51 protein-coding genes and 1 riboswitch (1 of these 52 running past the window's edge) are annotated in these 57,671 nt (G+C 67.0%); of the genes, 34 read left to right on the forward strand and 17 right to left on the reverse strand.

Translation table 11 applies throughout. The features are described from left to right. The first annotated feature begins 100 nt into the window (after positions 1 to 100). On the forward strand, positions 101 to 547 hold the full coding sequence (locus AZH51_RS09100) for an HNH endonuclease signature motif containing protein (protein ID WP_291523442.1): 447 nt from the start codon (positions 101 to 103) through the stop codon (positions 545 to 547). Positions 548 to 594: 47 nt separating this feature from the next. Here AZH51_RS09100 and AZH51_RS09105 read toward each other — a convergent pair whose 3' ends face one another. From AZH51_RS09105 to AZH51_RS09125, 5 genes are all read right to left on the reverse strand, one after another. After that, positions 595 to 2,049, reverse strand: coding sequence for a nucleobase:cation symporter-2 family protein (locus AZH51_RS09105; RefSeq protein ID WP_291523443.1), 1,455 nt, complete (start codon positions 2,047 to 2,049; stop codon positions 595 to 597). Between the two features lie 76 nt (positions 2,050 to 2,125). Further along, positions 2,126 to 2,641: a peroxiredoxin gene (locus AZH51_RS09110; RefSeq protein ID WP_291523444.1), complete on the reverse strand. Its 516-nt coding sequence runs from the start codon at positions 2,639 to 2,641 to the stop codon at positions 2,126 to 2,128. Continuing rightward, positions 2,638 to 3,486 (reverse strand): bifunctional allantoicase/(S)-ureidoglycine aminohydrolase, encoded by an 849-nt coding sequence (locus AZH51_RS09115; RefSeq protein ID WP_291523446.1) that lies wholly within the window; start codon positions 3,484 to 3,486, stop codon positions 2,638 to 2,640. Before AZH51_RS09115 ends, AZH51_RS09110 begins: the two co-directional genes overlap by 4 nt. Beyond that, positions 3,486 to 4,895: an NAD-dependent malic enzyme gene (locus tag AZH51_RS09120; protein ID WP_291523448.1), complete on the reverse strand. Its 1,410-nt coding sequence runs from the start codon at positions 4,893 to 4,895 to the stop codon at positions 3,486 to 3,488. The genes AZH51_RS09115 and AZH51_RS09120 overlap by 1 nt, the downstream gene beginning before the upstream one ends. Positions 4,896 to 4,985: 90 nt before the next feature. Next, positions 4,986 to 5,495 carry an Lrp/AsnC family transcriptional regulator gene (locus AZH51_RS09125; protein WP_291523450.1) on the reverse strand — a complete coding sequence of 170 codons (510 nt, stop codon included), beginning with the start codon at positions 5,493 to 5,495 and terminating at the stop codon, positions 4,986 to 4,988. 102 nt (positions 5,496 to 5,597) lie between these two features. On the opposite strand from AZH51_RS09125, the gene ald reads away from it, so the two are divergent. The 14 genes from ald (at position 5,598) to AZH51_RS09195 (ending at position 23,309) form a co-directional block, all read left to right on the forward strand. After that, complete coding sequence (ald, locus tag AZH51_RS09130) at positions 5,598 to 6,713, forward strand: alanine dehydrogenase (RefSeq protein WP_291523452.1); 1,116 nt, start codon at positions 5,598 to 5,600, stop codon at positions 6,711 to 6,713. Between the two features lie 25 nt (positions 6,714 to 6,738). Further along, positions 6,739 to 7,965, forward strand: coding sequence for an ROK family transcriptional regulator (locus AZH51_RS09135; RefSeq protein WP_291523454.1), 1,227 nt, complete (start codon positions 6,739 to 6,741; stop codon positions 7,963 to 7,965). Positions 7,966 to 8,080: 115 nt separating this feature from the next. Next, a complete protein-coding gene (locus AZH51_RS09140; RefSeq protein WP_291523456.1) occupies positions 8,081 to 9,445 on the forward strand; it encodes an extracellular solute-binding protein in 1,365 nt (454 codons plus the stop codon). A gap of 83 nt (positions 9,446 to 9,528) precedes the next feature. Continuing rightward, positions 9,529 to 10,383 carry a carbohydrate ABC transporter permease gene (locus tag AZH51_RS09145; RefSeq protein ID WP_291523571.1) on the forward strand — a complete coding sequence of 285 codons (855 nt, stop codon included), beginning with the start codon at positions 9,529 to 9,531 and terminating at the stop codon, positions 10,381 to 10,383. A gap of 1 nt (position 10,384) precedes the next feature. Continuing rightward, on the forward strand, positions 10,385 to 11,236 hold the full coding sequence (locus tag AZH51_RS09150) for a carbohydrate ABC transporter permease (protein WP_291523457.1): 852 nt from the start codon (positions 10,385 to 10,387) through the stop codon (positions 11,234 to 11,236). Between the two features lie 37 nt (positions 11,237 to 11,273). Further along, positions 11,274 to 14,261 (forward strand): glycoside hydrolase family 38 C-terminal domain-containing protein, encoded by a 2,988-nt coding sequence (locus AZH51_RS09155; RefSeq protein ID WP_291523459.1) that lies wholly within the window; start codon positions 11,274 to 11,276, stop codon positions 14,259 to 14,261. 18 nt (positions 14,262 to 14,279) lie between these two features. After that, positions 14,280 to 15,287, forward strand: coding sequence for a glucose-6-phosphate dehydrogenase (coenzyme-F420) (gene fgd / locus AZH51_RS09160; RefSeq protein ID WP_291523461.1), 1,008 nt, complete (start codon positions 14,280 to 14,282; stop codon positions 15,285 to 15,287). A 91-nt stretch (positions 15,288 to 15,378) separates the two neighbouring features. Then, a complete protein-coding gene (locus tag AZH51_RS09165; protein ID WP_291523463.1) occupies positions 15,379 to 15,954 on the forward strand; it encodes a PadR family transcriptional regulator in 576 nt (191 codons plus the stop codon). Then, the gene (locus AZH51_RS09170) at positions 15,951 to 16,679 is read left to right on the forward strand and encodes an ABC transporter ATP-binding protein (RefSeq protein ID WP_291523465.1); all 729 of its coding nucleotides are present in this window, start codon (positions 15,951 to 15,953) and stop codon (positions 16,677 to 16,679) included. The genes AZH51_RS09165 and AZH51_RS09170 overlap by 4 nt, the downstream gene beginning before the upstream one ends. After that, on the forward strand, positions 16,676 to 19,495 hold the full coding sequence (locus AZH51_RS09175; RefSeq protein WP_291523468.1) for an FtsX-like permease family protein: 2,820 nt from the start codon (positions 16,676 to 16,678) through the stop codon (positions 19,493 to 19,495). The genes AZH51_RS09170 and AZH51_RS09175 overlap by 4 nt, the downstream gene beginning before the upstream one ends. A 59-nt stretch (positions 19,496 to 19,554) precedes the next feature. Next, positions 19,555 to 20,622: a lactate dehydrogenase gene (locus AZH51_RS09180; RefSeq protein ID WP_291523470.1), complete on the forward strand. Its 1,068-nt coding sequence runs from the start codon at positions 19,555 to 19,557 to the stop codon at positions 20,620 to 20,622. Next, on the forward strand, positions 20,622 to 21,149 hold the full coding sequence (locus tag AZH51_RS09185) for a hypothetical protein (protein ID WP_291523472.1): 528 nt from the start codon (positions 20,622 to 20,624) through the stop codon (positions 21,147 to 21,149). Before AZH51_RS09180 ends, AZH51_RS09185 begins: the two co-directional genes overlap by 1 nt. A 100-nt stretch (positions 21,150 to 21,249) precedes the next feature. Then, complete coding sequence (locus tag AZH51_RS09190; RefSeq protein WP_291523474.1) at positions 21,250 to 21,582, forward strand: helix-turn-helix transcriptional regulator; 333 nt, start codon at positions 21,250 to 21,252, stop codon at positions 21,580 to 21,582. A gap of 8 nt (positions 21,583 to 21,590) precedes the next feature. Beyond that, positions 21,591 to 23,309 (forward strand): SulP family inorganic anion transporter, encoded by a 1,719-nt coding sequence (locus AZH51_RS09195; protein WP_291523476.1) that lies wholly within the window; start codon positions 21,591 to 21,593, stop codon positions 23,307 to 23,309. Here the strand turns inward: AZH51_RS09195 and AZH51_RS09200 are convergent. Next, positions 23,290 to 24,384, reverse strand: a complete 1,095-nt coding sequence (locus AZH51_RS09200) for a PLP-dependent cysteine synthase family protein (RefSeq protein ID WP_291523478.1) — start codon at positions 24,382 to 24,384, stop codon at positions 23,290 to 23,292. The two genes, AZH51_RS09195 and AZH51_RS09200, sit on opposite strands and share 20 nt — an antisense overlap. A gap of 46 nt (positions 24,385 to 24,430) precedes the next feature. Between AZH51_RS09200 and AZH51_RS09205 the strand changes: the two genes are divergently transcribed. The 5 genes from AZH51_RS09205 (at position 24,431) to AZH51_RS09225 (ending at position 28,275) form a co-directional block, all read left to right on the forward strand. Beyond that, the gene (locus tag AZH51_RS09205) at positions 24,431 to 25,165 is read left to right on the forward strand and encodes a (Fe-S)-binding protein (protein ID WP_291523480.1); all 735 of its coding nucleotides are present in this window, start codon (positions 24,431 to 24,433) and stop codon (positions 25,163 to 25,165) included. Continuing rightward, positions 25,162 to 26,601, forward strand: coding sequence for a LutB/LldF family L-lactate oxidation iron-sulfur protein (locus AZH51_RS09210; protein WP_291523482.1), 1,440 nt, complete (start codon positions 25,162 to 25,164; stop codon positions 26,599 to 26,601). The genes AZH51_RS09205 and AZH51_RS09210 overlap by 4 nt, the downstream gene beginning before the upstream one ends. Beyond that, the gene (locus AZH51_RS09215; RefSeq protein ID WP_291523484.1) at positions 26,598 to 27,206 is read left to right on the forward strand and encodes a lactate utilization protein C; all 609 of its coding nucleotides are present in this window, start codon (positions 26,598 to 26,600) and stop codon (positions 27,204 to 27,206) included. Before AZH51_RS09210 ends, AZH51_RS09215 begins: the two co-directional genes overlap by 4 nt. A 158-nt stretch (positions 27,207 to 27,364) precedes the next feature. Next, positions 27,365 to 27,829, forward strand: a complete 465-nt coding sequence (locus AZH51_RS09220) for a MarR family winged helix-turn-helix transcriptional regulator (protein WP_291523486.1) — start codon at positions 27,365 to 27,367, stop codon at positions 27,827 to 27,829. Between the two features lie 8 nt (positions 27,830 to 27,837). Continuing rightward, positions 27,838 to 28,275, forward strand: coding sequence for an OsmC family peroxiredoxin (locus AZH51_RS09225; RefSeq protein WP_291523488.1), 438 nt, complete (start codon positions 27,838 to 27,840; stop codon positions 28,273 to 28,275). A gap of 61 nt (positions 28,276 to 28,336) precedes the next feature. Here the strand turns inward: AZH51_RS09225 and AZH51_RS09230 are convergent, their stop codons facing one another. After that, positions 28,337 to 31,693, reverse strand: a complete 3,357-nt coding sequence (locus AZH51_RS09230; RefSeq protein ID WP_291523490.1) for a bifunctional proline dehydrogenase/L-glutamate gamma-semialdehyde dehydrogenase — start codon at positions 31,691 to 31,693, stop codon at positions 28,337 to 28,339. An 11-nt stretch (positions 31,694 to 31,704) separates the two neighbouring features. Continuing rightward, entirely contained in the window at positions 31,705 to 32,703 is a 999-nt protein-coding gene (locus tag AZH51_RS09235; protein ID WP_291523492.1) for a magnesium transporter CorA family protein, read from the reverse strand. Between the two features lie 84 nt (positions 32,704 to 32,787). Between AZH51_RS09235 and AZH51_RS09240 the strand changes: the two genes are divergently transcribed. Then, the gene (locus tag AZH51_RS09240; protein WP_291523495.1) at positions 32,788 to 33,969 is read left to right on the forward strand and encodes an MFS transporter; all 1,182 of its coding nucleotides are present in this window, start codon (positions 32,788 to 32,790) and stop codon (positions 33,967 to 33,969) included. A 58-nt stretch (positions 33,970 to 34,027) separates the two neighbouring features. On the opposite strand, the gene AZH51_RS09245 is transcribed toward AZH51_RS09240, so the two are convergent. The 3 genes from AZH51_RS09245 to pdxH all read right to left on the reverse strand — a co-directional run bounded on the left by AZH51_RS09245 (position 34,028) and on the right by pdxH (position 37,107). After that, positions 34,028 to 34,906: a C40 family peptidase gene (locus tag AZH51_RS09245; RefSeq protein WP_291523497.1), complete on the reverse strand. Its 879-nt coding sequence runs from the start codon at positions 34,904 to 34,906 to the stop codon at positions 34,028 to 34,030. A gap of 82 nt (positions 34,907 to 34,988) precedes the next feature. Then, positions 34,989 to 35,186: riboswitch (cyclic di-AMP (ydaO/yuaA leader) on the reverse strand. Between the two features lie 128 nt (positions 35,187 to 35,314). Beyond that, a complete protein-coding gene (locus AZH51_RS09250; protein ID WP_291523499.1) occupies positions 35,315 to 36,016 on the reverse strand; it encodes a metal-dependent transcriptional regulator in 702 nt (233 codons plus the stop codon). Positions 36,017 to 36,399: 383 nt separating this feature from the next. Beyond that, complete coding sequence (gene pdxH, locus AZH51_RS09255; protein ID WP_291523500.1) at positions 36,400 to 37,107, reverse strand: pyridoxamine 5'-phosphate oxidase; 708 nt, start codon at positions 37,105 to 37,107, stop codon at positions 36,400 to 36,402. Between the two features lie 35 nt (positions 37,108 to 37,142). Between pdxH and serC the strand changes: the two genes are divergently transcribed. Both serC and pepN read left to right on the forward strand, forming a co-directional pair. Further along, positions 37,143 to 38,249, forward strand: coding sequence for a phosphoserine transaminase (serC, locus tag AZH51_RS09260; RefSeq protein WP_291523502.1), 1,107 nt, complete (start codon positions 37,143 to 37,145; stop codon positions 38,247 to 38,249). Between the two features lie 27 nt (positions 38,250 to 38,276). After that, the gene (pepN, locus tag AZH51_RS09265; RefSeq protein WP_291523504.1) at positions 38,277 to 40,844 is read left to right on the forward strand and encodes an aminopeptidase N; all 2,568 of its coding nucleotides are present in this window, start codon (positions 38,277 to 38,279) and stop codon (positions 40,842 to 40,844) included. Between the two features lie 89 nt (positions 40,845 to 40,933). On the opposite strand, the gene AZH51_RS09270 is transcribed toward pepN, so the two are convergent. Then, positions 40,934 to 42,220: an MFS transporter gene (locus AZH51_RS09270; protein ID WP_291523507.1), complete on the reverse strand. Its 1,287-nt coding sequence runs from the start codon at positions 42,218 to 42,220 to the stop codon at positions 40,934 to 40,936. Next, entirely contained in the window at positions 42,217 to 42,663 is a 447-nt protein-coding gene (locus AZH51_RS09275) for a MarR family winged helix-turn-helix transcriptional regulator (protein WP_291523509.1), read from the reverse strand. Before AZH51_RS09275 ends, AZH51_RS09270 begins: the two co-directional genes overlap by 4 nt. A 94-nt stretch (positions 42,664 to 42,757) precedes the next feature. Between AZH51_RS09275 and AZH51_RS09280 the strand changes: the two genes are divergently transcribed. The 3 genes from AZH51_RS09280 to AZH51_RS09290 all read left to right on the forward strand — a co-directional run bounded on the left by AZH51_RS09280 (position 42,758) and on the right by AZH51_RS09290 (position 46,572). Continuing rightward, entirely contained in the window at positions 42,758 to 43,456 is a 699-nt protein-coding gene (locus tag AZH51_RS09280; protein WP_291523511.1) for a response regulator transcription factor, read from the forward strand. 64 nt (positions 43,457 to 43,520) lie between these two features. Continuing rightward, positions 43,521 to 45,020: a HAMP domain-containing sensor histidine kinase gene (locus tag AZH51_RS09285; protein WP_291523513.1), complete on the forward strand. Its 1,500-nt coding sequence runs from the start codon at positions 43,521 to 43,523 to the stop codon at positions 45,018 to 45,020. 73 nt (positions 45,021 to 45,093) lie between these two features. After that, positions 45,094 to 46,572 carry a trypsin-like peptidase domain-containing protein gene (locus tag AZH51_RS09290; RefSeq protein ID WP_291523515.1) on the forward strand — a complete coding sequence of 493 codons (1,479 nt, stop codon included), beginning with the start codon at positions 45,094 to 45,096 and terminating at the stop codon, positions 46,570 to 46,572. A gap of 169 nt (positions 46,573 to 46,741) precedes the next feature. On the opposite strand, the gene AZH51_RS09295 is transcribed toward AZH51_RS09290, so the two are convergent. Then, positions 46,742 to 49,225, reverse strand: coding sequence for an ABC transporter permease (locus AZH51_RS09295; protein WP_291523517.1), 2,484 nt, complete (start codon positions 49,223 to 49,225; stop codon positions 46,742 to 46,744). Between the two features lie 52 nt (positions 49,226 to 49,277). Further along, positions 49,278 to 50,066 (reverse strand): ABC transporter ATP-binding protein, encoded by a 789-nt coding sequence (locus tag AZH51_RS09300; protein WP_291523519.1) that lies wholly within the window; start codon positions 50,064 to 50,066, stop codon positions 49,278 to 49,280. A gap of 291 nt (positions 50,067 to 50,357) precedes the next feature. Here AZH51_RS09300 and AZH51_RS09305 point away from each other — a divergent pair, with 291 nt between their 5' ends. Together AZH51_RS09305 and AZH51_RS09310 are read left to right on the forward strand one after the other, a co-directional pair. Continuing rightward, a complete protein-coding gene (locus tag AZH51_RS09305; RefSeq protein ID WP_291523522.1) occupies positions 50,358 to 51,146 on the forward strand; it encodes an SGNH/GDSL hydrolase family protein in 789 nt (262 codons plus the stop codon). 98 nt (positions 51,147 to 51,244) lie between these two features. Further along, positions 51,245 to 51,538: a WXG100 family type VII secretion target gene (locus tag AZH51_RS09310; RefSeq protein WP_291523524.1), complete on the forward strand. Its 294-nt coding sequence runs from the start codon at positions 51,245 to 51,247 to the stop codon at positions 51,536 to 51,538. Between the two features lie 97 nt (positions 51,539 to 51,635). Here AZH51_RS09310 and AZH51_RS09315 read toward each other — a convergent pair whose 3' ends face one another. Further along, positions 51,636 to 52,445, reverse strand: coding sequence for an alpha/beta hydrolase (locus AZH51_RS09315; protein WP_291523526.1), 810 nt, complete (start codon positions 52,443 to 52,445; stop codon positions 51,636 to 51,638). Positions 52,446 to 52,565: 120 nt separating this feature from the next. Here AZH51_RS09315 and AZH51_RS09320 point away from each other — a divergent pair, with 120 nt between their 5' ends. After that, positions 52,566 to 53,168 (forward strand): TetR/AcrR family transcriptional regulator, encoded by a 603-nt coding sequence (locus AZH51_RS09320; protein ID WP_291523529.1) that lies wholly within the window; start codon positions 52,566 to 52,568, stop codon positions 53,166 to 53,168. A 12-nt stretch (positions 53,169 to 53,180) separates the two neighbouring features. Here the strand turns inward: AZH51_RS09320 and AZH51_RS09325 are convergent, their stop codons facing one another. After that, complete coding sequence (locus AZH51_RS09325; RefSeq protein WP_291523531.1) at positions 53,181 to 53,996, reverse strand: DUF1028 domain-containing protein; 816 nt, start codon at positions 53,994 to 53,996, stop codon at positions 53,181 to 53,183. A 71-nt stretch (positions 53,997 to 54,067) separates the two neighbouring features. On the opposite strand from AZH51_RS09325, the gene AZH51_RS09330 reads away from it, so the two are divergent. The 5 genes in view from AZH51_RS09330 to AZH51_RS09350 are tightly spaced (at most 58 nt apart) and all read left to right on the forward strand, a layout consistent with a single transcriptional unit that may run on beyond the window. Continuing rightward, positions 54,068 to 54,562: a SigE family RNA polymerase sigma factor gene (locus AZH51_RS09330; RefSeq protein WP_291523533.1), complete on the forward strand. Its 495-nt coding sequence runs from the start codon at positions 54,068 to 54,070 to the stop codon at positions 54,560 to 54,562. Beyond that, complete coding sequence (locus AZH51_RS09335) at positions 54,559 to 55,659, forward strand: hypothetical protein (protein ID WP_291523535.1); 1,101 nt, start codon at positions 54,559 to 54,561, stop codon at positions 55,657 to 55,659. The genes AZH51_RS09330 and AZH51_RS09335 overlap by 4 nt, the downstream gene beginning before the upstream one ends. A gap of 58 nt (positions 55,660 to 55,717) precedes the next feature. After that, entirely contained in the window at positions 55,718 to 56,224 is a 507-nt protein-coding gene (locus tag AZH51_RS09340) for a SigE family RNA polymerase sigma factor (RefSeq protein ID WP_291523537.1), read from the forward strand. Continuing rightward, positions 56,221 to 57,321 carry a hypothetical protein gene (locus tag AZH51_RS09345; RefSeq protein WP_291523539.1) on the forward strand — a complete coding sequence of 367 codons (1,101 nt, stop codon included), beginning with the start codon at positions 56,221 to 56,223 and terminating at the stop codon, positions 57,319 to 57,321. The genes AZH51_RS09340 and AZH51_RS09345 overlap by 4 nt, the downstream gene beginning before the upstream one ends. Before the next feature lie 33 nt (positions 57,322 to 57,354). After that, positions 57,355 to 57,671, forward strand: the 5' portion of a protein-coding gene (locus tag AZH51_RS09350) for an aminopeptidase C (protein WP_291523540.1). Its footprint extends 1,012 nt past the window's final position; only the first 317 of its 1,329 coding nucleotides appear in the window; its start codon is at positions 57,355 to 57,357; its stop codon lies off the right edge, out of view.

The following is a 57,671-nucleotide window of genomic DNA, read 5'->3' on the forward strand; positions in this document are numbered from 1 at the left end:
GTCGCTGACCTGCTGAACACTCGACCCCGCCAAACCCTGGAATGGGCAACACCCGCCGAAGCTCTCCATCAGATACTCTCAACGCCACCAGAAACCGACGGTGTTGCAACGACCGCGTGAAACTGCCACCGGCGGGCGCATCAGCGCGGGCGAGGCCCGACGCTACGCGTGCAACGCAGGACTCATCCCCCAGGTGTTCGATGGGGCGTCAGTTCCGCTGGACCTCGGGCGGACCAAACGCCTGTTCACGCTTCACCAGCGAAGAGCAATCGAGAACCGCGACGGCGGATGCGTCTTCCCCGGATGCGAACGGCCGCCAGGTTGGTGCGAAGGGCACCACTGGCGCGAGCCCTGGGCGAAGGGCGGCACGACCGATCTGAAGGACGGGATCCTGCTGTGCGGTTCGGACCACCGGCGGGTACATCTCGAGGACATCCCCGTTCGGATGCGGGACGGGCGCGTGGAGTTCTTCATGCACCCGCCCACCGGCGGTCCGAAGCAATGGATCAGTAACCAACGCTTCCGCGTCGAACCGAACGCCCGATGAAGCTGGTCAGCCCTATTCGGCGCGGTGGTCGCGAAATCAGGGACCCGTCAGGCGTTCTCGATGATCGCCTGACGAGCCCGCGGGTGGATCGCCTCGCGACGCATCTGCAGGCGCTCCTCGTCCTCATCGGAGATCGCGCCCGAAGGTGGCGCCTCGGAGAAGATCGGGCCTTCCGCGGAGTCGGAGCGGCCGACGATGTTGAAGATGATGTTCAACAGGACGGCGGTGATCGCCGCGGCGCTGATGCCGGAGTCGAAGATGACGCGGAACCAGGACGGGAACTGGTCGTAGAAGGTCGGCACCGCGATCGGGATGATGCCCATACCCAGCGACAGTCCCACGATCACCAGGTTGGCGTTCCCGGAGAAGTCGACCTTGGACAGCGTGCGGATGCCGCTGGCGGCAACCGTGCCGAACAGCGCGAGCCCGGCGCCGCCGAGGACCGGCAGCGGCACGATCGCGATGATCGCGCCCAGGACCGGGAAGAGGCCGAGCACGAAGAGGATGGCGCCGCTAACGGCCACCACGAAGCGCGACTTGATCCCGGTGATCGCCACGAGCCCGACGTTCTGGGCGAACGCGCTGACCGAGAATCCGTTGAACACACCCGCCACCGCGGAGGCGCCCATGTCGGCACGCAGACCGGCGGTGACCTGATCGCGCGTCGCCGGCTGGTCGATGACCTCACCGACCGCGAGGATGTCAGCGGTCGTCTCGGTCATCGTGACGAGCATGACGATGAACATCGAAATGATCGCGCCCACGGCGAAGGTCGGCATCCCGAAGTGGAACGGCGTCGTCAGCTGGAAGACGCTGGCGTCCGAGATCTTGCTGAAGTCGGTGATGCCGAACGGGATCGCGACGATCGTGCCGAGCACCAAGCCCAACAGGATCGCGATGCGGCTGAAGAAGCCGGGCAGGAATCGGTAGATCAGCACGATCAGCAGCACCGTCAGCGCCGCCACCGCGATGTTCTTCGGGGCCCCGAAGTTCGGTGTGACACCCGGGGTCCCCCCGCCCGCCCACTTGATGGCGACCGGCAGCAGGGAGACACCGATGATCGTGATCACCACGCCCGTGACGACCTCGGGGAAGAACCGCAGCAGTCGGGTGAAGACCGGTGCCAACAGCAGACCCAGGATCGCCGCCACGATCAGCGCGCCGTAGATCGCCCGAAGGCCGGCATGACCGCCGCCCACCGAGGCGCCGATGGTGAGCATCGTGGAGACGCCCGCGAACGACGTACCTTGCACCAGCGGCTGACGAGCACCGAACTTCCAGACGCCGATGGTCTGCAGCAGGGTCGCGAGACCGGACATGAAGAGTCCGGCGGACACCAGGAAGGTGATGTCGGTCGCCGACAGTTTCAGGGCGTTGCCGACCACGAGGGGTACGGCGACCACTCCGGCGTACATCGACAACACGTGCTGCAACCCGTAGAGGAACATCTGCGGGGCCGGCAACACCTCATCGACCGGGTGCTTGGTGGTGACTTCAGACATGGTGAACCTCCGAAAGGTCAACGTTGACCGTCGAATTCGCCGCCGCGGGGGTCGCGGCGCGCTGGGTGAGGTGGCCTCAGCGGGCCGACAGACCGGCGAGCTGGGTGGTCGCGTCGGTGCGACCGTCCACCTCGTAGTCAGCGCTTTCCACCGTGCCGTCGGGACCGACGACGAAGGTGCTCCGCAGCAGGCCGACCATGGCCTGCCCGTTCACGGTCTTAGGACCCCACGCACCCCACCGCTTCGCGACGGTGGCATCCGGGTCGCTCAGCAGAGCGTGACCGAGATCGAATTGGTCTGCGAACCGGGACAATTCGTCCACGGGGTCGGGTGACACGCCGTACACCAACGCGTCGGCGGCGGCGATGGCCGGCAACTCGTCGCGGTAGCTGCACACCTGGTCGGTGCACACCGGGCTGAATGCCTTCGGGAAGAAGTAGATGACCACCCGTCGGCCGGACAGTGCGGCGAGGTCGACGGGGCCGTCGGTGCCCTTCAGGGACAACGAGGGCGCGCGGTCTCCCGCAGCCAGGCGGGCGCCTTGGTCGGAGCTCACGCCTTGGTCGGCGCTCACGCCTCGGTCGGCGCTCACGCCAGACTCCGGGGCAGCCGCATGTGCCGGTTCACGTCCTTGTAGAGCAGGTAGCGGAAACGTCCCGGGCCGCCGGCGTAGCAGGCCTGCGGGCAGAATGCGCGCAGCCACATGAAGTCGCCCTCCTCCACCTCGACCCAGTCCTGGTTGAGGCGGTATACCGCCTTGCCCTCCAGGACGTAGAGGCCGTGCTCCATGACGTGCGTCTCCGCGAACGGGATGACGGTGCCCGGTTCGAAGGTCACGATGTTGACGTGCATGTCGTGCCGCAGGTCGGTCGGATCGGCGAATCGGGTTGTCACCCAACGGCCTTCGGTATCCGGCATCGGTGAGGGCACGACGTCCTCCTCGTGGGTGACGAACGCTTCCGGTGCGCTCAGACCGGCAACGGGCTCGTACGCCTTGCGGATCCAGTGGAACCGAACGGGGGACGTGCTGTGGTTCAGCGCCGTCCACCGCTGCGACGGCGGCAGGTAGACGTAGCTGCCGGCGCGCAGTTCGTGCCGGTCGCCGTCGATGGTGATCGTCATCTCGCCCTCCACGACAAAGAGGACGGACTCCGCGCCGAGGTCGGTCTCGGGACGGTCGCTGCCCCCGCCGGGTGACACCTCGACGATGTATTGCGAGAAGGTCTCGGCGAAGCCACTCAGCGGGCGGGCCAACACCCAGAGCCGGGTGTCGTGCCAGCCGGGCAGGAAACTGGTGACGATGTCGCGCATCACGCCGCGCGGGATGACTGCATACGCCTCGGTGAACATCGCCCGATCGGTCAACAACTGCGACTGGTCGGGATGCCCGCCGTGCGGGGCGTAGTAGCTGGCGGGGCGCACGGGCGCGGTGGTCATCAGATCTCCTCGTGGTTATCCGGCTGGGTGACGGCGGTCGCCTGCACAGCGGCCGCCACTGCGGGCGCGACCCGCGCATCGAAAACGCTGGGAATGATGTAGCTGGAGGTCAATTCGTCCGACGCCACGCACCCCGCGATGGCCTCCGCGGCCGCGACGAGCAACTCGGTCGAGATCTCCCGGGCGCCAGCATCCAGCAGACCGCGGAACAGGCCCGGAAAAGCCAGCACGTTGTTGATCTGGTTGGGGAAGTCGCTGCGTCCGGTGGCGACGACGGCCGCGTGCTCGGCGGCCTCGAGCGGGTCGATCTCGGGATCCGGGTTGGCCAGCGCCAGGACGATCGCGCCGTCGTTCATGGTGGCGACGTGCTTGCCCTCGATGACACCCGGTGCGGAGACACCCACAAAGACGTCCGCGCCGGCGAGCGCGTCGTGCAGAGTGCCGACGAAGCCGGAGGGGTTGGTGTTGTCGGCGATCCACTGCCGGTGCTCGTCGACGTACTCCCGGTCGCGGTCCACCGCGCCGTTGCGGTCGCACGCGATGATGTCGCGCGCTCCCTGCGCCTGCAGGAGCTGGATGATCGCGTGCCCCGCGGCGCCGACGCCGCTGACGACGATCCGCACGTCGGAGATCTGCTTGCCGACCACCCGCAGACCGTTGATCAACGCGGCCAGCACCACGATCGCCGTACCGTGCTGGTCGTCGTGGAAGACGGGGATGTCCAGTTCCTCGCGCAGCCGCCGCTCGATCTCGAAACACCGAGGCGCGGCGATGTCCTCGAGGTTGACCCCGCCATAGACGGGAGCCAACGCCTTGACGATGGAGATGATCTGCTCGGTGTCGGTCGTGTCCAGACAGACCGGCCAGGCGTCCACGTCGGCAAACCGCTTGAACAGCGCGGCCTTGCCCTCCATCACCGGCAGCGCCGCAGCCGGGCCGATGTCGCCCAGGCCGAGCACTGCGGTCCCGTCGGTGACCACGGCCACCGTGTTGCGCTTGATGGTCAAATGCCTTGCGTCGTCGGGGTTTTCGTGGATCGCCAGGCACACTCGGGCGACGCCAGGAGTGTAGGCCCGGGACAGTTCGTCGCGGTTGCGCAGTTCCACCTTGGACTGGACCGACAGCTTGCCACCCAGGTGCATCAGGAAGGTACGGTCGCTGACGTTGGCGACCTCGACCCCTTCCACGGACTTCAGCGCCTCGACGACCTCGGCCGCGTGGGTGACGCCCCGGGTGTAGGCGGTCAGATCGACGACGACACCCTCATGGCCGGACTCGACCATGTCCAGGGCGGTGACGTCGGCGCCGGCGGAGGCTGCCGCAGCAGCCAGAGCGGCGGTGGCACTGAACCCGGCGGGCGCGGAGACCCGCGCGGTGATGCTGTGGCCGGGACTGGTCTGAACCGTCATCGGTGACGCCTCCTTGATTTCCGTATTGTGGAGATTACTTTCCACTTTACGTAACGTCAAAGTTTTGTTGTGTCCTGGTTCACATGAAGCTCAGTCGAAGCGGTGCGACTGCACGTGCTGGAAGATCAGCGACGTCTCGGTGCTGGCCACGTCCGGGATACCGCTCAGGTGCTCGATGACGAAGTCGTTCAGCGCATTGGTATCCGGCACCGCCAGATGGATCATGAAGTCGTGCGTGCCGCCGAGCAGGTAGACGTTGCGCACCCCCGGCAGATCGGCCAGGTGGTGCAGGAACTTGGTCAGCCGGGAGCGGGCGTGGGCGCGCATCCGTACGGCGACCATCGCCTGCAGGGGCCGCCCGGTCAGCGTCGGGTCGATATCCGCATGCGTACCCCGCAGGACGCCGTCCTCGACCAGTCCCCGCACCCGCCCCAGCGCCGTTGACGGCGCCACACCGGCCTTCGCAGCCAGGACATTGTTGGGCGTGCGGGCATCCAAGGAAAGTTCGCGCAGCAGGATGCGGTCGACCTCGTCGATGCCGGAGCGCAGATCCTTCGATCGCGCAGTGTGATCCCGGTCACTCGCAGAATCCGATGCCATCCCCACCGCCTATCGCCGAAGAATCTTCGGACAACCTACTGCTTCCCAGTCGCCACCACTAGAAAGAGAGGGCAGGAACCGAACCCCTCATCAGGAGAGCCCATGCGCGTCGGCGTGCCCCAGGAAGTCAAGAACAACGAGTTCCGGGTGGGCATCACGCCCTCCGGCGTGCACGAGTTGGTCGCCCACGGCCACGAGGTGCTCATCCAGACCGGTGCCGGCGAGGGTTCGCAGATCACCGACGCCGAGTACATCGCGCAGGGCGCGACCATGGTCGATGACCCCGACGAGGTGTGGGGCAACGCTGAGATGGTGATCAAGGTCAAGGAACCGATCGCCAGCGAATACCACCGGCTACGTGAGGATCTCACCCTCTTCACCTACCTGCACCTGGCCGCGGACGAGACGCTCACCAAGGAGTTGGTGCGGGCCGGGACGACCGCCATCGCCTATGAGACCGTGCAGCTCCCCTCCGGCGGACTACCGCTGCTCTATCCCATGTCGGAGGTCGCCGGCTGCCTCGCTCCGCAGATGGGTGCCTACTTCCTGACCAAACCGCAGGGTGGCCGTGGCGTGCTCATGGGTGGCGTCGGCGGCGTCGCCAATGCCAAGGTCGTCATCATCGGCGCCGGCGTCTCGGGGCAGAACGCGGCCAACATCGCCCTCGGCATGGGTGCCGACGTGACCCTCCTGGACACCGACCTGGACAAGTTGCGGATGTCCTTCTGGCGCTACGACAACCGCGTCCACGGCCTCGCGTCCTCTTCGCTGACGATCGCCCAGCAGGTGCGCGAGGCCGACCTGGTCATCGGTGCTGTCCTCATCCCCGGTGCCAAGGCACCCAGCCTGGTCTCGAATGAGCTTGTGTCGCAAATGAAACCGGGCTCCGTGCTCGTCGACATCGCGATCGACCAGGGTGGCTGCTTCGAGGACAGCAAGCCGACCACTCACGCCGATCCCGTCTTCCCCGTGCACAACTCGACGATGTATTGCGTCGCGAACATGCCGGGCGCCGTACCCAACACCTCCACCTGGGCCCTGACCAACGCGACGCTGCCCTACGCGGTGAAGTTGGCCGACCAGGGCTGGCAGGACGCGATGCGCGCCGACCCCGCCCTGGCCCTCGGGCTGAACACGCACGCCGGCGACATCACCTGCGCGCCCGTGGCCGACGCCTTCGGGATGGACTCGACTCCTGTGAAGACAGTCCTCGCCTGACCCGGGTGGCGCCTACGGTGTCCATATGCGTCGAGGCACCAATCTTCCGTCGATCGGTATGTTCAACCGATCGGTCGTGTTGGACGCAGTGCGCCGGTCCGATGGCGGAATCAGTCGGGTCGAACTCGCGACGACCACGGGTTTGTCGCCTCAGACCATCACCAATGTCACCCGGCGGTTGTTGCAAGACGGATTGATCCGCGAGGCGGGCAAGCTCGTTGACGGGCCGGGCAAACCCCGACTCCTGCTCGCCCTCGAGCCGCGCAGTCGGTATGCCGTAGGTGTCCATCTGGACCCGAGTTTCATCACCTCCGTGGTGACCGACTTGCACGGCCAGGTAGTCGCCGACCTACGCATCCCTACTCCCAGACGGGCGCTCCCTGAGCTGGTGCTGGACCGGATGATCGCGACCCTTGACGACCTCATGTCATCGGTCACGGCAAACCGCGAGCGCTTCCTCGGCATCGGGATCGCCGCTCCTGGACCCATCGACATGGAGGCTGGGAGTGTCCTCAACGCGCCGCTCCTGGAAGGCTGGAAACGCGTTCCGCTGCGCGACGCCCTCGCCGAAGCTCTACGCATGCCCGTCGGCCTGGAGAAAGACGTAACGGCGGCGGTCACTGCACACGCATGGCGTGGTCGACCCAGGGCTCATGACTTCGCATTCCTCTACTACGGCACCGGCTTGGGGGCGGGGCTTGTCATCGGCGGCGAGGTTGTCGGGGGAAGCAGCGCCAACGCCGGCGACCTCGGACATATCCAGGTAAGCGATCGCGGTCCGTTGTGCAGCTGCGGCCACCGCGGCTGCATCGGCGACAACGCCAGCCCCGCAGCCATGGTGCGTTCGGCCGCACGAGCCGGCATCGTCCAACTGCCCCAGTCGCCGCTACGTCATTCCGACGTGGATCGCGCATTCACCACCCTGACTCGAGTGGCCGGCGCTGGCGATCCAGCCGCCCGACGCATCGTTGATCGCGTGGCCGGCGACCTGGCCCGCGCGATCGTCATCCTCGCGAACCTGTTGGATCTGGAGTCGGTTGTCATCGGCGGTCCGTACTGGGATCGCCTGGAGCCGTTGGTGATTGAGCAGGTTGAGGCAAAAGCCAACACCGACGGAGCCAACGTATTGACCCATCCCCTCCGAGTCACCAGCTCCGACCTAGGCGCCGACGTCGCGGCGGTCGGCGCCGCCACTCTGGTCCTTCATTCGGTCTACTCTCCACGACCGGCGGGCCTGCTCATCCAAGCGTGACCGGCGTCACAATTCGTCGCCGGAAAGTATTGACTTGAATTAGTCCATACGGTTGATTAATTGGGTTAGATGCCGCGTTGGCCGGCAGGTAACCCAGCAGGAACAGGAGAAGAGGATGAACACACGTCTCATTGCCGCGACGTCGACGGCCCTCGTGGTAGTTGCCGTAACTGGTTGCAGCGCAGGGGGTCTCAGTTCCGGCTCCGGGTCCGGGTCGTCCAAGACAGTGACCGTGGCCTACCAGAAGTACGGCCAGTTCACCCAGATGGACACCTTGATGCAGTCCGTGAAAAAGCAGTACGAGGCTGACCACAAGGGCATCACCGTCAAGCTCGTTCCGATCCAGGCAGCAGAGGCCGACTACTACACGAAGCTGGCGCTGATGAACAAGTCGGCTTCGACCGCTCCGGACGTGATGTACGAGGACACCTTCCAACTGAAGTCCGATGTCACGGCTGGATACCTAGCTCCACTGGACGGCTACGTGTCGAAGTGGTCGGACTGGAGCCAGTTCTACGACAACGCGAAGCAAGCGGGTGTCGGCGACGACGGGAAGACCTACGGCATTTCCCTCGGAACTGATACGCGGGCGATCTGGTACAACAAGCAACTCTTCCAGAAGGCCGGCATCACCGTTCCCTGGCAGCCCAAGACGTGGGCCGATGTTCTCACCGCAGCCAAGACGATCAAACAGAAGCTGCCCGGCGTGATCCCCTTCAACATGTACTCCGGCACCGCTCAAGGTGAGGCAGCATCCATGCAGGGTCTGGAGATGCTGCTGTACGGCACGAAAGACTCGCTCTACGACACCGCGAGCAAGAAGTGGGTCGTTGGATCGCAGGGCATGACTGACTCCCTGCAGTTCGTGAAGGACATCTACCAGGGCGGTCTTGGTCCCACGCCCCAGCAGGGACTCGACAAGAACATCGGCACCACCATCGGGTCTGAGTGGTTACCCCAGGGCAAGCTAGCGATGGACCTCGATGGCTCATGGCAGAGCGGAACGTGGATCCCCAGCGGAGGCACGCCCTGGCCGCAATGGAACACGGTCATGGGTCAGGCCAAGATGCCCACCCAGGACGGCGCCGCACCAGGTGCCACCAGCATGTCGGGCGGCTGGACCTTGGCGATGGGTAGCCACTCCGCGAACAAGGACGCTGCCTGGGACTTCATGAAAATTGCTCTCGACAAAAAGAATTCACAGTCCTACGCACTAGCCGCAAGCCAGATCGCCGTGCGAAAGGACGTCGCTGAGGACCCCTCCTACCAAAAGGCCAATCCCTCGTTCGAGTTCTTCTCTGCACTGGTCCCGGTCACCCATTTCCGACCGGCCACTGCCGACTACCCGAAGATCTCCAACCAACTCCAGGTAGCGATGGAGTCAGTCATGACCGGCCAGTCATCGCCAAGCGCAGCCGCTGCGAAGTATGACTCCGCAGTGCAAGGGATCGTAGGTGCCGACCAGACCACGAAGCAGTGACCAGCCAGACCCTCAGCCTGCCGAAGACACCGGTGCCGTCCGGTGGCGAGCGGGACCCCGGCCGACGCCGTAGGTTCCGTTGGATAGGTCGGGGTGCGCCGCTACTTCCCGCCATCATCGTGCTGGTCATCTTCCTTCTGGGGCCGGTTCTGAGCGCCTTCATCGGAGCGTTCACCAACTCCGCACTCTCTGGTGAGGGCGCGAAGGACAGTCACTTCGTCGGTTTCGACAATTTCCGCGAGTTGTTCGCCAACCCGGACTTCCCCAAGTCGGTATGGCTCACGCTGCTGTTCGTCTTCGCCTCGGCCATCGTGGGTCAGAACGTCCTGGGGCTCGGTCTGGCCATCCTCATGCGATCCGCCTCCGGATGGGCCCGGGCGCTGACCAGCCTGGTGGTGGTCGGCGCGTGGATACTTCCCGAGATCGTGGCGAGCTTCGCGGCGTACGCATTCTTCGCCGCCAACGGCACCCTCAACAGCCTTCTGCATTTCATCGGGCTATCCGGAACGACCTGGCTGTACAGCTATCCGATGCTCTCGGTGATCATCGCCAACGTCTGGCGTGGAACCGCATTCTCGATGCTGGTCTACTCAGCCGCGCTCAACGACGTGCCCGAGGAGATTGTCGAGTCCGCGCGGGTGGATGGGGCAAGTGCCAACCAGCGGTTGGTCTACATCACGCTTCCGCTGATTCGCCGCAGCATCTCCACGAACCTGATGCTCACCACGTTGCAGACGCTCTCGGTCTTCACGCTGATCTACGTGATGACCGGCGGTGGCCCGGGGACAAACTCCAGCACGCTGCCGATCCTCGCCTTCCAACAAGCATTCTCGTTCGGCGAACTCGGCATGGGCACCGCGATCGCACTGATCCTGCTCATTGTGGGAGCGGTCTTCTCACTGATCTACATCCGCGCGTTGCGTCCGGAGGTCGACTGACATGGCAGTATCCACTTTCGCGCTGACGTCGCCGCGACAACGCAACCTCAGGTGGGTCAGCAACTCGATTCTGTTACTCATCGCGCTGATGTTCATCCTGCCGATCGCGTGGGTCGTCCTTGGCTCCTTCGACTCCCGGGCGACCCTGAGCGTGAAGTTTCCCCATCCCTTCACCCTTCAGAATTTCACCAAGATTCTGAATGCCGACACGACCTACATTCCGTTACTCAACAGCGCCATCCTGTCCGGCGGTTGCGCACTCGTCACGGTGGTTTGCGCGGTCCTTGCCGCTTATCCGCTGTCGCGCTATCAGAGCCGGGCGAACAAGCCGTTCCTATACAGCATCTTGTTCGGGACCTGCCTGCCGATCACGGCGATGATGGTGCCGGTGTACTCACTCTTCGTCTCCTTGAACCTGCTCAATTCCTATCCTGGAATCATCTTCTTCATGGCAGCGACGAGTCTGCCGATGGCGATCTGGATGGCCAAGAATTTCATGGACGCCGTCCCCATCTCCCTGGAAGAGGCCGCCTGGGTGGACGGCGCATCGATGATGCGGACGTTGCGCGCGATTGTGGTCCCGCTGATGAGACCCGGCATCGGCGTGATTTTCATCTTCGTGTTCATCCAGTGCTGGGGCAACTTCTTCGTTCCCTACATCCTGATCACTGATCAGACCGCTATGCCGGCTTCCGTCACGATCTACGACTTCTTCGGTGCCAACGGTGCCGTTGCGTACGGACAGTTGGCGGCCTTCTCCCTGCTGTATTCCGTCCCGGTTCTCGCGCTCTACGCATTGGTGCAGCGCCTGTCCGGCGGTGGCCTTGCCCTCGCCGGCGCCGTCAAAGGCTGAGCTGCCCGCCCCCCCACTCGCGAAAGGCATCACCACAGTGCACGACACGTCAGCCCTCATCGAGGCACGCATCATCCGCTTCCACCAGCAGCGCATCCTGCCTGCGGTCCACACGCACGAACAACCCATGCAGGTCGCCGCGTGGGCGGCGCCCGGCGAACCCGTCCCGTTCCATGAGGCCGTGTCTCGCGAGTTCACGCCGTTGAACGAAGGGGACGCGTGGGGACAACCATGGGGTACGACGTGGCTGCGGATCAGCGGAACCGTGCCTTCGGACTGGCCGGGTGATGCGCGCCGTGAGCTGGTGGTCAATCTTGGCTGGAAACCCGGTGCGCCCGGCTTCCAATCCGAGGGGTTGTGCTACACCCCAGATGGCTCGATCATCAAAGCCCTCGAACCCCGCAACTCCTGGATCCCCATCGATGCCTCGTCGGGTGCTGAGTTCACGGTCTACGTCGAAGCTGCGTCCAACCCTGACATCGGCGGGGTGTGGGGTTTCCTGCCCACTGATCTCGGGGACCCGCAGACCGCGCCCGCCAGGCCCCTCTACACCTTCGGCGGGGCTCGACTGACCCAGCTCGACGAGACCATGTGGGGCCTCGAACGTGACGTGTGGACGCTCCTTGACGTTATGGCTCAGCTGCCCCAGACCTCGCCGCGCCGAGCTGGCATCCTGCGGGCTCTGGAGCGGGCGATCGACATACTGGACCCCCAGGACGTTCCAGCGCGAGCAAAGGATGCCCGCCTGAGCCTGGTCGACACCCTCTCCCGACCGGCGGGCGCAACGTCCCATCGGGTCGTGGCCGTCGGGCACGCGCACATCGACTCGGCCTGGTTGTGGCCGACGCGCGAAACGAAACGCAAAGTCGCGCGGACGTTCTCGAACGTTGTCGACCTGATGGACCGCTACCCCGACTTCACCTTCGCCGCGTCCAGCGCCCAGCAGTACGCCTGGTTGAAAGCGGACTACCCCGAGGTGTTCGAGCGGGTCCGGGCACGGATCGCTGACGGGCGTTTCGTGCCCGTCGGCGGAATGTGGGTCGAATCGGACACCAATATGCCTGGCGGGGAGGCAATGGCCCGCCAGTTCGTGCTCGGTAAGGAATTCTTTCTCCGCGAGTTCGGTGTTGAAACCGACGAGGTCTGGCTACCCGACAGCTTCGGATATTCCGCCGGCCTGCCACAGATCGTCACCGCGTCGAACAGCAGCAACTTCCTCACCCAGAAAATCTCGTGGAACGAAACCGACACGATGCCGCACCACACGTTCTTGTGGGAGGGAATCGACGGCACCCAGGTGTTCACCCACTTCCCGCCGGTGGACACCTACAACTCGGAACTGACTGCGGTGGAACTGAACCGGGCCGAGAGTCAGCATGCCGAACGTGGACTGAGTGACCTGTCGCTCGTGCCGTTCGGCTTCGGCGATGGCGGCGGCGGGCCGACCCGGGAAATGCTCGAGGTCGCCCTTCGCAAGGCAGACCTCGAAGGCTCCCCTCAAGTGCGACTCGGTCGCCCTGACGAGTTTTTCGCCTCCGCCGCAGCTGAACTGACCGAACCGGCCGTATGGGTCGGCGAGCTCTACTTGGAGTTCCACCGCGGCACCTACACCTCCCAGGCGCGCACCAAGTTTGGCAACCGGCGTAGTGAACACCTGCTGCGGGAAGCCGAACTCTGGGCGGCAACCGCCGCGGTGCGGACCGAATACGTCTATCCCGCTGACGAATTGCGGGAATGTTGGGAGATCGTGCTGCTGCAGCAGTTCCACGACATTCTCCCCGGATCATCCATCGCCTGGGTGCATCAGGAAGCCGAGCGCAACTACGCGGCGGTCGCCGGACGACTGGGCCAGGTCATCGATGACGCACTCCACACTCTCGACACCGCCCAGGTCGCTAGCTCACAGATCGTCGCGAACGCTGCGCCCATCGTGCAGGAGGGAGTGACGGCCCTCGGTGCCGCACCTTCCACCCCCCAGCCATCCCGGATCAGCAGCGACGGCGGCTACACGGTTCTGGAGACGGACTACTTCACGGCACGTGTCGACGGCCGAGGACACCTGGTATCGCTCGTGGACCACGGGAGCCAGCGCGAAGTCATTCCGCCGGGGCAAAGTGGCAACCAGTTGCTGATGTTCCACGACATCCCCAACCAGTGGGACGCCTGGGATATCGACAAGTCCTACCAGCAGACGCCGCTGGCTGCGCTGGACGCGGCGGACGCACCCACCGTCAAAGGTGACGCGCTGCAGGTCCGCTACCTCACCGGTAATTCGACTGTCTCCCAACGACTTTGTGCCTCGCCGGACGGTCGCGCCTTAGATATCGAGACCACCGTCGATTGGCACGAACAACAGAAACTACTGAAGCTGGGGTTCCCGATCGACGTACACACGTCGGAGGCAGCGTTCGAAGTCCAGTTCGGACACATCCGACGGCCCACGCACACCAACACCTCGTGGGACAGTGCGAGGTTCGAGGTTTCCGGGCACCGCTGGGTGCGAGTCGAAGAACCGGGCTTCGGTGTCACCCTCGCCAACGACCGCGTCTACGGCCGTGACGTGACGCGGCACGTTCGCGAGGGCGGCGGCACCTACAGCCTGATCCGGGAATCTCTGCTCCGGGCACCTCGTTTCCCCGACCCGCACGCCGACCAGGGCGAGCACGTGTTCCGGCATTCGCTGCGGGTCGGATCGCTGCTGGACGGCGTCGCCGAGGGCTACCGGCTGAACCTTCCGCTACGCCCGACCGCAGGCCCCATCGAACCGTTGGTCCGGATCGACGGGTCCCCAGCCGTCATAATCGAAGCCGTCAAACTCGCCCAGGACGGCAGCGGAGATGTGATTGTCCGGCTCTACGAGGCGGCCGGCGGTCGTGCCTCCGCTCGATTGGTGCCCACCTTCGACCCTGGCGCCGCCTCCCGCACCGATCTGCTGGAACGCCCGTGGCCGGAGCAGCCGGACGATGCACTGCGGCTGGACCTACGCCCCTTCGAACTGGTGACCATCCGGATCGCGCGCGCCTGACCGGGCTAGCGTGAGGTCATGACCCTGCGCATCGGATACAAGGCTTCGGCGGAGCAGTTCGCACCCCGGCGGTTGCTGGACTACGCAGTCCTCGCCGAGGAGATCGGGCTGGAGAGCGTCTGGATCAGCGACCACTTCCAGCCCTGGCGGCACCACGGTGGCCACGCGCCGTACTCGCTGAGTTGGCTTGCGGCCGTGGGCGAACGCACCGAGCGCGTCCAATTGGGTACGTCGGTCATGACCCCCACGTTCCGCTACAACCCCGCCGTGGTCGCCCAGGCGTTCGGCACCCTGGGGTCGCTCTACCCGGGGCGGATCGCGCTCGGCGTGGGCACGGGTGAGGCACTCAACGAAATCGTTGTCGGCTCAGTGGATTCCGGCGAATGGCCGGACTTCAAGGAGCGCTTCGCGCGGCTGCGCGAGTCGGTGCGGCTAATGCGCGCGCTGTGGTCCGGCGAGCGGGTCAGTTTCGAGGGCGACTACTACCACACGGTCGACGCGACGATCTATGACAAGCCGGAGGAGCCGATCCCGGTCTACGTCGCCGCGGGCGGACCGACGGTCGCCAAGTACGCCGGTCGGATGGGCGATGGGTTCATCTGCACCTCCGGCAAGGGCGAGTCGCTCTACACCGAGAAGCTGATCCCGGCGGTCGAGGAGGGTTTGGAGCTGTCCAAGCGGGACAACATTGACCGGATGATCGAGATCAAGCTGTCCTGGGATCCCGATCACGAGAAGGCGGTCGAAAACTGCCGCTTCTGGGCGGCACTGTCCCTGACGCCGGAGCAGAAGCACGGCACGAGCGACCCGCTGGAGATGGAGAAACTCGGCGACGCGCTGTCCGATGAGCAGATCGCGTCCCGCTGGATCGTGTCGTCCGACCCCGACGAGGTCGTGGCGGCAGTGAAGCAGTACGTCGACTGGGGTTTCGACCATCTGGTGTTCCACGCGCCGGGCGATGATCAGGAGCGCTTCCTGCGCACGTTCGGGGAACAGGTGCTGCCGGGGTTGCGCGACCTGGGCTGACACGCCGCTGCTTGACCCGGGGTTATACGCGGTATAGGTTCCTCTCACCCTTACTCGGTATACCCAGCACCTACATACCCCGGGAGTCACCGTGTCCGTCCGCTACGGCCTGCTCGCCCTGCTGTCCGAAGGCCCGATCCACGGCTCCGGCCTGCGGGCGCAGTTCGAAGCGCACACCGGGGGCACCTGGCCGCTCAACGTCGGGCAGGTCTTCACCACCCTCGCCCGCCTGGAGCGCGACGGCCTGGTGGAGCAGACCGGACCCGCCGACGACGAGGGCAAGATCGAATACGCCCTGACCGACGCTGGCCGCGCCGAACTCGACACCTGGTGGTCCTCCCCGGTCGAGCGCACCGGCAGCCCGCGCGATGAGTTGGCGATCAAGTTGGTGCTGGCCGTGACCCTGCCCGGCATCGACGTACGCCGAGTGGTCCAGACCCAGCGCACCGCATCGATGGCGCAACTGCGGGACCTGACCCGGTTGAAACGGTCCTCCGACAAGAACACCGACATCGCCTGGACGCTGCTGCTGGAGAACCACCTCTTCACCACTGAAGCCGAGGTGCGCTGGCTCGACTACGTCGAGTCGACCCTGAGCAGGAGTCGCCAATCGGTCCGCGCCGCAATCACTTCCGACTCCCCCGCGACCCAGGAGGTCACCCGATGAACGGCACCCCGATCCTGCAGATGCGCGGTGTCACCCGCGTGCACGGCACCGGCCCACAGGCGGTGCACGCGCTGCGCGGCATCGACCTGGACGTGGCCCGCGGCGAACTCGTCGCCGTGATGGGTCCGTCGGGTTCGGGTAAGTCGACGTTGCTCAACCTGGCGTCGGCGCTGGACTCCCCGACCCACGGAACGGTGATCGTCGACGGAGTCGACCTCGGCGGCCTGTCGCCGGCCCAGATCGCCCGGATCCGTCGGCGCAAGATCGGCGTCGTCTTCCAGGACTTCAACCTGATCCCGTCGTTGACGGCCGGCGAGAACGTGTCCCTGCCGTTGGAGCTAGACGGCTTCTCGGTGCGCAATGCCCGCACCGAGGCGCTCAAAGGCCTTGATTCCGTGGGGCTTTCAGAGCTGATCGACCGCTACCCGGATGCGATGTCCGGTGGCCAACAGCAGCGGGTCGCGATTGCCCGCGCTCTGGTCGGCGACCGCTGTCTGGTTGCCGCCGACGAACCGACGGGTGCGCTGGACACCCAGACCGGTGAGGAAGTCCTGCGGGTCCTGCGCGACCGCTGTGACGATGGAGCCGGCGGTCTGCTGGTCACCCACGACGCCCGGCACGCTGCGTGGGCCGACCGGGTCGTGTTCCTGCGCGACGGTGAGATCGTCGATTCGACCGGCATTTCCACCGAGCCGGAGGACCTGTTGCGCGAGGTCGGCGCATGACCCTCCTGGACGACCGCCCCGCCGTGTCGCGTCCGCCAGCCGCCTCGGGGGCGGCTGGCTGGCGCGGCAGTTGGCGGGTCAGCCTGCGGATGGCCCGACGCGACGTACGCCGACACAAGGGTCGCAGCGCCATCGTCGCCCTGATGGCCGGACTGCCGATCGCCCTCCTGTGCTTCGCGTTCACGATGTTCGCCACCACGAATATCACTGGCGCTGAACGGATCCCCGCCGAATTGGGAAGCGCCGCAGCCTCGGTGGGCGTGGGCCAACTCGGACAGCACATCGAACAGGCGCCCGACGGAGATGGCTGGTCATCGTCAGAGACCCCCGGCAAGTCGATACCTGGTTATTCCCCCAGCGGCCCCCTATCGGCGCAGACGGCAGCCATCGGCGAACTGGTCGATGGACACGCTGTGGTCAACGACACCGCCAGTGGCCGCATCCAGCTGTCCACTTCCAACCCCGAAGCACAGATCGGACAGCTGAATCCAGACGGGGGTGCCACACCGATAGCTCACCTGGTCAGCGGTCGTTGGCCCAGTGGGCCGACCGAGGCTGTCGTCTCGCAGGACAGCCGCATCGGGTCGCTGCCGACGACCGGCCCCATCACGGTGCTGCTGAACGGGCAGAGACACCACCTGAACGTCGTGGGTGTGGTGACCACCGCGGCCCGCGTCGATGTGTTCACGCCGCTCGACATCGGCGCCCAGAACTCCCCGGTTTGGCTGATCGAGCGCAGTTCGCCGGTGACGTGGGCGGAGGTGAAGCGACTGAACCAGTACGGGTTGACGGTGCTGTCTGCCGATGTCTTGCGCAATCCCCCGCCAGCCAGCGAAGTGTCGCAAGACGTGCAGGGCTCAAGCAGCGACGCGGGCGCCTGGGTCCTGGGCGCAGTCTTCCTTGCACTGATCGTGATCCTGCTGACCGCACCCGCGTTCGCGGTCAGCGCCTCCCGACAGCGCAGGACCCTTGCGCTTGCCGCAGCCAACGGTGCTGAGCAGCGGCAGTTGCGACGCGCCGTACTGGCCCAAGGGGTAGTCCTCGGCGCGCTCTCGGTACTGCTGGGCGCTGCAGTGGGGATAGCTACTGCGTACGTCCTGACCCAGTGGTTCCCACCCGCCGACAACTGGAACGGCCCGTGGGATGTGCCGTGGCTGGCGATCCTGGGGATCTGCCTGCTGGGTGTCATCGCCTGCGTCACTGCTGCGTTGCTTCCCGCGCTGCGCCTGGGCCGGTTGGACGTGGTCGGCGTGATGAAGGGGCAGAGCGTCTCGCCGCCCCTGCACCGGTGGATCGCCTGGCTCGGACTGGCAGTGACCGGCGTCGCCACGGCCTTCCTCCTGCTGGCGCCGATGAGCAACCCGCGCTTCGTCACCCAGTCGCCGACCAGGGACGTGTGTGCGGCAGCCATCATCGCCCTCTGCCTCGGTGGCCTGATGATCGTGCCCTGGATCCTGGTGACGCTGGGACAGCACAGCACCCATCTGCCGATTTCGCTGCGCCTGGCGGCCCGCGACACCGCCCGCCACCGCTCGCGGTCGATCCCCACCGTGGCGGCAACGCTGGCGGCCACTGCAGCGGTCAGCGCGGCCCTGGTGACGTTTGCTTCGATCGATGCGTACGACAGCCGCAACTACGTGGCGTCCACGCTTAATGGCGAGGCGTTCGCGAACTCCCTGTATGAGGGCAGCCCAGACACCACCAGGGAAGTCACCGCCGCCACCGAGAAGCTCTATCCGGGGTTCGTCATCACACCGCTGCGTACCGTCTCCGACCCCTACATCGTCGCGTCGAACAGCTACGACCCGCAGGCCAAGCCCGTGACCAAAGGCCACATCACGGCGGTGTTGCTGCCGGGGTGCACCCTGCAGCAAGCGGCCGAATACCCGACGACCGGGTGGAGCAGCGACGGCTCGACACCCAACCCCGACCATTGCAATCGCTATTCGAGCTCGGGTTTCGCACCGAACAGCAACCTGGCGGTGCTGCCGGCCAGTGAGATTGCTCGACGGTTGAATCTGTCCACCGCTCAACGAGATGCGCTCGATCACGGGGCGCTGGTGATGCTGGGCAGCGACCTACCACGTGAGATCACCGTCGCAAGCGCCGACTACACCATGGGCGATACAGAGACCACCTACGGCAAGGTCGCCCAGCACACCGACATCCCGGTGCTGGCGATCCCGCCGACCGGTAGCCGTAAGGGAGCGTTCACGTCCGTCGCCGGGGTCCTGGCCACCCCGCAGACGGCCGCAGCGCTGGGCTGGACCGCTCACCTGGTCGAGTCCGGCGCCCTGATCCGCGACCCCTCCGGAGCGATCAGCTCTGAAGCCGAGCAGCGGATCAACGATCAACTGACGACGACGTCCTTCACGGTTGAGCGCGGTTTCCGCAGCGACAGCGCCACGATCGTCGCGGTACTGCTCGCCGTACTGATGGCCCTGCTGCTGGTCACCACGTTGACATCGACCGCGCTCGCGATGGCGGAGCAACGCGGCGAGGACGCAACGATGGCAGCGGTCGGCGCCACTCGACGTACTCGCAGATCCATGGCGGCCGGGCACGCCTACTGGCTGGGCACCCTGGCCACCTTCTTCGGCGCGCTGGCCGGCATCGTCATCGGCCAGGGTCTGGCGCGGCTCGCGGTGGGCCAGAAGATGGCCTATCCGGACGGAACGGTGCCCGATGCAACTGTCTTCGTGCGCATACCGTGGCTGCCCATCGCAGCGATCGTGCTGATCGCGCCGCTGGTCGCGGCGGCCCTGGCGTGGCTGGCGGTCCGCCGAGCGCCGCAGGTGACCCGTCGCGCCACCTGATCAGGCACGCCACGTGAGCACGCAACAGGGCCGAAACACCGATCGCCTACCGTGGCAGCGTGGATGTAGCGGTGATCGGAGCGACCGGTGACATCGGACGGCAGATCTGCGCGCAGCTGATCGAGCGCCGGGTGGTGCCGACGACCTCGCGGCTGCAACTGGTCGGGCGCCGCGGTGGTTCGTCGCAGACCGCCGCCCACGGGTTGCGGGCCGACCTGCGCGACGCCTACTCCGAGCACGCGCCGCTGATCGACGTGGCCGTCGCGCCCGAGGATGTGGTCGCCGACGTCATCATCATGGCCGCCGGCGCCACGCCGCCCGCCGCTCCCGGGGCGGTCGTCGACCGTCGCGAGTTGGCAGCCGTCAACGCCCGCGTCTTCTCCCAGTACGCCGAGCGCCTGGCCGAGCACGGAGCCGGCCACGAAGTCGTGATCGTGGTCTCCAACCCGGTCGAACTGGCGGTCGGCCTGCTCGCCGAGGCGCTCGGTCGGCACCGCGTCATCGGGATGGGCGCCTGGCTGGACACGTTGCGGTTCCGTCGCGAGATCGCCTCCACGTTGGGTTTCCCGCGGCAACGCATCGGCGGTTTCGTCGTCGGCCCGCACGGCGATGACCTGGTGCCGTTGTGGTCGACGGTCCGGGTCACGGGTTTGACTGTGTCCGAACGGAAGTCAGCTGTCCGACGGGCCCGCGGTGACCGCTCGCTGGACGACTTCGACGCCGAGATCGAGGCCGCCAAGACCCGGATCGGCGAGGTTGCATCCGTCGACATGACTGCTGCGTTCGCGGAGATCTACGACTGGCCGCCGGACCTGCGGACGGTCACCCGACCGTGGCTGACACACCAGAGCGGGGCTAAAACTGCTTCCGGTACGGCGAACGCGACCGTTGAGTTGATCGACACCTTGTTCGACGGCCGGGAGATCGTCGTCGCCGGGCAGGTCCGTCTCGATGGCGAGATCTCGGTGACCGGTGAGCCGGTGCGATCCGTGACCGGTGTCCCGGTCGTCCTGGGTCCGGAGGGCTGGAAACAGGTGCTGCTGGACGACCTCGCACCCGATGAGGAGCGCCGCTTCCGGGCCAGTCTCGACAAGACCGACGCCATGCTCGCGCAGTGGGGGTTGTGATGGACACTGACACCGACACCGACGAGATCGGCTACGTCGCCTTCGTCCGCGGCGTCGACCGCACCGGCACGCTGACCTCCATCGCCACAGCCATCTCGACCCGCGGTATCAGTTGTGATTCCTTTGCTACCAACGACTTTCGCAGCGGTACGGCCGCCATCACGGCCGTCTTCAGGACCTCGGAGCGGCTGCAGAAAGCCCTGGCGCGCACGCTGGAGCGGCTACCCGCCGTACACGAAGTCACGATCCTGCCGCTGTCCGACGAACGGGTGCACGCGAGCGCGGTGCTGATCCTGCCCGATAACCAGCCGTTCCATCCGCCGGTAGACGTCACGCTGCGCTGGTCGGGTGATCCCACACGCGGCCAGCCGGTGCTGATGGAGGGACAGTTCGCCCAGGTGCAGGCCACGGTCGAGTCCTCGACGGCCAGGGGCGCGAGCCTGGTGGCGATGGCGATCCTGCCGCCGCACGTTCTTGAGGATCACGACGTTCCTGAGGACCCCGCGCCCATGACAGATCCTCACTAACGTCGATCTCCTCAGAATCGGCGGCCGCCGCCCTCCGGCGTGTGGCATCATATGAAGACTTCTTCAAGTGATGAAGCATGCGATTGTCAGGAGGCGCCGGATGCCGGTCCCGCTCTATCAGGCCAAGGCGGAGTTTTTCCGCACCCTCGGCCACCCGGTCCGCATCCGCATCCTGGAACTGCTGTCCCAACGCGAGCACGCGGTCCACGAACTGCTCGCCGAGATCGAGGTCGAAGCCTCCAGCCTGTCGCAGCAGCTCAGTGTGTTGCGACGCTCGGCACTGGTCACCTCGCAGCGGCGGGACGGCGAGGTCATCTATGCGATCGCCGTACCCGAAGTGAACGATCTGCTCCAGGCCGCCCGGCAGATCCTCTCGGCGGTCGCCGCCGAACAAGCCGACCTCGTCGCCCAACTCGCCCGCACCACCCACTGAAAGCACCCATGAGCACCACCGCTGAGTCCGTCACGCCGCTGCAACGGGTGACCCGCCTGCTGCCCACCCGCGCCGACCTGGATGCGATGCGCACCAACCCGCGCCGCGACCTGCTCGCCGGGCTGATGGTCGCGCTCGTCGCGCTGCCCCTGGCCCTCGGCTTCGGGATCAGCTCCGGCGCCGGAGCCGCCGCCGGCATCGCGACCGCCATCATCGCGGGCCTCGTGGCCGCTGTCTTCGGCGGCAGCAACCTGCAGGTGAGCGGACCGACCGGCGCGATGACCGTCGTGCTCGTTCCGATCGTCGCAACGTACGGCGTGCCCAGCGTTCTCGTCGTCGGTGTCCTGGCCGGGTTGTTGCTGGTGGTCCTTGCGCTGGCGGGAGCCGGGCGCGTGATGCGCTACGTGCCGGTTCCCGTCATCGAGGGTTTCACCATCGGCATCGCGCTGATCATCGGACTGCAGCAGGTCCCGGGCGCGCTCGGGGTGCACGTGAAGGCTGACGGGGTCATCGCTACGGCGGTGAAATCAGTGCAGGAGTGGTTCAAACATCCGCACTGGGCACCGGTATTGATCGCGCTCGCGGTGGCCGCTTCCATTCTGTTGCTGGCCTGCATCCGACCCGGGATTCCCGTCGCTCTCCCCGCGATCATCGTGGTCACGCTCTTCAACCTATGGATGCACCTGGGCGCCGAGCAGATCGGCAAGATTCCCGCGGGTCTTCCCGCGCCGAGCCTGCCGGACCTGGCTCCCAGCACCGTCAAACAACTGGTGATCCCGGCGATCGCCGTGGCGGCGCTGGCTGCCCTGGAGTCGTTGATGTCGGCCAGCGCGGCCGATGCGATGACGGTCGGGCAACGACACGATTCGGACCGCGAACTCTTCGGCCAGGGCCTGGCCAACATCGCTGCTCCCCTGTTCGGCGGTGTGCCCGCGACCGGCGCCATCGCCCGGACCGCCGTCAACGTCAAGACCGGTGCGCACTCCCGGCTCGCGGCCATCACCCACTCCCTGCTGCTGCTCGCGGTGGTCCTGGTCGCCGGTGGCCTGGTCGGCAAGATCCCGCTCGCGGCACTGGCTGGTGTGCTGATCGCGACCGCCGTGAGCATGGTCAGTGTCTCCAGTGTCCGGACCCTGATGCGGGCGACAAAGCAGGATGCCGCGGTCCTGGCGATCACCGCTATCGCCACCGTGGCTCTCGACCTGGTCGAAGCCGTCATCATCGGCATGATCGTGGCCGGTGGCCTGGCCCTCAAGCAGGTCGCGGCCAGCGCGGCCGTCAGCACCGAAGACGTTGCCACACTTGCCGATTCACCGGCAGACGACATGGAACGTGAGCACCTGCTCGACGAACACATCGTCGTCTACCGGCTGGAGGGGCCGTTGTTCTTCGCGGCCGCCCACGACTTCCTGCTGGAGCTGACCCGGGTCAGCGACGTGCGCGTGGTCGTGCTGCGGATGGCGCACCTGACGGCGATCGACGCGACCGGCGCAGCGACGCTCGCCGATGTGATCACCCGGCTGGAACGGCGTGGCATCACGGTGATGCTGTCCGGCGTCCGACCCGAGCACGCGGCGATCTTGCAGGGCCTCGGCGTCTACGACACGATCGCGCACGAGCGGCACATCTTCGCCACCACTCCGGAGGCAATCGCGCATGCCCGGGTGCACGCCTCCCGCGTCCCGCACGACCCGGGTTCCGCGGAGGTCAGCCGAGCACTTCGGTGAGCGATCGGCGTACGTCGATCGCGAGCTTCTCGTCGCCCATCCCCTGGGCGGCCAGCCACTGATCGTCGTCGTACGTCGAGGTGTAACGGTGCCCGTCGTCGCACAACAGCGTCACGATCGAGCCCTCTTCACCACGGTCCGCCATCTCGGCCGCGAGCACCGCTGCTGCAATGAGATTCGTCCCTGTCGACGGCCCCGCGACGCGGCCCATCCGTGAGCGCAGATAGCGCATCGCCTCGACCGACGCACGGTCCGGCACCCGGATCATCCGGTCGACCACCGACGGCAGGAAGCTCTCCTCCATGCGCGGCCGGCCGATCCCCTCGATCCGCGACGCCGTCCCGGTGACCGACCGATCACCGGCCGCCCAGCCGTCGAAGAACGCCGAGCCCTCCGGGTCAGCAACGCACAGCCGCGTCGCCGCGCCGGTGTACCGCAGATAGCGCCCGATCGTCGCGCTCGTGCCACCGGTCCCCGCACTCACCACGATCCAGGTCGGTTCGGGATGCGGCTCCTGCGCCATCTGCCCGAAGATCGACTCGGCCACGTTGTTGTTGCCACGCCAGTCGGTCGCGCGCTCGGCGAACGTGAACTGGTCCATGTAGCAACCACCGGTCTCCTGGGCCAACTGCCGCGCCGCCGCGTAGATGTCGCCGGCGGAATCGACCCGGTGACACGTCCCGCCGTACTGCTCGATCAGCGCCAGCTTCGACGGGGAGGTGGACGCCGGGACCACGGCGATGAACGGCAGCCCCAGCAGCTGCGCGAAGTACGCCTCACTGACCGCCGTTGAGCCACTGGAGGATTCGATGATCGTCTGACCCTCGTGGATCCAGCCGTTGCACAACGCGTAGAGGAACAGCGAGCGGGCCAACCGGTGCTTCAGGCTGCCCGTGGGCAGCGTGGACTCGTCCTTCAGGTACAGATCGACGCCGCGGCACCGCGGCGACGGGAACCGCAGCAGGTGGGTGTCCGATGACCGGGTCGCGTCCGCCTGGACCGCCCGCACCGCCTGCCGCACCCACGCGCGGCCGTTCTCGTCGTACCGGTCGATGTCCTGCACCAAGTCACTCATGCTCCCCACCCGTCCATTGTCGCAGGGCGCAATAGAGTGCTAGACGATGCGAATCGCGATGATGACGACCTGCCTGGTCGACGCCCTCTTCCCGGACGTCGGCAAAGCAGTGGTGACCGTGCTCGAGCGCCTGGGCCACGAGGTCATCGTCCCCGAGGGTCAGGCGTGCTGCGGTCAGATGCACATCAACACCGGGTACGTCGATGACGCGCTTCCCGTCGTACGCAACCAGGTCTCATCCCTCACTGAGGTCGGCGCCGACGCGGTGGTCGCCCCGTCTGGCTCGTGTGTCGGGTCGGTGCGCCACCAGCACGTGACGCTGGCCCGGAACGCCGGCGATGAGCGGTTGGCCGAGCAGGCACAGGCGCTGAGTGACAAGACCTACGAGTTCTCCGAGCTGCTGGTCGACGTGCTGGGGGTTACCGACGTGGGCGCCTACTTCCCGCACACGGTCACCTATCACCCCACGTGTCACTCGCTGCGGATGCTGCGGGTGGGTGATAAACCGCTGCGGCTCCTGCAGGCGGTCGATGGCTTAGATCTGTTGGAACTGCCTGGTGCACAGGAGTGTTGCGGCTTCGGCGGCACGTTCGCGCTGAAGAACGAGCCGGTCTCCAGTGCGATGCTCGCCGACAAAGTGGAGGCGGTGCAGTCCACCGGTGCCGACATCTGCTCGACCAGTGACTCCTCGTGTCTGATGCACATCGGCGGTGGCCTCTCGCGACTGGAGACGGGCGTGGGGACACGGCATCTAGCGCAGATCCTGGCGAGCACCCGATGAGCACCGTCGACCTGCCCGATCCGACGTGGCCGCTGCGGGGTGACCATCCGTTCCCCGAATCCGCTGAACACGAACTAGGCAACGCTCAACTGCGACGCAACCTGCGGCACGCGACCCACACGATCCGGGACAAACGGCTGCACGCGGTGGGCGAACTCGACGACTGGGAGCAGTTGCGAGAAGCCGGCGAAGCACTGAAACAGGATGTCCTGCAACGACTTCCGGAACTGTTGGAGGAGCTCGAGCGCAACGTCACCGCCAGGGGCGGCGTGGTGCACTGGGCGCGCGACGCGACCGAGGCCAATGACATCGTGACCGCGCTCATCAAAGCCACCGGCAGCGACGAGGTCGTCAAGGTCAAGTCGATGGCCACCCAGGAGATCGGTCTCAACGAGCACCTCGAAGCCGAGGGCATCACTCCCATCGAGACCGACCTGGCCGAGTTGATCGTGCAACTCGGTCACGACACCCCCAGCCACATCCTGGTGCCGGCGATCCACCGCAACCGCGATGAGATCCGCGACATCTTCCGGCGCGAAATGCCCGGAGCCCCAGCCGATCTGAGCAATGAGCCGGCCGACCTGGCGAACGCCTCCCGCAACTATCTGCGCCACAAGTTTCTCACCACCAAGGTCGCGATCAGTGGCGCCAACTTCGCCGTCGCCGACACCGGCACACTGGCCGTCGTCGAGTCCGAGGGCAACGGCCGGATGTGCCTGACCCTGCCCGAAACCCTGATCACCGTGATGGGCATCGAGAAGGTCATCCCGACGTTCACCGACTTCGAAGTCTTCATGCAACTGCTGCCGCGTAGCTCGACCGCCGAGCGGATGAACCCCTACACCTCGATGTGGACCGGGGTCCACGAGGACGACGGACCGCAGGAGTTCCACCTGGTGCTGCTGGACAACGGCCGCTCCCGGGTTCTCGACGACCCGGTCGGCCGCCCAGCGCTGCGCTGCATCCGGTGCAGCGCCTGCCTCAACGTGTGCCCGGTCTACGAACGCGTCGGTGGACACGCCTACGGCTCGGTGTATCCCGGCCCGATCGGTGCGATCCTGACCCCGCAACTGACCGGGTTCACCGGACCCGACGACCCCAATGCGACTCTGCCGTATGCCAGTACGTTGTGCGGCGCGTGCTTCGACGCCTGCCCGGTGCGGATCGACATCCCGTCGATCCTCGTGCATCTGCGCGCCAAATCCGTTGCGGCGACACGGCATCCAGTCGAGCAGACGGCGATGAAGGCGTTGAGTACGACGATGAGTTCCGGTTCGCGGTTCCGCCGGACAATCCGGTTGGTCCCGCTGGGCAGACTTGCCGGACACGGCCATCTCCTGGGTCACCTGCCGTTGCCCGGCGCCGCGTGGGCCAAGCACCGCGACCTGCCGAAGTTGCCGACGCGGTCCTTCCGGGACTGGTGGGCGAAACGATGAGCGCCAAGGACGACATCCTCACGCGATTGCGGACCGCGCTGCAGGACGACCCACCGCCGGTCACCGTGCCCCGGGATTACGAGCGCGCGCCGCTGGACGGCACGGCCGACCTGGAGATGTTCGCCGAACGCGTCGCCGAGTACCGCGCGAACGTGCACCGCATCGACGAAGCCGGACTGTCCGACCTGGTCAAGGACCTGGTCGGCGACGGCTCAGTGGTGGTCCCCCATGACTTGCCGGACACGGTCACCGGAGCACTCGGCGTACGTCGGGATGGTCCTGGTGAGCGGCTCACGGTCGACGAACTCGACGCGACCGTGGTCACCGCCGCCCGCCTCGGCATCGCCCTGACCGGAACGATCGTCCTCGATGCCGGCCCCGGGCAGGGCCGACGGGCGCTCAGCCTGGTGCCGGACCACCACGTGTGCATCGTGCGCGAGGACCAGGTGGTCGACACCGTGCCCCAGGCGTTCGCCGCTCTGGACACCGTCGGGCCGCTCACCTTCATCAGTGGACCCAGCGCGACCAGCGACATCGAATTGAACCGGGTGGAGGGCGTCCACGGACCGCGCAGACTCGACGTGGTGCTGGTGGCGACCCGATAGGACGTATCCGTTGCCCGCCGGTAGTGCCACCCTGATGCGAGTGCCGGTGGGAAGGGCGGCACCGTGCTACCCCCGCACTGGTGCCATCGAGCCCGTCCCCTCCTTCGCTTTCCTGTTGTGCATTACTTAATTGTGCACAATGTGTTAGCCTGACGAATGTGAGCACGAGCGTGGACGACGGGGTCGACCTGGATGAGTTGCTGTGCTTCGCGATGTACAACGCATCGCGGGCGCTGACGGCTCGCTACCGGGAGTTATTGACGCCCCTCGGCATCACGTATCCGCAGTACCTCGTGCTGATGGCGCTGTGGAACCAATCGCCGCTGACCATCGGCGAACTCGGCCACCGGCTCTATCTGGACTCCGGGACGCTGTCACCGCTGTTGAAACGGTTGCAGACTCTGGGCCTGATCGACCGGGCTCGCAGTGCAGAAGACGAACGTGTCGTCCTGGTCAGCCTGACCCACGCCGGCCGCAACGTCCGGCAGCAGTTGGCTGAAGTGCCCGAAACCATCTGCGAGGCAACCGGTCTGAGCCGGGATGAAGTCGTCGATCTGCGGGACCGCATCGACGCCGTAGCCAGCCACGTGCGTGCCACCACCCGCCCCAACACCCATTCCTAGGAGACCTCATGCCCACCCGTACCGCTCGCACCGACTGGACCGGAACCCTCGAAAAGGGTTCTGGCAAGGTCGAACTCAGCAGCTCCAAGCTCGACACGTTCGAGGTGTCGTTCCCCAAGCGCGCCGCTGACGACGCTGGTGGCGCCACCAGCCCCGAGGAGCTCATCGCTGCGGCGCACTCCTCCTGCTACGCGATGCAGTTGTCCGCCCTGATCGCCGAGGCCGGTGGCACCCCGCAGGCGCTGGACGTGCAGGCCGACGTCTCGCTCGGCCCGGACCCCGCCGGTGGCTTCCGCCTCAGCGGTATCAAGCTGACCGTCCGCGGTGAGGTCGAGGGCCTGGACGAGGACGGGTTCGCCAAGGCCGCCGCTGACGCTAAGGCTTCCTGCCCGGTCAGCAAGGCGCTCACCGGTGTCGAGATCACCCTGGACGCCGCGCTCGACTGAGCCCGATCGACGTACGCCGAGGCGCCGGCCCACCTGGGTCGGCGCCTCGTCGTTGTGCCCCTCAGAGCAGCCCGTCGGACAGGTGGTTCGGGGTGCCGAAGCGGTGTGCGGTGATGCTGACGGCCTGCTCGTGCAGGAACGGCAGCATCTCCACCCGACCGGCTGCGGTCACGGGCTGGTCGTAGACCGCGATGTCCGGACGACCACCAGTCGCCTCGCAGATCGCCGACGCCGAGCCGCCGATCAGCCGGATCCGCCGGCCGGGACCACCAGCAAGACCGCCCAGCCAGTCCTTGTCGGACTGCACCTGGACCGGGACCCCCGCTGCGCGCGCCGCGTCGATGACGGTGTCGGGAAGTGCTGTGGCACAGGACAATACGCCGCGAACACTGCCACCTTGCCACGCGGTGGTCGCGGCCGACAGCACGCGCAGAACCGCATCGGGGTCCGCATCCGTACCAGCGCGGATGACCGTCGGCACCGGCCGGTAGCGGAAGACGTTGCGTTCCGCGGTCAGCCCGCTGACGTCACGAGCCTGGCTGAACTCCTGCGACCACGCCTCGGCATCGGACGCCGCTCCCTCCGCCAGGTCGGTCGTCGGGTTCCAGCCGGTCAGACCGACCAGGTAGTTCGGTCCACCGGCCTTGGTGCCCGGGCCGACCGCTGACTTCTTCCAGCCGCCGAACGGCTGCCGTCGGACGATCGCACCGGTGATGTGCCGGTTGACGTAGAGGTTGCCCGCCTGGACCCGGTCCAACCACAGGGACAACTCGTCGCGCTCCAGCGAGTGCAGCCCCGCGGTCAGGCCGTAATCGACGGCATTCTGCAGTTCGATTGCCTCCGTGAGGGTTTCGGCGGTCATGATCGACAGGACCGGCCCGAAGAACTCGGTCAGGTGCGAGGTGGACCCCGGTTTGACCCCCTTCTTCACACCCGGCGACCAGAGTTGGCCGGAGTCATCGAGTTGTCGCGGCTGCACCACCCACTCCTCGCCGTCGTCCAACGTGGTGAGCGCGCGCAGCAACTTGCCGGACGCGGGCTCGATCAGCGGCCCCATCTGGGTGTTGGGGTCGCTGGGGTATCCGACGGTCAGCGACCGGACGGCGTCGACCAGTTGCTGGTTGAACCGCCGCGACGTGGCCACCGACCCCACCAGGATGACCAGCGAGGCCGCCGAACACTTCTGGCCGGCGTGGCCGAAGGCCGAGGACACGACGTCCTTGACCGCGAGATCGAGGTCGGCGCTCGGCGTGACGATGATCGCGTTCTTGCCGCTGGTCTCGGCGTGCAGGCGCAGGTCGGGGCGGAAGGACCGGAAGAGCTCGGCCGTCTCGTAGGCCCCGGTCAGGATCAGCTGGTCGACCCGTTCGTCGCTGACCAGCCTTGTGCCCAGGTCGTTTTCGGCGACGTGCACCAGGTGCAGCACCTCGCGGGGCACGCCGGCGCGCCACAGCGCGTCGACCATCACCGAGCCGCAGCGTGCTGCTGACGGTGCCGGTTTGATGATGACGGCCGACCCGGCGGCCAGCGCCGCGAGCGTGGACCCGGCGGGGATGGCGACCGGGAAGTTCCACGGCGGGGTCACGACCGTCAGCGCGTACGCCGATCGGCTGGCTCCCTGGACCTCGTCCAGGTTCTCGGCGAGCTCGGCGTAGTAGTTCGCGAAGTCGACCGCTTCGGAGACCTCAGGGTCGCTCTGATCGATCGTCTTCCCGGCCTCGGCGCCCATGACCTCGATCAACTCAGCACGCGCGCGCTGCAACTCGACCGCCGCCTGCCGCAGGATCGCAGCCCGGTCGGCGCCGCTGCGCGCACCCCACTCCTGACCGGCGGCCACCGCAGCCGCGATCGCACTGTCCAGCACCGCGGGGTCGGTGACCGTGTGCTCACGCACCAGGTCGGCGCCCACGTCGCTGGCCGCGATCCGCTGCTGGATCGCCCGGCCCCAGGACCGGTTGCCCGGCGTCGAGGGGTCGGTGTCCGGCACGTTGGCGAAGTCGGCCTGGGTCTCGATCACCTCGGTGCTGCGGTCCTGCACCCGGTTGGGGTCGGGCACCTGGGCGTCCAGGGCGTGCAGAGATGCCAGGAACCGCTGCCACTCGCGCTCGAACAAAGCTGAGTCGGAATGCAATTCGAAGACGGCCGACATGAAGTTGTCCTGGCTGGCGCCCTCCTCCAGCCGGCGGATCAAGTAGGCGATCGCGACATCGAACTCCCCCGGATGCACCACCGGGGTGTAGAGCAACAGGTTGCCGACCTCGCGGCGCACTGCCTCGGCCTGACTGGTCGCCATGCCGAGCAACATCTCGAACTCAATGCCGTCGCGCACCCCGCGCTGACCAGCCAGCAACCAGGCGAAGGCGACGTCGAAGAGGTTGTGTCCGGCGACTCCGACGCGGACATTCGCGATCCGCTCGGGTTGCATCGCGTAGTTCAGCACCCGCTTGTAGTTGGTGTCGCTGTCCTGCTTGCTGCCCCACGTCGCCAGCGGCCAGCCGTGCAACGACGACTCCACCTGCTCCATCGGCAGGTTGGCGCCCTTGACCAGTCGCACCTTGATCGGCGCTCCCCCGCGGGCCCGCCGGGCCGCCGACCAGTCCTGCAACCGGATCATCGCCGACAAGGCGTCCGGCAGATAGGCCTGCAGCACGATCCCGGCCTCCAGCGACAAGAACTCGGGCCGGTCCAGGATCGCCGTGAAGACCGCGATGGTCAGATCCAGGTCGTGGTACTCCTCCATGTCCAGGTTGATGAACTTGGCCGGACTGCTCTGCGCCGCAAGCTGATACAGCGGCAGCAACTTGTCGACGACGTGCTCGACGGCCTCGTCGAACGCCCACTCCGGATGCGGCGCCACCGTCGAGGACACCTTGATCGAGACGTAGTCGACGTCGTCACGGCCGAGGAGTTTCAGCGTGCCCGCGAGCCGCCGGTCGGCCTCCTGCTCACCGAGGACCGCTTCGCCCAGCAGGTTCAGATTCAACCGGACGCCGTCGCGTCTGATCTTCGCGATGGCCTTACCCAGACGGGCGTCACTGGCATCCACGATCAGGTGACCGACCATCTGACGCAGCGATCGGCGTACGACGGGGATGACGGCAGCGGGGGCGACCGACCCGGCGCGGGCGCCCAGCTTCACCGCGGAGCGCAGGTACCACGGCAGGAACCCGGGCACGTCGGCCGCGAGCGCCGCGAAGTTCTCCGCGGCTACGGCCGGATCCTCCGGTCGGATCACCCCGTCGACGAAGCCGACGGTGAAGGGCAGCCCGTCGGGGTCGCGCAGCACATCGGCCAGTTGCTGGGCCGAGCGGTCGGTCGGCAGAGCAGCGGCGGCCTCCAGCCAACGTTGCACCAGCGCCCGGGCCTGATCGGCGAGGGCATCCAGTTCTGCGGTGGTGGGCAGGACGATGTCGGTCACGTGACTCCTTGTCAGATCCAGTCGCGGTGGCGCAGGAAGGCGTACAGGGCGATGCAGATGAGCACGATCGACACGGTGCTCATCCACAGCCCGAAGGTGTTGCTGAATCCCGGGTAGGGAATGTTCTGTCCGAACCAGCCGGTGATGGCCGTGGGTACGGCGATCAGTGCCGCCCAGCCGGCCAGCTTCTTCATGACCGTGTTCAGGTTGAGGTCCTGCAACGACAGGTTCGTCTCGAACACGGAGGTGACCATGTCGCGCAGGGACTCGGTCCATTCGGCGGCGCGCAGCGAGTGGTCGTAGAGGTCCTGGTACCAGCCCTCCAGGTCGCGCGACATGTCCCGCGACAGGTGGCGCATCAGGCCGCCGATGATCTCGCGCATCGGGGTGATGATCCGCCGCAACCGCACCAGATCCTTGCGCCGGCCGAAGACCTGCCGCTGGAAGTCGCGGGTCGTGCGTCGCTCTTCGAAGAGCTGCCCCTCCAGACCCTCGAGCTCGTCGTCCATCTGCTGGATGGTCTCGAACTGGTCGTCGACGATGACGTCGAGCAGGCCGTGGACCAGCGCCGGGACGCCTTCCTTGGCGACGTCGGGGTTGGCGTCCCAGGCCTTCTCCACCTTGCCCATGTCGAACCCCTGGCCCTGACGCACGGTCACCAGGAGCTTCTTGAACATGAACACCGAGACCCGGTGCAGCCGCAGCCGACCGTTCTCCGGCGCCGAGGCGTCGCCGTCCAGATCGGTCGCGTAGGCCATCAGGAAGAGGTGGTCGGAGTGCCGGGTCAGCTTCGGTCGCTCGTACGGCGCCAGCGCATCCTCGATCGAGGTGGGGCTCAGGCGCACCCGGTGACTGAGCTCGACCAGGTCCTGCTCGCTGGGGTCGACCAGGTCGACCCAGGCCAGGCCATCGGGTGCGTCCAGCAGGTCGCCGATCTGCTGACGAGGTACGTCGTGCAGGGCCTCACCGCCGCGCCACCCCCGGACTGTGATCGGGCAGGTGATTTCCACCCGCCCATTGTGCGCTGCCAGCCTCCTCGCGCCCAATCCCCGGCGTGCTCAAGATGGTGACGGCGCGGGAGACAATGGTGGGCAATGAGTGTCACCGTCGCCCCCACCTTGAATCGTCAGTCCTTTGCGGTCTACGCCCTCTTCCTGCTGAACGGAGCCGCCTTCGCCAGTTGGGCGTCCCGATTGCCCGACATCCGCAGCGCCCTGGGCCTGTCCCTGGCCCACCTCGGGCTGCTGTTGCTGGTGGCCTCGCTGGCGAGCGTCTGCACCTTGCCGCTGTCCGGTGCGGTGATCCGCCGACTCGGGCCGCGGCGTACCGAACGGGTCGGACTCGTCGTGGCCTGCCTGGGTCTGGTCGGCGCGGGCGCCGCCACGTCGATCAGTGGACGGGTCGCGTTGGTCGTACCGGCGATGGTGCTCATCGGCGTCGGTATCTCCCTGTGGGACGTGACGATGAACCTGCAGGGCGCGACGGTCGAGAAGAAACTCGGCTACTCGATCATGCCCCGCTACCACGCCGCATTCAGCGCTGGCACAGTGCTTTTCGCGCTCATCGGCGCTGCGATGACGGCGCTGCACGTGCCGGTCGGGGTGCACCTGCTGATCACCTCCGCAGTGGTCTTCGCTATCGGCTGGACCTACTCGGCCCGCTTCGATGAGGAGTCCTCGGACGGCAGCGAAGAGCACGTGGCCAGTGCGCCGGCCCGCTCGGCCTGGCTCGAACCGCGCACCCTGGCCATCGGTGTCGTCGTCCTGATCGCGGCCTTCACCGAAGGCACCGCCAACGACTGGATCTCGATCGCGATGGTCGACGGGCACGGGGTGCCGCACTGGGCGGGCGTGCTCGGCTTCGCGCTCTTCCTGGGCTTCATGACGCTGGCCCGGATCTTCGGGACCCATCTGCTGGACCGGTTCGGCCGCGTGACGATGCTGCGGATCCTGTTCCTGATCGCCCTGGTCGGAAGTCTGATGGTGGTCTTCGGCAACGTCCCCATGGCCTACCTCGGCACCATGCTGTGGGGAATCGGCGCCGCCATGGGCTTCCCCGTCGGGATCAGTGCCGCGACCGACGATCCGGCGCGTGCCACCGCACGGTTGTCGGTGGTCACCACGATCGGCTACACCGCCTTCCTCGGCGGACCGCCGCTGCTGGGCCTGCTGGGTGAGCACGTCGGCATCCTGCACGCCCTGTTGGTGGTCGGGATCGCCGCGATCCTGGCGCTGCTGTGTGCACCGGCCACCGCGGAGCGCACCCCAACGTCCTGACCCCTCCCGGGCATGCGAAAGCCCCGCCGGTTCCGGCGGGGCTTTCGGGGGTACTGGCTCAGGGGCGGCCGTAACCGGACGGCGTCTGGTAGATCGGCTGCAGCTTCACGACCGTGCCCGGGTGCGGCGCGGCGATCATCATGCCGTTCCCGGCGTAGATCCCCACGTGGTAGGCGGGGTAGCCGAAGAACACCAGGTCACCGACCTGCGGAGTGCTGACCCGCGGCACCGACGCCTGCTGCGCGGCAGCGGTGCGGGGCAGCGAGATACCCAACTGGCGGTAGACGTAGCTGGTCAACCCGGAGCAGTCGAAACCACTGGGGCTGGAGCCACCGAGGATGTAGGGCACACCCAGGTAGCGCTGGGCGATCGAGATCGCAGCGCTGTACCCGCTACCACTGGGCAGCGAGACAGAACTGCCGCCACCGGAGTTGCTGGAACTGCCCGAGTCACCGGAGCCGGAGTTCCCGGACGACGAGTCGCCTGACCCGGAGTCGTTCGAGGTCGTCCCCGACGTAGCGGTGGAGCGCGTCGCGGACCGTGACGTCGAGGTGGAGGTCTGCGCCCGGGTGGTCTGCTGCTGGCGGCTGGTGGTCGCCGGGGCAGCCACGGGCTCGGGGGCCGGCTGGGTGTAGGTCTTGGCAGACACCGACACCAGCAACGGCTTGGCAGCCGGTGCGGCGGCAACGAGCTTGCTCAGGTCGAGCAGGGTGCTCTGCTGGGCCGCGCTGTCGGCCACCGAAGCCGACACCTGCGCGGAATTGCTGCTCAGGCCGCCCAGGTTCACGAAGGCCGCCGCCTCAGCGGGCGTGTTGCTCGCAGTGGTGACCTTGGTCGCGGCGGACGGCGCCGCCGAAGCAACCTGGGGAACGGCGACCGCTGCGGCGATCCCGCCGGAAACGGCAACCGCGGCTGAGACGCGGGCAGTGGAGTTCATGGTGGTGGCGAGCTTGCCCGGAGCGCGGTGGCGGCCCTTGGCGCGCGAGAAAGAAGCAGGAACGAGTCCAGTCACTGTGGGTAGTACCTCTCATGAATGCCTGCGAGGTGAGCTGTCGGGCTCGGGTCAAGAGGTCCCCGGACTACTGCACGCTCCCCGTTGCGTCAGTCGTCTTCGCCCCGAGATCGCCATGACGACGATCAGAAGGTGGGTCCCCCGCTCCTGCCATGCGGAAACGCTGTGCTCATCTGCCAGCGGCAGGATTCGGCATGCCGGCTGATGAGGCAGCTACCGGTTGGTGACTGCCGGATCAACGTACATCAGACCTAGGCGTAGATCACAAACGGATCACGGACTCCTGGGGAAACTGCCAGGGTGTTACCAGCTTGGACGTGATCTGCGTCACATTCACTGCTGGACGAAGACGTGATACGCGACGTCGCGGGGCAGCGACAGGCTCTGGACGTCCGCATCGGCCACGGCCACCTGCACCAGAACCCGGCCGTCCGACTCGCGATGCGCCGTGACGGTGGCGCCGGGAGTGATACCAGCGCCGGTCAGCAGCGCCAGGGTTTCGTACTCCGCCTGCGCCGGTTCGCCGATCCGGCGGACCAGGAGATCCGCGGGCTCGGCGCCTACGACCTCGGTCAACGAGACCACACCGTCCCGGAAGCGCTCCGGTGATTCGGGCAGGCCCAGTTCCTCAAGACCGGGGATGGGGTTGCCGTACGGCGAGATGTGCTGCTCGTCCAGCAGACTGAGGATCTTGCGCTCGACCCGCTCGCTCATCACGTGCTCCCAGCGGCATGCCTCCTCGTGGACGTACTGCAGTTCCAGACCGATCACGTCGACCAGGAGCCGCTCGGCGATCCGGTGCTTGCGCATGACCCGCGTCGCCAACTCGCGGCCCTTGTCGGTGAGTTCCAGGTGCCGGTCACCAGCGAGGGTGAGCAGGCCGTCGCGCTCCATCCGGGCCACCGTCTGCGACACCGTGGGGCCGGAGTGGCCCAGCCGCTCGGCGATCCGGGCGCGCAGGGGCACGATGCCCTCTTCCTCGAGGTCGAAGATCGTCCGCAGATACATCTCGGTGGTGTCGATGAGGTCGCTCACGGTGCTGATTGTTCCTTACCCAACGAAGGTTCGCCTATCCCTACTCCCGCAGAACAAATCCCGGGCATCAAACATGCCCCCACCATGCCCCCCACAAAAAGTGGTTGCCGCCGCACCGGGCCCCTGCCTACCGTTGCCCTACACGAGAGAGGAGGTGGTCCTGCAGTGATTTCAGCAAGGACGCGTGAGGTGGTTGCGCGCTAGCGCAAGTCATCGAAGAACGCCGGTCCCAACGCCCGGCGAGTGACTCGATGGACGCCGCGCCTGCGAATTCCTCGCAGCCGCCGCAGCCCGCGGGCGGATGCCTCGTCCAGCATCCACGCCGACCATCCCGGTCGGCAGCCCGCGGGCTGTTCCACGCGCAGATCCAGACCCTGCCGCGATTACGGCTGGCGGCGCTCGATCCGCCACGCGTCGTGGTCGGCCAAGGTGCCGGGCGCCGTACGCACATAGACCAAGCGGTCGTGCTGGCGACTGTGCCGCCCGGCCCACAACTCGATCTCCTGGCAGCGGATCAGGTACCCACCCCAGAAATCCGGCAGTGGTACGTCGCCCGGTTGCCCCTGGTCGGGCCACCGGTGCGCGAAGTGCTCGGTGCGCTCCTCCAGGAGCGCGCGCCGCTCGAGCGGCTCGGACTGCGCGGAGGCCCACGCCCCGATCCGCGAGCCGTACGGGCGCGACTGGAAGTACTCGGTCACCACGTCCCGCGGTAGTTCCTCCGCCGTCCCGGTGAACCGGATCGCCCGGAACATCGGCGGCCACGTCAGCGCCGCCGAGATCCGCGGGTTGACCGCCAGGTCACGGCCCTTGAGTGACTGCAGGTTGGTGTAGAAACCCGGTCCGTGCGGCGTCAAATAGCGCATCAGCACGGTCCGCACGTGCGGCTGCCCCTGCGCGTCCGCGGTCGCGACACTGAGGGCGTCCGGTTCGGGGACGTCGTCCTCTCGCAGCGACCGCTCGCGGGCAGCCTCGATCCAGCCGGTAATCGCGGTCCACGGATCGCCGGGCAGATTCGCCTCGTCGATGCCCTCGCCGTCGTAGTCCCAGCGGGCCACCTGGATCAGTTCTTCTCGTCCCTCGGCATCAGCCATATTCCGAATCTACGTCCCTGGCACACTTCTGACCCATGGCCGAGATGGTGATTCCCTCCGAGTTGCGCCCTGCCGACGGGCGCTTCGGCTCCGGGCCGAGCAAGATCCGTCCGGCCCAGCTGGACTACCTGGTGACCATCGGCCAGTCGGTGCTGGGCACTTCGCATCGGCAGGCACCGGTCAAGAACCTCGTCAAGGAGATCCGCGAGCGCCTGGCCGCGTTCTTCGACCTGCCCGAGGGTTACGAGGTCATCCTCGGCATGGGCGGCTCGACGACCTTCTGGGACGTCGCGGCCTTCAGCCTGGTCCAGGAGCGTGCCCAGCACGCGGTCTTCGGGGAGTTCACCGCCAAGTTCGCCGCGGCCACCGGCGGTGCTCCGTGGTTGACCGCTCCGCTGATCGTCGAGGCACCGGCCGGTTCGGTCGCATTCCTCGCGCCTGCCGACGTGGACCTCTATGCGACGGCGCACAACGAGACCTCGACCGGGGCGGCCAGCCCGATCCAGCGCCCGGCCGAGGGCGGCCTGTTCCTCGTGGACGCCACCTCTGCCGCGGCCGGGATGCCGATCGACGTCGCCGAGACCGACGTCTACTACTTCGCCCCGCAGAAGGGCCTGGCCTCCGACGGTGGCCTGTGGCTCGCGGTGATGTCGCCGGCCGCGCTGGAGCGCACCGCGCAGATCGCGGCCTCCGACCGCTACATCCCCGCAAGCCTGAGTCTGCAGACAGCCGTGGACAATTCACGCCTGGAGCAGACCCTGAACACCCCTGCCCTGGCCACGTTGGCGCTGCTGCTGGACCAGTTGCGCTGGCTGGATTCCCTGGGCGGGCTGACCGGAGCAGTGGCGCGGACGACCGAGAGTAGTGGGCGCCTCTACGCGTGGGCCGACGCCTCGCCGTACGCCGATCCCTTCGTCACCGACGCAGCCTTGCGTTCCCCGGTGGTCGGCACCATCGATTTCGACGAACGCGTCGACGCGAAGGCACTGGCCGCCACCCTGCGCGCCAACGGCATCGTGGACACCGAGCCGTACCGCAAGCTCGGCCGCAACCAGTTGCGGATCGGGATGTACCCCGCGGTCGATCCCGACGACGTGTCGGCGCTGACCGCGTGTATCGACTACGTGGTCGAGCGCCTCTGACCGGCGCGCATGGTTGACTAACTCTTCGTGACCGATGCGCTGAACCTGACCCAGTCCGAGTGCGCGCAGCGCGCGAGCGTGGTGCACGACCCGGCGTACGCCATCAGTGTCGATCTCACGCACGCTGGCGACCCGACCGCGACGACCTTCTCGACCCACACGCGGCTGACCTTCGATGCCACCGGCGAGGAGACCTGGCTGGACCTGGCAGCGGACTCGATCGAGTCGGCGACGCTGAACGGTCAGCCGATCGACACCAGCGGGTACGACGGCGCCCGGCTCCCACTGGGACCGCTCCTGGCGCACAACACCGTCGACGTCGTGGCGCACTACCCGTTCCGGCACACCGGTGACGGATTGCACCGGTTCACCGACCCTCAGGACGGAAACACCTACCTCTACACGAATTTCGAGCCCACCGATGCCCGGCGGGTGTACGCCTGCTTCGAGCAACCGGACCTCAAAGCCCGCTTCGAGGTGACGGTCACCGCGCCCTCGCAGTGGCAGGTGCGCAGCAACCAGCCGGCCGTGGACAGCGGGCAGCAGGGCGAGGTCACGGTGACCCGGTTCAGCCAGACGCCGTTGATGTCGACCTACCTGCTGGCCATCGTCGCCGGACCGTACGCGATCACGTCCGACCGGCACGTCGTCGAGCGCGCCGACGGCAGCCGCCAGGAGATCGAACTGGGCTTGCTGTGTCGGCAGACGATGTCCCAGTACCTCGACGCAGCGGACATCTTCAGAGTCACCGGGCAGGGGCTGGACTTCTACGACGAGCACTTCGGCTTCCCCTACCCGTGGGGTAAGTACGACCAGGTATTCGTCCCCGAATACAACATCGGTGCGATGGAGAACCCTGGGTTGGTCACCTGGAGCGAGAACTTCCTCTTCCGCGGTGGCGCGACGGAGGCCCAGCGCGGGCAGCGGGCCGAGGTGGTCCTGCACGAGATGGCCCACATGTGGTTTGGCGACCTGGCGACCATGCAGTGGTGGGACGGCCTGTGGCTCAACGAATCCTTCGCCGACCTGATGGGTTACCAGGTATCGCAGGCGGCGACCGACTACCCCGACGGCTGGGTGCAACTGGCCCTGGGTCGCAAGCAGTGGGCCTACACCGAGGACCAGATGCCGACGACCCACCCGATCGTGGCCACCATCCCTGACGTGGAAGCGGCCCGACAGAACTTCGACGGCATCAGCTATGCGAAGGGTGCGGCCACGCTGAAGCAACTGTCGACGTACGTCGGGACGGATACGTTCTTCGCCGGAGCACGTGCCTACTTCGCCGAACATGCCTACGGCTCAACGACGCTCAAGGATCTGCTGACCGCGATGGAACAGGCCAGCGGAACCGCTCTGGACGACTGGGCACGCGCCTGGTGGCAGACCTCGGGGCCCAGTCACCTGACCCCGGTCGTCACCCGGGCCGCCGACGGCACCATCAACGCGTTGCAGATCGAGCAGCACGGCGTCGACCATGTGACCGGGCAGGATGTGCTGCGACCGCACCGGTTCACGGTGAGCCTGTTCGCTCTCACCGACGGTTCGTTGCACCGGCTCGCCGACCTGCCCGTGACGCTCACCGAGCAGTCCGTGGCGGTGCCGGAGGCGGTGGGCATGAGTGCCGACCTGATCGTGGTGAACGCTGCCGATGAGACGTACTCCGTGATCTCGTTCGACGAGCGGTCCCGGGAGACCACGGGGTCGGCGCTGGCGCAGGTGACGCCGGATCTGACCCGGGCGGTTGCCTGGTCGACGTTGTGGGGCATGGTGCGCGATGGGGGTCTGTCCGCGGCGGTCTTCGCGGACACCTTCGCCACCCAGGCGATTCCCGAGGCCAACCCGTCGATGCTCACTACGCTGACGGCGCTGGCCGCGGAGTCGGTGGGTACCTACACCCCGCAGGCCCACCGACCCGAGCAGGCAGAGCGGCTGCTGCGCGTGTGCCTCGACCAGATCCCGCAGACCGCACCCGGCTCGGACCAGCGACAGCTGTGGGTGCGCGGAGTGGCCGGATTCGCCGCCCTGACCGATGCCTTCTCCGAGGAGGTCGCAGCGCTGGCCACCGACGACACGCTGCCCACCGACCTGCGTTGGAGACTGGCCGATTCCCTTGCGGCGACTGGCAGTTGGTCCGTCGCGGACCTGGACACCCAGTTGGCTGGCGACAACACGATGACGGGGCGAACGGCGTACGCGCAGGCGGTGGCCTCCCGCCCCGGTCGCGCGGTCAAGGAGCAGGTCTGGAAGTCCCTGACGGACGGTTCGCAGTTGTCCAACGATCACCGCCGGGCGTTGCTGGCCGGCTACCGGCAACCGTTCAGCGCGGCTGACACGCAAGCCGACTTCCCGGCGTACCTGGACAGCCTCGAGGACTGGTGGCGCACGTTGGGCCAGATCGACGCGTCATGGATGGTCAGCGCGCTCTTCCCGTTGGTCGATGTCGCGGACGGCGACCTGGCCACCCACCCGGTGCTCAACGGGGCGCGGGCCTGGTTGCTGGACCACCAGGACGCGCCCACGGCGCTCTACCGGACGGTGCAGAAAGCGTTGGCCACGGCCGAGCGCACGATCGGCGCCCAGACCGCCTACTGACCCTCAGTGCAGGACGGCGGCCAGCACGGGTACGCCGATCAGCGCCACGAGGGCGATGATCACGATGATGCGGCGCGAGCGGGGCGACATCATGACTGGGCACCGGCCAGGTCACGGGTGTGCGCGGACACCTCCAGGTGCGGCCGCGGCGACCGCTCGATGTGCACTTCGACCTCGTTGATCCGCATGAGGTACACCATGGCAGCCACCACCGAGATTCCGACAGCGATCGCGCCGATAGCGATGGTCCATCGCGCTCCGAAGGTGCCACCGATCCAGCCCACGAGCGGCGCCCCGACCGGGGTCCCGCCCATGAAAATGGCCATGTAGAGCGCCATCACACGACCACGCATCACCGGTGAAACGCTCAGTTGCACAGTGGCATTCGCTGTGTTGAGGGCCGTGATCGCGAAGAGCCCGCAGGGCACCAGCGCGATCGCGAAGGTGAGGTAGGAGGGTGCGATCGCCGCCGCGAGGGCCGAGACGGTGAAGCCGGCAAGGGCGGCCAGCATCACGCGCAACCGCGGCCGGGCCCGCCGGGCCGCCAGCAGGGCCGCCGCCAGTGAACCGATGGCCATCACCGAACCCAGCGCGCCGAACTGCTCGGCGCCCTTGCCGTAGACGGTCGTCGCCATCAGCGCGATGGTGATCTGGAAGTTCATCCCGAAGGTGCCCAGCATGAAGACGATGAACATGATCAGCTGGATGTCCGGCCGGCGGCGCACATAGGCCAGGCCTTCGCGCACCCCGCCGCGACCCTTGGCCCGCGGCGCCGGGGTCAGCTCGTGCACCCGCATCGCCATCAACGCCAGGACGACCGCGGCGAACGACACCGTGTTGACCGCCAGGGTCCACCCGGTCCCGATGGCGGCGATCAACAGACCGGCCAGGCCCGGGCCGATCAGCCGGGCGGAGTTGAAGGAGGTGGCGTTCAGGCCCACCGCGTTGGACAACCGCTCGGGCGGCACCATCTCGGAGACGAACGCCTGCCGCGCCGGGTTGTCCAGCGCCGTCACCGCACCCTGCAGGAGCGCGATGACATAGACCTGCCAGAGCGTGGCCCATCCCCCGATGACCAGTACGGCGAGCAGCAGGCTGGTCACGGCGAGCCCGACCTGGGTGCCGACCAGGATCCGTCGCTTGGCGAAGCGGTCCGTGATGGCGCCGGCCAACGGCGCCAACAGCACCACCGGCGCGAACTGCAACGCGGTGACGATGCCCAGGGCGGTCGCGTCGTGCGCGGTGAGTTGGGTCAGCACCAACCAGTCCTGGGCCACGCGCCCCATCCAGGTGCCGGTGTTGGACGCGAGACCACCCAGGAAGAACAGCCGGTAGTTGAAGTGCTGCAGCGAAGCGAACGTCTTACCTCCGGTCACGCAGCAACCACCCGGCCAAGAATCTCCTGCGCCTGCTCCAGCACCGCACACTCCTGCTCGGACAACGCCGACAGTCGCTCCAACATCCACTCATCGCGTTGCGCGCGGACCCGGGCGATCGTCGTACGCCCCTCATCGGTGATGAACAACCGCACCTGGCGTCCGTCACTCGGGTCGGCCTCCCGGCGCACCAGCCCCTTGTCGACCAGGCACCCGACGGTCCGTGTCATCGAGGGCGCGCTGACGCACTCTATGTCAGCCAGTTCCCTCGGCGTCAGGACGTTCTCGGTCAGCTTGCCGAGTACCGACGCCTGGTGCGGCGGCACCAGCGCATCCTTGGCGAACCGCGTGCGACGACTCACCCGCATACACACTGCACGCAGGTCGGCCGCCAACTGCCGCCGATCCGCCGCCACCGCGCTGCCCGTCCTCACACCATTCATATAGTTAGCATATCTCATTAGCCCAGCTAACTAAACTCCACTAATCCACCCAACATTCAGGAAACTTCCAGCAAAAGGGGTCACCCTGGTTGCCATGGACGCTCCCGAGGCCCGCCTGCTCGTGGTGGAAGACGAGACCAACATCCGCGAACTACTCGCAACCAGCCTGAAGTTCGCCGGTTTCGAGGTGCACACCGCCGCCAACGGCGGCGATGCGCTGCGACTGTTCGAGCAGCACCCGATCGACCTGGCCGTCCTGGACGTGATGCTCCCGGACATGGACGGGTTCGACGTGACGCGCAAGTTGCGCGGCGGCGGCCACGAACTGCCCATCGTCTTCCTCACCGCCCGCGACGCGGTCGAGGACAAGGTGAAGGGCCTGACCGTGGGCGGCGACGACTACGTCACCAAGCCGTTCAGCCTGGAGGAGGTCGTGGCCCGCATCCGTGCCGTGCTGCGCCGTTCGCAACAGAACGACGACGGCCAGTCGGTGATGACCGTCGCGGACCTCGAGCTGGATGAGGATTCCCATGACGTACGCCGTGCGGGCGCCATCATCGAAGTCTCGCCGACCGAGTTCAAACTGTTGCGCTACCTGATGCTGAACAACGGCCGGGTGGTGTCCAAGGCACAGATCCTCGATCACGTATGGGACTACGACTTCCGTGGCGAGGCCGGCATCGTCGAGAGCTACATCTCCTACCTGCGGCGCAAGATCGACATCGACGGACTGCCGCCGATGATCCACACCAAACGCGGTGTCGGCTACGTGCTGCGCGCGCCGCGCGACTGAGCTGCGACCCGAGCGACCTACCACGGCCGACCCTGCCCGGCCAGTCGTCTAGTAGACCTACGTTATGCCGCTGCGCGCTCGCCTGACCGCCCTCCTGGTCGCCTTCCTGACGATCGCCACGATCGGTGTGGGTGTGACCACCGCCGTGCAGTTGCGGTCCTTCCTGATGCAGCGTCAGGATTCGGAGTTGCAGGCCGAGGCCAACCTCATCGGTGCCACGCTGACCACGGCGCTGGACAACCAGCGCGAGATCACCACCGACACGCTGAAGTCCTTGGTGCCTTCCAGTACCTACGTGGTGTCGGTGACCCACAACGGCACGACGCTCGAGACGAGCCTGGACGACTCGGATCCTCCTGACCTGCAGAGCATCTCGACACGCCAGCACGGCACGCCGATCACCGTGAAGTCGGTCAACGACACCGAACGATGGCGCGTCGTGACCGGCAGCGCCGCCGACGGCACCACGCGGTACGCCGTCGCCGTGCCGATGTCGCGCGTCAACGACATCATCGAACGGCTGATCATCGTGGTCGCGCTCGGCACCTTCGGGGTGGTGCTGGCCGGTGGCATCCTGGGGTGGTTCGCGGTCCGGCGGGCCATGACCCCGCTGCGCCGGATCGAGGACACTGCCCGGGCGATCGCCGACGGGGACCTGGCCCGCCGGGTGCCCGAGATCGCAACGCGCGACGAAGTGGCCAGTCTGTCCCACTCCCTCAACGTGATGCTGTCGCGCATCGAACAATCCTTTGAGTTGCAGCAGCGCTCGGAGGACCGGATGCGCCAGTTCGTCGCCGACGCCTCCCATGAGTTGCGTACGCCGCTCGCGACCGTCCGCGGGTACGCCGAGTTGTACCGCCAGGGGGCGATCGGTCCCGACGACGTGCACTCCGCAATGGGCCGCATCGAAGGTGAGGCCACCCGGATGGCCGCCATGGTGGACGACCTGTTGCTGCTGACCCGGTTCGACAACCGGGAGTCGCGCCACGGGCAGCCAGCGCCGCGTCGGGACCCGGTCGACCTAACGGTCCTGGCCGCCGACGCCGTGCAGGATGCGCTCGCGGTGGCCCCCGACCGCAGCATCCGCCTGGTCGGTGAGCAAGGCCGACTGGCCCCCACACCGGTGACCGGCGACGAATCCGCACTGCGGCAGGTGCTGAACAACCTGGTCAACAACGCGCTGCGCTACACCCCGTCCGGCAGCCCCTTGGAAGTGCAGGTGGGCACCACCGACTCCACCGCGGTCGTCCGGGTCGTCGACCACGGCCCGGGAGTGCCCGAGGCATCCCGCGAGCGCATCTTCGAACGGTTCTACCGGGCCGACTCCTCCCGCAACAGTGCCGACGGCGGCAGCGGTCTGGGTCTGGCGATCGTCGCCGCTATCGTCGCCACGCACGACGGGACGGTCGCTGTGAGCAGCACCACGCCGGGTCCGGGCGCGACCTTCACCGTGAGCCTGCCGGCCGGTTCCGCGGGCACGGGCGGGTCGGACGCGACCGAGAATCCCTACGATGAAGACGTGACCGTGCCCGCAGAAACGCCTGCACAGGATTCACACAGCTAGGGCGTACGGGTCGCCTAACTCGATTCGGGTTAATGGGGACCAGACCACGACCGTCAACGTGAGGGAGACCCCCGTGAGCAACGACCAGTACCGCCCCGAAGGCAACGACGCCGCGGCGGGACCCGTCGACAACACCCAGCCGATCTACGGCCAGGGCGACAACACCCAGGGGGTGCCGGTGGGCCAGAACCCGCCGGACAACCCGACCGGATACCCGCAGGGCCCGTACGCCGCCCCGCCGCAGGGTGCCTACACCCCGCAGACCACCTACCCGTCGTACGACGCCGGGCAGTACCCGCCGCAAACCGGCCAGTACGCGCCGCAGACCGGCCAATACCCCACGCAGACAGACCAGTACGCGTTCAACAGCAACAACGCGCCGGCGGCCACCACGACCGCTGACCGGTCATCGCGCAAGGCGCCGTGGATCGCCGTACCCCTGGCCGCCCTGGTCGCCGCGGCACTGGCCAGCGGCTCGACGTACGCGCTCAGCCATGGCTCGAACTCCAACGCCGCCGGCACCACCAGCGGCGGCACGACCAGCACCAGCGTCACCGTCACCGACGGCGGCCAGGAGGTGCAGAGCTGGGCGACCACCGCAGCCAAGGTCTCCCCCAGCGTGGTGTCGATCACCGTGGTCAACGGCCAGTCCGGCGGCGAGGGGTCCGGGGTGATCCTGGACAAAGAGGGTCACATCGTGACCAACAACCACGTGGTCACGCTGGACAGCGGAAGTAGCAGCGGGGACACCATTACGGTGACGCTGAACGACAACAGCACCTACAAGGCGACGATCGTCGGCACCGACCCGAGCACCGACCTGGCGGTCATCAAGCTGTCCGACCCGCCGAGCGACCTGCAGCCCATCGCGATCGGCGACGTCAACAAGGTCGTCGTCGGTCAACCGGTCATGGCCATCGGTAACCCGCTGGGCCTGTCCGGCACCGTCACCAGCGGCATCGTCAGCGCTCTGAACCGACCGGTGAAGGTCAGCGCCGCGTCGTCCCAGGACGAGTTCGGTCAGCAGACCGCCAGCAATGCGGTCTTCACCAACGCCATCCAGACCAGTGCGGCCATCAACCCGGGTAACTCCGGTGGTGCGCTGGTCAACGAGGCCGGGGAACTGATCGGAATCAACTCCTCGATCGCGACTCTCGGCGGAGGCTCAGAAAACTCACAGTCCGGTTCCATCGGCATCGGGTTTGCTATTCCTACGACCGTGGTCAAGAACGTCACGGAACAGTTGATCAGCACGGGCAAGGCCATTCACGCCCAGTTGGGGATCAGCGCAGAGAACGGCTCGGTCACGACCGGCGGAGCCACCCTGGCGGGGGCCAAGGTGGATCAGGTCGTGGCCGGCAGCGCGGCGGCAGACGCCGGGCTGAAGCAGGGTGACGTCATCACCGCCTTCAACGGTGCGGCCGTCATCTCCTCCGATGCTCTGGTCGGCTTCGTGCGGGCCCAGAAAGTCGGGGACAAGGTCACTCTGACCGTCTACCGCGGCGGCCAGAAGATGGACGTCACGGCGACGCTGAAGGAGGCTTCCTCCTAGGCACGTCGTGACGAGGGACTCGCGGCACACCCCTTCCTCCGCGTCGTGAGTCTCTCCGGACGTGCGGCTTGTGACGGGGCCGGAACGTCCAGCCGGGCGCCTCGTGGCGGTCGACGGTCGAGCACTGCTCCCGGGCCACCACGAGGCGCCCGCACCCTTCCCGGGCGGGCTATTCAGTAGCGATCGCGGCCAGCGGCGGTAGCGCGGCGGCGCGGCGCGCCGGCCACCACGCGGCGACTACCCCGGCGACCACCGCGATCAGCAACGCGGCTGCCAACTGCAGCCACGGAATGTCCAGGACGTTGACGCCACGATCGGCCTGCGAGCGCTGCAGCAGCCAGCCAAGCAGAATGCCGGTGCCCAGGCCGACCACCGAACCCAACAGGCAGATGGCCAGGGCCTCCAGCCGGACCATCCGCCGCACCTGTCCCCGGGTCATCGCCACCGCGCGCAACAGACCGATCTCCCGGCGCCGCTCAGCCACCGCGAGCACCAACGTATTGACGATGCCCAGGAACGCGATCACGATCGCCAACCCCAGCAGCGCGTAGATCACCCGCAGCACCTGATCGATGGGTTCGCGCTGCTGGGCCGCGAACTGCGCCTGGCTCTGGACCGACACCACAGTGTTCCCGCCGAGCGCCGCGATCAATCCCGCGCGAACACTGGCGGCGTTCGCCGACGGGTCGCGGGAGACGAACACCAAGCGCTCCTCCCCGCCGCCGCCCATCGCGTTGAACTGCTCCATGGTGGTGATGACATCCACGACCGCCAGCGGGCTCTGGGTCATGATTCCCGCCACCCTCACGGAATAGGGCTTGCCGAGGAAGTCGATGGCCACGCTCTGACCGACCCGCAGGCGGTGCGTCTGGGCGAACCGGTGGGACACCACGACGGTCGCGCCGTGCCAGTCGGCAGGCGTTCCGGACTCGAAGTGCAGGTCGAGCAGGTGCAAGAACGGCGTTGGTTCCGTTGCCGCCAGCGTGATGGCGGACTGCTGACCGCCGGCTGTGAGGTAGGCGCCACCCTGGCGTACCCGGGCCACCCATTGCACGCCCGGCACCTTCTGGATGTTGTCGGCGATCTTGGGCGAGAAGGGTGCGCCGTACGCGGCCGAGACGATGTAGTCACTGCGGAAGGTGTCGGCGATCAGGTCATCCACACTGGTCCGCGCGGATCCGGCGAATACCCCCATCATCGCCACGAGCGCCGTACCCATCATCAGGGCGGTAGCGGTCGCCCCCGTGCGCCGGGGGTTGCGCAACGCGTTGGTCCCGGCGAGCCGCGCAACCTGCCCCCAGACATGTCCGCCCAACCACGAGCCGGTACGGATGACCGGCCGGGCAAGAACCGGCGTCAACACCGTGACCCCGATGAGGACCAGCACGATCGCGGCTGCCAGGAGCAGATTCGTGGAGAATCGCTCGCGCACCGGGGGCGCGAGGATGAGCGCCGCCAGCGCAAGTACGCCGATCCCCGCCCCCGCGCGCAACCACAACGAGCGCTCGACCGGGGTCGGGTCGTCCCGCAGCGCAGCCGCCGGCGACATGGCACTGGCCCGGCGGGCCGGTAGATAGGCCGCGAACAACGTGACCGCCACGCCGAGGGCGGTCGCGATGACCGCGCCGGTCCAGGGCACTACCAGCGGTGTTGCGGACAGGTCGTACCCGAACCGACGAAACAAGCCACGGATCAGCCGCGCCAGGAGGTACCCGCAGACCAACCCGGCCGCGGCACCCACGACCCCGACGACCAGTGCTTCGAGCAGCATCATGCGGCGCACCTGGGCTTTGCTTGCCCCGATCGCCCGCAACAGTGCCAGCTCCCGAGCGCGCTGGTTCACCAACATGGCAAAGGTGTTCGCGATCAGGAAGCCCCCGGCGAGCAACGAGGTGGCGGCGAACACCCACAGGGCCGCGGTGACGAAACGTAACGCTTTGTTGATGGTGCTGGCGTCCAGGTCGGCGGCTTGGGCGCCGGTCAGGGCTTCGGTGCCGGCAGGCAGAACCGCACTGATCCGGTCCCGCAGTGTCGCGGGGCTGATCCCAGGTGCAGCCACCACCCACAACTGCTGATAACCCTCACCATTGGCGGACAGTTGGCGGGCGGCGGCGGTGTCCATCGTGACCAGAGTGGCGCCGGGGCTGCCCCCAGCGCCGTACGTCACGAGACCGACAAGGGTCTTGGTGATCACCGGGGTCTCACCGGAGGTCACGATGGTGACCTGGTCGCCGATCCGGTAGCCGCCCTCGGCGGCGGCCTTCGGGTCGATAGCCACCTCGCCGGCCCTGGTCGGTGCTCGCCCCTCGAGAACGACCAGACCGGGTAGGCCCCCGGTTGCCCGTCCGTTGTGAAAGTTGGTCAGGCTGCCGGGGACGTTCGCGGCGCCCAACGGCTGACCGTCCTTACCCAGCAGATACACGCCGTTCTCCAGGACCTGCCCATCGACCTGCGCAACACCCGGCACCGCCGCGACGCGAGGGACCAGCGGTTCCGGGACCTCGCCCTGACCTGACCGCACGCCCGCCTGACGGACCACCACATCGCTCACTGTGCCCGACTGCACCGCCGAGAAGGCCCGGTCCAGCGTGCTGATGAAGATCAGCGAACCGAAGGCGAAACACACTCCGAGCAAGACAGCGAACACAGACATGAGCAGCCGCGCCCGACGGGCGAACAGGCTGCGTAGCGCAGCGGTGACCACATCACACCCCGGCTCGTTCCGGCCGGTCGGTGTCCACCACGACGGTCTGGCCGAAAGCAGCGTCCAGGTCCTTCATCCGCTCGAGAACACCGGCCGCGGTCGGCTGAGCCATCTCATCGACAATCCGTCCGTCGGACAAGAACAGGACCCGGTCGGTGAATCCCGCTGCGGCCGCATCGTGGGTCACCATGACCACCGTCTGGCCGAAGTCGTCGACCGCCTGCCGCAGCAACCTCAGAACCTGCCCGCTGGCCACGGAGTCGAGGTTGCCGGTGGGTTCATCGGCGAACACCACGTCAGGTCGCGTGATCAGCGCCCGGGCACACGCCACCCGCTGTTGCTGGCCACCGGAGAGTTGGGCAGGACGGTGTTTCAACCGATCAGACAACCCGACCGACTCGACGACCTGATCGAACCACTGCCGATCCACTTTCCGGCCGGCCATCTCCAGCGGCAGCAGGATGTTCTCGCGGGCGGTGAGTGTCGGCACCAGGTTGAAACTCTGGAAGACGAAGCCGATGCGTTCACGGCGCAGGCGCGTCAGTTTGTTGTCGCTCAGGCGAGCAAAGTCGTCCCCACCGAAGCGGATCTCGCCTGACGTGGGGCTGTCCAGCGCCGCCAGACAATGCAGCAGCGTCGATTTCCCGGATCCGGAGGGGCCCATGACTGCGGTGAACTGTGCCTGGAAGATCTGCACATCGACGGCGTCCAGAGCTCGCACCGCGGACTCGCCCTTGCCGTACTCCTTCACCAGCATCTGCGCGCTGACAGCGACGTCCGGATCCGGCATAGACGCGATCCTACTTCGGGGTAACCCGATTTGTGATCCGGCTTACACAGTCCGTGTGGTGAGGTGGTCATCGTGAGAAAGCAGGGACGAACAGCGGCCGCGGCGGCCGTCCTGTGCTGTCTGGTCGCGGCGTGCTCGGGAGCGGCGAACGGCCCCCGAACGGACCTCGAACCGACCGTGGCGTCGACGTCCTCGTCGGTCTCCTCCGCATCCGGCTCCGCGCCCGGGTCCGCCTCGGGCTCTGCGTCCGGCTTTGGATCCGGCTCTGCATCCGGCTCTGCATCCGGCTCCATGTCCGGCCTTGCGGGTGGCCGGATGGTCAGCTTCGGCGACTCCTACACGGCGGGTACGGGCACGGGTGCCACCCAGCCCTCACCCGCGCTGTTCTGCGCGCAGGCAGCCGACAACTACCCCCGGCAGGTCGCACAGGCCCTGGGCATGACCCTGGCGGACCGGTCCTGCAACGGGGCACGCACGGGCAACATCGTCACGCCGCAGGACGCCCAGGGTGAGACCGCGCCGGCCCAGATCGACGGCCTGACCCCGGACACCCGACTGGTGACCATCGCCCTCGGCGTCAACGACAACGGGCTCTTTGGAACCCTGGTCGGCTGCAGTCGCTTCGTCGCCGTGTCGACCTCACCAACCCCGTGCAAGGACGCGGTGTTGGCCACGACACCCAACGCGGTCAGCCAGATCCCCGGGGTCACCTCATCGCTGGTGTCCGCGGTGGGAGCGATCAAGGCCGAGGCGCCGCAGGCACACGTGGTGCTCGTGGGCTACCCCCAACTCCTTCCTGACGGCCCCCAGTGCCCCTCCCAGTGGCCGATCACCGATGGTGACGCTGCCTGGGTCAACGCGACGCTTGCCACCCTCGATACCGCGATCAAAACTGCTGCGGTGCAGACTGATTCAGAGTTTCTGGATCTTCGTCCGGTCACCGCCTCGCACACTGCCTGTGCGGCCGAGCCGTGGTTCAACGGCTCGAGCGTGCCCGACCAGGACGGGTCCACCTACCACCCGCGCTCGGGATACATGACCGGGGTAGCTCGCGCTCTCGAAGGACTGCTGCGTCAGTAAATCCCTCTGTGGACAACGGAATTCGGGTTGTCCGGCACGCCTACCGTGGTCGTATCGCTCACATCCGGTGGGCCCGTCGTCACCAGGGGGACGATTCCATGAGCAACACCTTTGCCGTCAACACCACCGAGATCGCCCGGCACAGCAGCGATCTGAACCTGATCGCCGGCCAGATCCAGGACGCGATGGGCGCCATGCGACGCAAACTGGAGGTCCTGCAGGGCACGTGGACCGGCTCCGCGTCCGGTCAGTACGCCGCGCTGCAGCATGAGTGGGAGGGTCAGCAGGAGAACGTCCGACGCACGTTGGAGAACATCTCCGGGGCGCTGGGCCGGGCCGGCTCCTCCTACCAGCAGACCGAGCAGGACGTGCTGGCGACCTTCCGGCACTGAGCGGTCCAGCACTGAGCGGCCCGGCTGGTGGCACAGCCCGGTCCGGGTACGCCGGGGCCCAGGTGATCGGCGTACCTGGACTGTCTGCGTGAGCCGCTCAGGATGCGGTCGAGCAGTGTCGCGCCGCCCAGTCCAGGGCGAAGTCGGCGACTTCCTCCCAACCGCGGTCGCCGACGATGTAGTGGCTGCGCCCGGGGAACTCCTTGACCTCGGTCACCGTGCCCTTCCCCCGATACCGCTGGGCGTTCTTGCGGTTCACCTTCGGCGGGGCGATGTGATCCTCGCTGCCGGAGATGAACAGCAGCGGAGCGCGGTCCGGCTTGGCGTAGTCGATCTTGGTATCGCCGACGTTGAACAGCAGCGCGGACGCGGCTTGGAAGAACGGCTTGCCCGGTCCGGGAATCTGGAACTCCTCCGAAACGGCGGTTGCTTCTTCCAGGCTCAGCGAGTTGGCGAAGCCGTAGTGGAACTGTTTCGGCGTCAGCAACACGGTTCCGCGGGCTTTCCAGGGTTTGCCCAGGACGGGAAAGCCGGCCCGGATCGAGGACCACGGCAGGGCGGGTACGCCGGCGGACTGCGCTGAATCGATCGCCACCCCCACCCGGGCCAACCCTCGATCGACCAGGACCTGGGTGATCACCCCGCCGAAGGAATGACCCATGACGATGGGGGGCTCATCGAGGGTGTTGATCACGTCCGCGTAGTGGTCGACGATCGTGCCGATCTTCAGCCCGTTCAGTGCGCTCGGATCTTTCCGCAGAGCCGCCACGTCGTCGCTGACACCGGGCCACGGCGGCGTCAGCACCTCATAACCGGCCGCCTCGTAGCGGCTCTTCCAGCCGTTCCAACTCTTCGGGGTCATCCAGAGGCCGTGGATGAGGACTATCGGTGGCTGACGCGACGACATGCTGGTCTCCATTGGTAGAAAGAACGGTCGTTCTACCGTAGCGGGACGGCTGCTCCTCCCGCAATGACTTGGGCGTCGTCGCGTGCACGGGAAGAACGAGCGTTCCGGTACCGTCGGCGGGTGCCCCCGGTGACGAAGAAGTCTGAGGCTCCGCGCTCCGACGCCCGGGCCCGGTTACTCGCGACCGCGGCGCAGATCTTCTACCGCGAGGGCATCCACGCTGTGGGCGTGGACCGACTCGTGTCCGAGGCCGGCGTCACCCGCGCGACGTTCTACCGGCATTTCCCGAGCAAGGACGACCTGGTGCGGGCGTATATCGAGTTGGAGGACCGCGCCCTTCGCGACCTCTTCGCCGCCAGCGCCGCGCACGTATCCAGCCCCGAGGATGCCCTCGAGGTGGTCCTACAGGGAATCGCCCAGGATGTGCAGGAACACCACACGCGGGGCTGCCCGTTCCTGAACGCGGCCGCCGAGTTTCCCGATCCGCAGCACCCGGTCCGGCGAGCCGTCCGCGTCCACCGGGACTGGTTCGCCCAGACCCTCTCGGAGTTGGTGGGAGCGACCGGGCGCGAAGACGCTGCGCAGGTGGCCCGGGCCCTGGTCCTGCTGCGGGACTCGGCCCTGGTCGGCGCGTACGTTGATGGCTCGGCCGACGTCGTACCCGCCTTCCTGTGGACCGCTCATCAGATCATCGGCGAGCCCCAGCACGGCGCGGGTCGGTAACCGCCGCCCCGCTCAGCCCATCGCAGCGGTGGCGGCTCGCAACTGGCCCAGCACGATGACGTCGATCTGATCCGGGTGCAGCCGCAACTCGAGGTTCTCCACGCCGGCCCAGGTGTTCAGATCCGCGTATCCCAGGCTGGACAGACGGGTCGCGACCTCCTGCGCCAGGTCACCCTCCAACGGCAACAGGTCGATCGAGTCTCCGAAGAGCAGGTCGTGGACCTCCAACAAGCGGGCCAGCTCCGGTATCGGTGCCACGTGATCGTCAACCCGCAGGTCGTAGATCACGTCGTCACCGGGGGTGTAACTACCCGTCGCCGACACGACGAGCAGCGCCGCGGACTGCCGCCCCCGCGAATCGCCGCCAGCCACGTCCCCGGCTTCAAGGGATCGCAACAGGCGCTGCACCAAGGGGAGGTCCTCGGTGGCCAGCCACTCGTCGTACATCGCATCAACCACCTCCGGCCCGGTGAGGATGTTGCCCTGGATCGCCACGTTCGGCGCGGTCCGACCGCCGGCCCACGGCAATGCGGACGAGCCGGTGAACGTGGCGCTGCCACCCCGGGCATCGACGATGCCGGCCTGGCGCGATTCGCGGCGCTCGTCGGCGGCGGTCAGCGCAGCCAGCGCATCGGACGCGCTGAGCCCCTCGGCGAGCCGGGCCAACCCGTCGCGCCGGTAGAGGGTGTTGCACATGGCCTGGGTGGCCACGGCTCCCAGGCCGAAGCGGGCGGCGGGCACGGCGGCGCCGACGGCCAGGAATTTGGACGCAACGGCGACCCCGAGATCACCGGTCGCCGCGTCCCGCGCCACGATGGAGAAAGTCATGCCTCACTGTCACACAACCTTTTGACTGGTTACGACGTAGGTACCGGTATGAGCGTTGATAAGGGGCGGGGATGAGCGGGCGCGACGACGCTGAGTTCACCGCATTTGTGGCCGCCAGCTCGCCGTCGTTGCTGCACACCGCCTGGCTGTTGTGCGGCGATGCGCACCGGGCGGAGGACCTGGTGCAGGAGACCTACGTGCGGCTCTACCGCAAGTGGCGCTCGATGAACGGGCAGCCGTGGTCCTACGCGCGTAAGACGCTGGTCAACCTGAACACCGACCGGTGGCGCTCGACGCGGCTGGAGGTGGTCTCCGACTCTCTTCCCGAGGCTGGGAAGGCCGGTGATGAGGAGCAGGTCGATGCGCGCCGCGCGCTGATCAACGCGCTGGGCACGTTGCCGCGCCGCGAGCGCGATGTGGTGGTGCTGCGGCATTACGCGGACCTGTCCGAGATCCAGGTGGCCGATCTGCTCGGCATCGGGGTCGGGACGGTCAAGAGTGCCGGATCCCGCGGATTGGCCCGGCTACGAACGCAACTCGACCCGGCATTGGAGGGACAGTCATGAGCATCGACGTCGAAGAACTGCTGCGGGAGACGCCCGCGCCGCCGATGAGCCTGTCCCCCGCGTCAGTGCTCGGAGCGGCCAAGCAGGACGTGGTACGCCGACGCCGCCGGTTCGCTGGGCTGGCGACAGCTGGCGTCGCGGCGGCTGCCGCTGTCGCGATCACGGTGGGTGTGGTCGGAGGTAGCCAGAGCACCCCGCGACCGATACCCGGGGACACCCCGACCCAGAGCATCGACACCAACCCCAGGGACCAGATCAAGCAGAGCTTCTTCAGCAACAGCAATGGTCTACCCGTCGGGCAGGTGCGCTCATCGGCCATCCCGGTGAGTTCTGTCGGCAGCGATGGAGACGAGATGACTCCGGAGACCGTGTACGCCGTCAGCACACTGGACGGCGTACTGCGGTTGAGCCGGGTCGAAGGGACTCGTCAGGTGCTGCTGCCGTTGGTCGCGAAGCTCGCGGGCGGTGGCTCCATGACCACCGATCGCCAGCAATCGCTGGTGGTTCGTCCGCTGCCTGCTGACGTGCGAGTGGCGTACGAGGTTTTCGGCGACGGCGGGTTCTCCGACGGCGGCGGGTTGACGATGCCCGACGGAAGCAAGGCGGGCGTCTTCTGGATCGGCACGACCGTGCCGGCGTCGGACGCGGGGTTCGCTTGGTGGCGCACGACCTCCGGCCACCTCGCGTCCTCGACCGGCGAGAGTGCGAAGACAGTGACGCTGTCTGCCGGTGACCGGAAGGCGACCTACTGGGAATTCACCAAGAACGGCTACTGCGGGTTCGATGAGGGAACGGGAGGGTCCGCGACCGGGATGACGGACGGACAGTGCCCAACGAACCTCTCCGCCGCGGATGACCAAGCGGAGTGGACTCAGACGGTCGACGGGCCGATCAGCAAGCTGCACGGCGTTCCCGCGCCCGACGTGACGAATCCGATGCTCGTGTCAGCGACTATCCCCGGCACGTCGCGGGTGGTGCTGTGGGGTTTGGGGACCCTCGCCCCAGGCAGCGGCGCCGGGTCAGACGCGCCGTTCAGCAAGGTCACATGGACCGGTCCCGACGAAAAGGTACAAGCCTGGAATGCGCCGCCTGCCTGACTCAACCTTTTGCGCCTGCTGTGCGTCTGTTTCGGTATGACCATGACATCGGGGCCACGTGGACGCGGCTGAACAGGCGCGGTTCGTCGAATTCGTCCAGGCGAGCAGCCCGCACCTGCTGAAGACCGCCTGGTTGCTGACCGGCGATCCGCACGTAGCTGAGGACCTGGTCCAAGAGGCCCTCGCCCGCGTCTACAGCAAGTGGGGCAGCGCCAAGAAGGCGCCGTGGGCCTACACCCGCAAGGTGATGCTCAATCTGCGCACCGACCGCTGGCGCCGTACCGGCCAGGAGATCGTGACCTCTGACGTCGCTGACTCGGCCGCACGCGACGAGGGCGGGACGGTCGACGCCCGGGCCGATCTGGTTCGTGCCCTGCGCCATCTGCCGTTGCGCGAACGCCAGTGCGTCGTCCTTCGCTACTACGCGGACCTCTCCGAAGAGGAGACCGCCAATGCACTCGGCGTCAGCCTCGGCACCGTCAAGAGTTCGGCCTCCCGCGGCCTGGCCACGCTGCGCACCCTCGTTCCATCCGACACCCCATCTTCGAAGGGAGCGGCGTCATGAGCGTCGAACTCGAAGAGCTCTTCCACGACCTGGACGCGCCCACCATGTCCGTGTCCGCTGACTCGGTGGTTGCCTCCGGCCAGCGCAAGGTACGCCGACGCCGGGCTCTGTGGGGCGCCGGCACCGGCGCGCTCGCCGCGGCTGCCGCTGTCGCGATCGCCGTGGGTACGGCGCTGCCCAACTCCTCGTCCCCCTCACCGATGCCCGCACATTCGTCGAAGAGTTCCACGTTCGGATCGTTCTTCCAACGCACTGGCGACGAGGCCGCAATGCCCCTCGACGAGATGACGTCGACAGCTATGTCCAAGGCCGACGATCCGCCCACACCGTCTACGACGTACCAGGTGTATCGGGAAGACGGCATCCTGCGCATCCGGCGCATCGATAAGGGCGGTTCGGTGAATCTGCCGGAGGTTGCCCAGTTCAAGGACGGTGGGTCAGCCACCAACGACCGTAACCAGACGGTCGTTGTCCGACCGGTCCCCGCCGACACTCGTTCCGCCGATCTGGAACTCGCTCCGACAAACCAGGCGGGCGGCATGATCAGCGACGGTGTCGTGCTTCCCGATGGGACGACCGCGGCCGTTTTTGTCACCGAGAGGCGCATCAACCCGGCGAAGGACGTGGAATACGTTACGTGGTGGACGACCGGTGGTCAGTTGAAGGCATCGACCGGAGAAGTGGCGCAGGTAGTCGACCTACCTGGAACGTTCAACGACCGAACCCTTCGCGGGTGGAGTTTCCCCACCCTTGGGACCTGCGGCGTCATAACATCCGGCGGAGGTGGTGGCAGCTCGTCGACGACGACATCGGGCGATGACGGGTTCTGTACCCTCGACGTCGCGTTCGGTGACCCGGCCAAGTCAATGACGGCGGTGTGGCTGACCGTAAGGCCCGGTCCCGTTTCCAACATCGAGGTCGTCCCGGCCAAGAACGCTCCGACGTTTCACGTCCAGGCAACGCCCACGGGAGGAACCGACGTCATGCTGTACGCCATCGCTTCGGTGAACGAGAAGCAGTACACGGATGGATTGGTATCGACCGTCACCTGGACCGGCCCGGACGGCAAGACCATGACCTTCCGTCACGACAAGTGACCACGCGCTCGACGCCGGACGTAGCATCGAATGGTGACTGCTGAACTGACACCTGATTTCACCGAACAGCTGACCAAGAACTTCGACGCGGATCCGACCGCCCGGTTGCTGCAGAACGCCGTGGCGACGACCTCGATCGACAAAGTGGCGATCGACCGTCGGGTCGTCACCTCCATCGACCACTCGGTCTCCGAACTGCTGGACGATTGGGACGCCACGAACCAGGAGAAGAGCGGCCGCTGCTGGCTGTTCGCCGGCACCAACCTCCTGCGGGCGGGCGCCGCCAAGAAGCTGGACGTCAAGGACTTCCAGTTCTCCCAGAACTACCTGCTCTTCTGGGACAAGTTCGA

Source organism: Branchiibius sp. NY16-3462-2, assembly GCF_001594145.1.
Lineage (GTDB): Bacteria > Actinomycetota > Actinomycetes > Actinomycetales > Dermatophilaceae > Branchiibius.

Coding starts and splice junctions, on each gene's coding strand:
- AZH51_RS09285 (WP_291523513.1), top strand. CDS start 43,521: ATGCCGCTGCGCGCTCGCCTGACCGCCCTCCTGGTCGCCTTCCTGACG.
- ald (WP_291523452.1), top strand. CDS start 5,598: ATGCGCGTCGGCGTGCCCCAGGAAGTCAAGAACAACGAGTTCCGGGTG.
- AZH51_RS09200 (WP_291523478.1), bottom strand. CDS start 24,384: ATGAGTGACTTGGTGCAGGACATCGACCGGTACGACGAGAACGGCCGC.
- AZH51_RS09325 (WP_291523531.1), bottom strand. CDS start 53,996: ATGACTTTCTCCATCGTGGCGCGGGACGCGGCGACCGGTGATCTCGGG.
- AZH51_RS09280 (WP_291523511.1), top strand. CDS start 42,758: ATGGACGCTCCCGAGGCCCGCCTGCTCGTGGTGGAAGACGAGACCAAC.
- AZH51_RS09330 (WP_291523533.1), top strand. CDS start 54,068: ATGAGCGGGCGCGACGACGCTGAGTTCACCGCATTTGTGGCCGCCAGC.
- AZH51_RS09125 (WP_291523450.1), bottom strand. CDS start 5,495: ATGGCATCGGATTCTGCGAGTGACCGGGATCACACTGCGCGATCGAAG.
- AZH51_RS09295 (WP_291523517.1), bottom strand. CDS start 49,225: ATGTCTGTGTTCGCTGTCTTGCTCGGAGTGTGTTTCGCCTTCGGTTCG.
- AZH51_RS09185 (WP_291523472.1), top strand. CDS start 20,622: ATGGACACTGACACCGACACCGACGAGATCGGCTACGTCGCCTTCGTC.
- AZH51_RS09240 (WP_291523495.1), top strand. CDS start 32,788: ATGAGTGTCACCGTCGCCCCCACCTTGAATCGTCAGTCCTTTGCGGTC.
- AZH51_RS09245 (WP_291523497.1), bottom strand. CDS start 34,906: ATGAACTCCACTGCCCGCGTCTCAGCCGCGGTTGCCGTTTCCGGCGGG.
- AZH51_RS09315 (WP_291523526.1), bottom strand. CDS start 52,445: ATGTCGTCGCGTCAGCCACCGATAGTCCTCATCCACGGCCTCTGGATG.
- fgd (WP_291523461.1), top strand. CDS start 14,280: ATGACCCTGCGCATCGGATACAAGGCTTCGGCGGAGCAGTTCGCACCC.
- AZH51_RS09215 (WP_291523484.1), top strand. CDS start 26,598: ATGAGCGCCAAGGACGACATCCTCACGCGATTGCGGACCGCGCTGCAG.
- AZH51_RS09150 (WP_291523457.1), top strand. CDS start 10,385: ATGGCAGTATCCACTTTCGCGCTGACGTCGCCGCGACAACGCAACCTC.
- AZH51_RS09140 (WP_291523456.1), top strand. CDS start 8,081: ATGAACACACGTCTCATTGCCGCGACGTCGACGGCCCTCGTGGTAGTT.
- AZH51_RS09210 (WP_291523482.1), top strand. CDS start 25,162: ATGAGCACCGTCGACCTGCCCGATCCGACGTGGCCGCTGCGGGGTGAC.
- serC (WP_291523502.1), top strand. CDS start 37,143: ATGGCCGAGATGGTGATTCCCTCCGAGTTGCGCCCTGCCGACGGGCGC.
- AZH51_RS09300 (WP_291523519.1), bottom strand. CDS start 50,066: ATGCCGGATCCGGACGTCGCTGTCAGCGCGCAGATGCTGGTGAAGGAG.
- AZH51_RS09115 (WP_291523446.1), bottom strand. CDS start 3,486: ATGACCACCGCGCCCGTGCGCCCCGCCAGCTACTACGCCCCGCACGGC.
- AZH51_RS09345 (WP_291523539.1), top strand. CDS start 56,221: ATGAGCGTCGAACTCGAAGAGCTCTTCCACGACCTGGACGCGCCCACC.
- AZH51_RS09310 (WP_291523524.1), top strand. CDS start 51,245: ATGAGCAACACCTTTGCCGTCAACACCACCGAGATCGCCCGGCACAGC.
- AZH51_RS09120 (WP_291523448.1), bottom strand. CDS start 4,895: ATGACGGTTCAGACCAGTCCCGGCCACAGCATCACCGCGCGGGTCTCC.
- AZH51_RS09170 (WP_291523465.1), top strand. CDS start 15,951: ATGAACGGCACCCCGATCCTGCAGATGCGCGGTGTCACCCGCGTGCAC.
- AZH51_RS09105 (WP_291523443.1), bottom strand. CDS start 2,049: ATGTCTGAAGTCACCACCAAGCACCCGGTCGATGAGGTGTTGCCGGCC.
- AZH51_RS09275 (WP_291523509.1), bottom strand. CDS start 42,663: ATGAATGGTGTGAGGACGGGCAGCGCGGTGGCGGCGGATCGGCGGCAG.
- AZH51_RS09335 (WP_291523535.1), top strand. CDS start 54,559: ATGAGCATCGACGTCGAAGAACTGCTGCGGGAGACGCCCGCGCCGCCG.
- pdxH (WP_291523500.1), bottom strand. CDS start 37,107: ATGGCTGATGCCGAGGGACGAGAAGAACTGATCCAGGTGGCCCGCTGG.
- AZH51_RS09135 (WP_291523454.1), top strand. CDS start 6,739: ATGCGTCGAGGCACCAATCTTCCGTCGATCGGTATGTTCAACCGATCG.
- AZH51_RS09225 (WP_291523488.1), top strand. CDS start 27,838: ATGCCCACCCGTACCGCTCGCACCGACTGGACCGGAACCCTCGAAAAG.
- AZH51_RS09190 (WP_291523474.1), top strand. CDS start 21,250: ATGCCGGTCCCGCTCTATCAGGCCAAGGCGGAGTTTTTCCGCACCCTC.
- AZH51_RS09195 (WP_291523476.1), top strand. CDS start 21,591: ATGAGCACCACCGCTGAGTCCGTCACGCCGCTGCAACGGGTGACCCGC.
- AZH51_RS09205 (WP_291523480.1), top strand. CDS start 24,431: ATGCGAATCGCGATGATGACGACCTGCCTGGTCGACGCCCTCTTCCCG.
- AZH51_RS09175 (WP_291523468.1), top strand. CDS start 16,676: ATGACCCTCCTGGACGACCGCCCCGCCGTGTCGCGTCCGCCAGCCGCC.
- AZH51_RS09305 (WP_291523522.1), top strand. CDS start 50,358: ATGTCCGGCCTTGCGGGTGGCCGGATGGTCAGCTTCGGCGACTCCTAC.